At 65.8% G+C, this 57,671-nt stretch carries 48 protein-coding genes (1 of these 48 running past the window's edge); 20 read left to right on the plus strand and 28 right to left on the minus strand.

The window, feature by feature from the left end; translation table 11 throughout:
* Positions 1–323: 323 nt before the first annotated feature.
* The 5 genes from WBN46_RS00005 to WBN46_RS00025 form a co-directional block, all read right to left on the minus strand.
* Complete coding sequence (locus WBN46_RS00005; protein WP_337729773.1) at positions 324–1,022, minus strand: DUF6445 family protein; 699 nt, start codon at positions 1,020–1,022, stop codon at positions 324–326.
* A 24-nt stretch (positions 1,023–1,046) separates the two neighbouring features.
* Positions 1,047–2,576 (minus strand): tryptophan halogenase family protein, encoded by a 1,530-nt coding sequence (locus WBN46_RS00010; RefSeq protein ID WP_337729774.1) that lies wholly within the window; start codon positions 2,574–2,576, stop codon positions 1,047–1,049.
* Between the two features lie 21 nt (positions 2,577–2,597).
* The gene (locus tag WBN46_RS00015) at positions 2,598–3,599 is read right to left on the minus strand and encodes a cupin-like domain-containing protein (protein ID WP_337729775.1); all 1,002 of its coding nucleotides are present in this window, start codon (positions 3,597–3,599) and stop codon (positions 2,598–2,600) included.
* A 26-nt stretch (positions 3,600–3,625) separates the two neighbouring features.
* Complete coding sequence (locus tag WBN46_RS00020; protein ID WP_337729776.1) at positions 3,626–4,384, minus strand: SapC family protein; 759 nt, start codon at positions 4,382–4,384, stop codon at positions 3,626–3,628.
* A gap of 154 nt (positions 4,385–4,538) precedes the next feature.
* Positions 4,539–7,682 carry a TonB-dependent receptor gene (locus WBN46_RS00025; protein ID WP_337729777.1) on the minus strand — a complete coding sequence of 1,048 codons (3,144 nt, stop codon included), beginning with the start codon at positions 7,680–7,682 and terminating at the stop codon, positions 4,539–4,541.
* Positions 7,683–8,319: 637 nt separating this feature from the next.
* On the opposite strand from WBN46_RS00025, the gene WBN46_RS00030 reads away from it, so the two are divergent.
* Positions 8,320–9,393 (plus strand): LacI family DNA-binding transcriptional regulator, encoded by a 1,074-nt coding sequence (locus WBN46_RS00030; protein WP_337729778.1) that lies wholly within the window; start codon positions 8,320–8,322, stop codon positions 9,391–9,393.
* An 85-nt stretch (positions 9,394–9,478) separates the two neighbouring features.
* Here the strand turns inward: WBN46_RS00030 and fdhD are convergent, their stop codons facing one another.
* A complete protein-coding gene (fdhD, locus tag WBN46_RS00035) occupies positions 9,479–10,303 on the minus strand; it encodes a formate dehydrogenase accessory sulfurtransferase FdhD (RefSeq protein WP_337729779.1) in 825 nt (274 codons plus the stop codon).
* A complete protein-coding gene (locus WBN46_RS00040; protein WP_337729780.1) occupies positions 10,278–12,590 on the minus strand; it encodes an FdhF/YdeP family oxidoreductase in 2,313 nt (770 codons plus the stop codon). The genes fdhD and WBN46_RS00040 overlap by 26 nt, the downstream gene beginning before the upstream one ends.
* Before the next feature lie 181 nt (positions 12,591–12,771).
* On the opposite strand from WBN46_RS00040, the gene WBN46_RS00045 reads away from it, so the two are divergent.
* Together WBN46_RS00045 and hemN are read left to right on the plus strand one after the other, a co-directional pair.
* Positions 12,772–14,019, plus strand: a complete 1,248-nt coding sequence (locus WBN46_RS00045) for an MFS transporter (RefSeq protein ID WP_337730845.1) — start codon at positions 12,772–12,774, stop codon at positions 14,017–14,019.
* Between the two features lie 45 nt (positions 14,020–14,064).
* Complete coding sequence (gene hemN / locus WBN46_RS00050; RefSeq protein ID WP_337729781.1) at positions 14,065–15,471, plus strand: oxygen-independent coproporphyrinogen III oxidase; 1,407 nt, start codon at positions 14,065–14,067, stop codon at positions 15,469–15,471.
* A gap of 10 nt (positions 15,472–15,481) precedes the next feature.
* Here the strand turns inward: hemN and WBN46_RS00055 are convergent, their stop codons facing one another.
* Positions 15,482–15,931 (minus strand): hypothetical protein, encoded by a 450-nt coding sequence (locus WBN46_RS00055; RefSeq protein ID WP_337729782.1) that lies wholly within the window; start codon positions 15,929–15,931, stop codon positions 15,482–15,484.
* Positions 15,932–16,088: 157 nt separating this feature from the next.
* Here WBN46_RS00055 and WBN46_RS00060 point away from each other — a divergent pair, with 157 nt between their 5' ends.
* Positions 16,089–16,463 carry a DUF4345 domain-containing protein gene (locus tag WBN46_RS00060; protein WP_337729783.1) on the plus strand — a complete coding sequence of 125 codons (375 nt, stop codon included), beginning with the start codon at positions 16,089–16,091 and terminating at the stop codon, positions 16,461–16,463.
* A gap of 9 nt (positions 16,464–16,472) precedes the next feature.
* Here the strand turns inward: WBN46_RS00060 and WBN46_RS00065 are convergent, their stop codons facing one another.
* The 9 genes from WBN46_RS00065 to WBN46_RS00105 form a co-directional block, all read right to left on the minus strand.
* Positions 16,473–17,978 carry an acetate kinase gene (locus tag WBN46_RS00065; protein WP_337729784.1) on the minus strand — a complete coding sequence of 502 codons (1,506 nt, stop codon included), beginning with the start codon at positions 17,976–17,978 and terminating at the stop codon, positions 16,473–16,475.
* 53 nt (positions 17,979–18,031) lie between these two features.
* The gene (locus tag WBN46_RS00070; RefSeq protein WP_337729785.1) at positions 18,032–18,535 is read right to left on the minus strand and encodes a hypothetical protein; all 504 of its coding nucleotides are present in this window, start codon (positions 18,533–18,535) and stop codon (positions 18,032–18,034) included.
* 1 nt (position 18,536) lies between these two features.
* A complete protein-coding gene (locus tag WBN46_RS00075; protein WP_337729786.1) occupies positions 18,537–19,241 on the minus strand; it encodes a C39 family peptidase in 705 nt (234 codons plus the stop codon).
* A complete protein-coding gene (locus tag WBN46_RS00080; protein WP_337729787.1) occupies positions 19,238–19,660 on the minus strand; it encodes a hypothetical protein in 423 nt (140 codons plus the stop codon). The genes WBN46_RS00075 and WBN46_RS00080 overlap by 4 nt, the downstream gene beginning before the upstream one ends.
* Positions 19,661–19,777: 117 nt before the next feature.
* Positions 19,778–21,304 carry a hypothetical protein gene (locus WBN46_RS00085; protein WP_337729788.1) on the minus strand — a complete coding sequence of 509 codons (1,527 nt, stop codon included), beginning with the start codon at positions 21,302–21,304 and terminating at the stop codon, positions 19,778–19,780.
* A gap of 203 nt (positions 21,305–21,507) precedes the next feature.
* The gene (gene crcB, locus WBN46_RS00090) at positions 21,508–21,921 is read right to left on the minus strand and encodes a fluoride efflux transporter CrcB (RefSeq protein ID WP_192201162.1); all 414 of its coding nucleotides are present in this window, start codon (positions 21,919–21,921) and stop codon (positions 21,508–21,510) included.
* Between the two features lie 25 nt (positions 21,922–21,946).
* Complete coding sequence (locus tag WBN46_RS00095; RefSeq protein ID WP_337729789.1) at positions 21,947–23,314, minus strand: replication-associated recombination protein A; 1,368 nt, start codon at positions 23,312–23,314, stop codon at positions 21,947–21,949.
* 47 nt (positions 23,315–23,361) lie between these two features.
* On the minus strand, positions 23,362–23,985 hold the full coding sequence (gene lolA, locus WBN46_RS00100) for an outer membrane lipoprotein chaperone LolA (RefSeq protein WP_337729790.1): 624 nt from the start codon (positions 23,983–23,985) through the stop codon (positions 23,362–23,364).
* Positions 23,986–24,138: 153 nt separating this feature from the next.
* Positions 24,139–26,502, minus strand: coding sequence for a DNA translocase FtsK 4TM domain-containing protein (locus tag WBN46_RS00105; RefSeq protein ID WP_337729791.1), 2,364 nt, complete (start codon positions 26,500–26,502; stop codon positions 24,139–24,141).
* Positions 26,503–26,792: 290 nt separating this feature from the next.
* On the opposite strand from WBN46_RS00105, the gene trxB reads away from it, so the two are divergent.
* The 6 genes from trxB (at position 26,793) to WBN46_RS00135 (ending at position 31,451) form a co-directional block, all read left to right on the plus strand.
* A complete protein-coding gene (gene trxB / locus WBN46_RS00110) occupies positions 26,793–27,746 on the plus strand; it encodes a thioredoxin-disulfide reductase (RefSeq protein WP_337729792.1) in 954 nt (317 codons plus the stop codon).
* A 27-nt stretch (positions 27,747–27,773) separates the two neighbouring features.
* Complete coding sequence (locus tag WBN46_RS00115) at positions 27,774–28,661, plus strand: metallophosphoesterase (protein WP_337729793.1); 888 nt, start codon at positions 27,774–27,776, stop codon at positions 28,659–28,661.
* Positions 28,662–28,670: 9 nt separating this feature from the next.
* Entirely contained in the window at positions 28,671–29,798 is a 1,128-nt protein-coding gene (locus WBN46_RS00120) for a GNAT family N-acetyltransferase (protein WP_337729794.1), read from the plus strand.
* A gap of 41 nt (positions 29,799–29,839) precedes the next feature.
* A complete protein-coding gene (aat, locus tag WBN46_RS00125) occupies positions 29,840–30,586 on the plus strand; it encodes a leucyl/phenylalanyl-tRNA--protein transferase (RefSeq protein WP_337729795.1) in 747 nt (248 codons plus the stop codon).
* A gap of 86 nt (positions 30,587–30,672) precedes the next feature.
* Entirely contained in the window at positions 30,673–30,891 is a 219-nt protein-coding gene (gene infA, locus WBN46_RS00130) for a translation initiation factor IF-1 (RefSeq protein WP_055943174.1), read from the plus strand.
* Between the two features lie 197 nt (positions 30,892–31,088).
* Complete coding sequence (locus WBN46_RS00135) at positions 31,089–31,451, plus strand: hypothetical protein (protein ID WP_337729796.1); 363 nt, start codon at positions 31,089–31,091, stop codon at positions 31,449–31,451.
* 68 nt (positions 31,452–31,519) lie between these two features.
* On the opposite strand, the gene clpA is transcribed toward WBN46_RS00135, so the two are convergent.
* Both clpA and clpS read right to left on the minus strand, forming a co-directional pair.
* Positions 31,520–33,799 (minus strand): ATP-dependent Clp protease ATP-binding subunit ClpA, encoded by a 2,280-nt coding sequence (clpA, locus tag WBN46_RS00140; RefSeq protein WP_337729797.1) that lies wholly within the window; start codon positions 33,797–33,799, stop codon positions 31,520–31,522.
* Positions 33,800–33,948: 149 nt separating this feature from the next.
* Positions 33,949–34,269: an ATP-dependent Clp protease adapter ClpS gene (clpS, locus tag WBN46_RS00145; protein ID WP_192201152.1), complete on the minus strand. Its 321-nt coding sequence runs from the start codon at positions 34,267–34,269 to the stop codon at positions 33,949–33,951.
* A 53-nt stretch (positions 34,270–34,322) separates the two neighbouring features.
* Between clpS and WBN46_RS00150 the strand changes: the two genes are divergently transcribed.
* Genes WBN46_RS00150 through hflD form a run of 4 tightly spaced genes read left to right on the plus strand, consistent with a single transcriptional unit; the run spans position 34,323 to position 37,035 of the window.
* The gene (locus WBN46_RS00150; protein ID WP_337729798.1) at positions 34,323–34,850 is read left to right on the plus strand and encodes a hypothetical protein; all 528 of its coding nucleotides are present in this window, start codon (positions 34,323–34,325) and stop codon (positions 34,848–34,850) included.
* Entirely contained in the window at positions 34,851–35,312 is a 462-nt protein-coding gene (locus tag WBN46_RS00155; RefSeq protein WP_337729799.1) for an NUDIX hydrolase, read from the plus strand.
* Positions 35,309–36,427, plus strand: a complete 1,119-nt coding sequence (gene mnmA / locus WBN46_RS00160; RefSeq protein ID WP_337729800.1) for a tRNA 2-thiouridine(34) synthase MnmA — start codon at positions 35,309–35,311, stop codon at positions 36,425–36,427. The genes WBN46_RS00155 and mnmA overlap by 4 nt, the downstream gene beginning before the upstream one ends.
* Positions 36,424–37,035, plus strand: coding sequence for a high frequency lysogenization protein HflD (hflD, locus tag WBN46_RS00165; protein WP_337729801.1), 612 nt, complete (start codon positions 36,424–36,426; stop codon positions 37,033–37,035). Before mnmA ends, hflD begins: the two co-directional genes overlap by 4 nt.
* A gap of 65 nt (positions 37,036–37,100) precedes the next feature.
* Here hflD and acnB read toward each other — a convergent pair whose 3' ends face one another.
* The 3 genes from acnB to WBN46_RS00180 are packed head-to-tail and all read right to left on the minus strand — an operon-like array spanning position 37,101 to position 40,346.
* Positions 37,101–39,692, minus strand: a complete 2,592-nt coding sequence (gene acnB / locus WBN46_RS00170; protein WP_337729802.1) for a bifunctional aconitate hydratase 2/2-methylisocitrate dehydratase — start codon at positions 39,690–39,692, stop codon at positions 37,101–37,103.
* A 49-nt stretch (positions 39,693–39,741) separates the two neighbouring features.
* Positions 39,742–40,143: a type II toxin-antitoxin system VapC family toxin gene (locus tag WBN46_RS00175; RefSeq protein ID WP_337729803.1), complete on the minus strand. Its 402-nt coding sequence runs from the start codon at positions 40,141–40,143 to the stop codon at positions 39,742–39,744.
* Positions 40,140–40,346, minus strand: a complete 207-nt coding sequence (locus tag WBN46_RS00180; RefSeq protein ID WP_337729804.1) for an AbrB/MazE/SpoVT family DNA-binding domain-containing protein — start codon at positions 40,344–40,346, stop codon at positions 40,140–40,142. The genes WBN46_RS00175 and WBN46_RS00180 overlap by 4 nt, the downstream gene beginning before the upstream one ends.
* Before the next feature lie 226 nt (positions 40,347–40,572).
* Here WBN46_RS00180 and acnA point away from each other — a divergent pair, with 226 nt between their 5' ends.
* Together acnA and WBN46_RS00190 are read left to right on the plus strand one after the other, a co-directional pair.
* Positions 40,573–43,341, plus strand: coding sequence for an aconitate hydratase AcnA (gene acnA, locus WBN46_RS00185; protein ID WP_337729805.1), 2,769 nt, complete (start codon positions 40,573–40,575; stop codon positions 43,339–43,341).
* Positions 43,342–43,597: 256 nt separating this feature from the next.
* Complete coding sequence (locus tag WBN46_RS00190) at positions 43,598–44,056, plus strand: hypothetical protein (protein WP_337729806.1); 459 nt, start codon at positions 43,598–43,600, stop codon at positions 44,054–44,056.
* Here WBN46_RS00190 and WBN46_RS00195 read toward each other — a convergent pair whose 3' ends face one another.
* A complete protein-coding gene (locus tag WBN46_RS00195) occupies positions 44,057–44,488 on the minus strand; it encodes a nuclear transport factor 2 family protein (protein ID WP_337729807.1) in 432 nt (143 codons plus the stop codon). It abuts the gene before it with no gap.
* 125 nt (positions 44,489–44,613) lie between these two features.
* Here WBN46_RS00195 and WBN46_RS00200 point away from each other — a divergent pair, with 125 nt between their 5' ends.
* Positions 44,614–46,293, plus strand: a complete 1,680-nt coding sequence (locus tag WBN46_RS00200; protein ID WP_337729808.1) for a long-chain fatty acid--CoA ligase — start codon at positions 44,614–44,616, stop codon at positions 46,291–46,293.
* A gap of 266 nt (positions 46,294–46,559) precedes the next feature.
* Positions 46,560–47,426 (plus strand): crotonase/enoyl-CoA hydratase family protein, encoded by an 867-nt coding sequence (locus WBN46_RS00205; protein WP_142125420.1) that lies wholly within the window; start codon positions 46,560–46,562, stop codon positions 47,424–47,426.
* A 181-nt stretch (positions 47,427–47,607) separates the two neighbouring features.
* Here the strand turns inward: WBN46_RS00205 and WBN46_RS00210 are convergent, their stop codons facing one another.
* From WBN46_RS00210 to prfB, 4 genes are all read right to left on the minus strand, one after another.
* Positions 47,608–49,788: an ATP-binding protein gene (locus WBN46_RS00210; RefSeq protein ID WP_337729809.1), complete on the minus strand. Its 2,181-nt coding sequence runs from the start codon at positions 49,786–49,788 to the stop codon at positions 47,608–47,610.
* A 3-nt stretch (positions 49,789–49,791) separates the two neighbouring features.
* Positions 49,792–50,877, minus strand: a complete 1,086-nt coding sequence (locus WBN46_RS00215; protein ID WP_225590977.1) for a two-component system response regulator — start codon at positions 50,875–50,877, stop codon at positions 49,792–49,794.
* Between the two features lie 409 nt (positions 50,878–51,286).
* Positions 51,287–52,798 (minus strand): lysine--tRNA ligase, encoded by a 1,512-nt coding sequence (gene lysS, locus WBN46_RS00220; protein ID WP_337729810.1) that lies wholly within the window; start codon positions 52,796–52,798, stop codon positions 51,287–51,289.
* Between the two features lie 103 nt (positions 52,799–52,901).
* Positions 52,902–54,027, minus strand: a protein-coding gene (gene prfB / locus WBN46_RS00225; RefSeq protein WP_337729811.1) for a peptide chain release factor 2 whose coding sequence is annotated in 2 segments (ribosomal slippage) — positions 52,902–53,951 and positions 53,953–54,027 — 1,125 coding nt in all. Because the reading frame shifts where the segments join, the coding sequence is not laid out codon by codon here.
* A gap of 116 nt (positions 54,028–54,143) precedes the next feature.
* Between prfB and WBN46_RS00230 the strand changes: the two genes are divergently transcribed.
* Positions 54,144–56,072, plus strand: a complete 1,929-nt coding sequence (locus WBN46_RS00230) for a diguanylate cyclase (RefSeq protein ID WP_337729812.1) — start codon at positions 54,144–54,146, stop codon at positions 56,070–56,072.
* Here the strand turns inward: WBN46_RS00230 and WBN46_RS00235 are convergent.
* Entirely contained in the window at positions 56,069–56,953 is an 885-nt protein-coding gene (locus tag WBN46_RS00235; RefSeq protein ID WP_337729813.1) for a LytTR family DNA-binding domain-containing protein, read from the minus strand. The genes WBN46_RS00230 and WBN46_RS00235 overlap by 4 nt on opposite strands.
* A gap of 154 nt (positions 56,954–57,107) precedes the next feature.
* Between WBN46_RS00235 and WBN46_RS00240 the strand changes: the two genes are divergently transcribed.
* Positions 57,108–57,671, plus strand: partial view of an acyltransferase gene (locus WBN46_RS00240; RefSeq protein WP_337729814.1) — the start only. 648 nt of this gene lie beyond the right edge of the window; 564 of the gene's 1,212 nt are visible here — the first part of the coding sequence; it begins with the start codon at positions 57,108–57,110; its stop codon lies off the right edge, out of view.

The raw sequence follows: 57,671 nt of genomic DNA on the forward strand, positions 1-57,671 counted from the left end.
GCGCTGGCACTGGCCACCACCGCACGTGTGGCAGCGTCGTACACCACCACCTTCAGGCTCTGCGTGCCTGCGTCGATTCCGGCGGTCAAAGCCATCGATTCCTGCCTCCGGTGCTCAAAAAGTTAGCGCTACCATTTTGTCCGGTAAAAAAAGGGAACCTCTGAATTGCTCCCTCTGCCAACACAGAGGCGGTGCCTCCCGTGCTGGCAACGACACTGTAACCAGCACCCACAGAAAAAGCGTGCTGCGCCGCAAAATGCATTGCAAAACAATCGGTTGAGCTGTGTCCGGCGGCTCCGCGCAGAATGGCCGTAGCGACCTGCTCAGCGCGCAACGTCGATGAATGCATTGATGGACAACCTTCCGAGGACCGGGTCGGCGGGAAGCGGTCGATGGTTGTCGATCCGTCCCGAATGCAATGAGTTCCGCCGGTACACGATGAGCCGATTGAATACCCCCTCGACCTCCGCTATGCGCTCGAACGAGGTCGTGTCGCCGTTGATGTATCCCGCAGTCGAATCGGCGTCGTGATGGCCCTGCTGCGCCAGGCAATCGAAGTACGCCGCATGACGGCTTTCATCCACGTACTCGAATCCGGTCTGACGATGCCGGTAGAAATCCGTGCCACCCCATGTGCCGTGGAACAGGTAATGCACCGTGGCCAGACCCCGATGGCTGACCGAATCGATGTGCGGCACGCGCTGCAGGAAATGCAGGCTGGCCGGCGGTTGCGTGACCAGCGAGAAATGGCACATGGGAAAGACGAAGCGGCCAGGCGCCAGATCGAAGCACTCATGCAACAACGGATTGAGCGTCGCCTCCAGGAAGCGTTCATAAGAAGGCGGTGCAGGCGCGCGAATGCCGGGAAACATCGAAGACTGCTTCACGTACTGGCGTGTGGCCGCCTTCCGCACCATCCGCTCCGGATCCGACAGCACGTTGTCGATGATCAGCAGCGGCGCGCCTTCCTTGCCGATCGTGTGCCGGGTGATCCGGATATCCGCATGAGGGGCGATGAGCATGGGCTTGTCCGCGCGTCCCGGCGGTTACGCGGACACGGGCCGGCTGCCCCACACTTCCGCTCCGGCCTTGCAGTAGCGGTCAATGAACGCCTGCTGCGATGGCATCTGCGCGACCGCATGGTCGATGGGCTGGCGAATGGACGCCAACAGTTTCCGGAGGTCGTCATCCGCCAGCGCTCGCGCCAGGGGATGGGGCTGCCCGGGCGTGATGCCCTGGCCCAGCAATACGTGGGTCCAGGAGTCGACCCGGAAGAGTTCGTCCGGATCCTGCCAGGCATGCGCGCGTTCGCGCCACGCGCGCAGGCGGATGTCCAGCGATTCGGGCAATGCCATCTCGCGGCACGCCTTCCACATCGGCTCGTCGCGCTGCGTCGCGTGGTAGTGGAGGATGATGAAGTCCCGCACGTGTTCCATCTCCGCGCGGCTCACGTCGTTGTAGAGCTCCACGAGCGACGGGGCGATGCCGTCGAAGGGAAACAACTGGACCAGGCGCACCACGGCACTGATGGCCAAGTGGATGCTGGTCGACTCCAGGGGCTCGATGAAGCCGCTGGCCAGGCCCAGTGAGACCACGTTCTTGTTCCACGCCTTCAGCCGGCGCCCGGTGCGGAACGGCACCAGCCAGGGGTCACGAAGCGCAGGCGCACCCACGTCGCGCAGGAGCTTGGCGCGCGCCTCATCGTCGGACATGTGCCGGCTGGAGAACACCAGGCCGCACCCGACGCGGTGCTGCAGCGGGATATGCCAACGCCAGCCGGCCTCGTGGGCGATCGCCCGTGTGTACGGCACCGGCGGACCCACGGACTCGGTCTGGACCGCCACCGCCCGGTCGCTGGGCAGCCATTCGTTCCAGTCTTCATAGCCCGTGCGCAGCGTCTGCTCGATCAGCAAGCCGCGGAAGCCGGTGCAATCGATGAACAGGTCGCCCTCGATGACCTGTCCGTCTTCCAGTACCAGGGACTGCACGGCACCATCATCCCCATGCTGCCTGACCTCGCGGATCTTTCCTTCCACGCGCTTGAGTCCATGGCCTTCGGCGATGCGGCGAAGGAACTTCGCGTAGAGGCCGGCGTCGAAGTGGTACGCGTAGTTGACCTGCGGTTGCGTCTGCAGCGAGAACTGGTCTCCCCGCGAAGCGACCGTCTCCAGGCAGAAATCCCCCAGCTCCGATGGCATTCCCCGACGCAGGCTGTCGAGCCAGAAATGATGGAACGCGGCCGCCCACGTGCCCTGCCCCGTGATACCGAAAGGATGGATGTAGCGCTCCCCTTGACGGCGCCAGTTCTCGAACGAGATCGAGAGCTTGAACGTGCCGGCAACGGCGCGCAGGAATTCCTGTTCGTCGATCTGAAGGAAACGGTGGAACGTGCGGATGGGCGGGACGGTGGACTCCCCCACTCCCACGGTACCGATCTGTTCGGACTCGACCAGGGTGATGTCCAGCCGATCACGGAACTGGTGCGAGAGCGCGCACGCCGCGAGCCAGCCCGCAGTACCGCCGCCTGCGATCACCACTTTGCGGATGTGTCCCGTCGGGGCTACTCGATCGTCCAATGCGGTGTCTCCTTGCGTGAGCTAGCGGTTGAGCCGTCCAATCAGCATGGTGCGCATGCGCCGCGCCTGTGTTTCATCCATCGGTCCCAACATGTCGCGCGCCTGTTCGGGCAGGTGCTCGCCCGCCCTCTCGCCGGGACCGAAGACGTAGTACTCGAACACCTTCGCCCATGCCAGCTTCTCGCGTTCCGGAAGATCCCGCAGCGTCCACAGGGCATGGTGCAAAGCCGGCAACGGCGAGGACAGGAACGCTGGCGAACTGCGCCACCAGTAGTTGACCAGCACATTGAACGGTTCGAGGCTGCGCACGTGGTGCCACCACATGCTGGGAATGAAGATGGCGTCGCCGGGTTCGAGCAGTGCGGTCTGCGCGGTCACCAATGCCTTGCGGAATCGCGGATGGCGCCCGTAGTCGGGATCATCGAAGTCGACCACGCTCACGACCTGCCCTCCGGGCGTGGGATCAAGCGGACCGGGATAGAGATTCTCGATCTGTTCCGGTGGAAACAGCGTAAAGAGCCGCCTGCCTACCGCGCAGCACGCCAGGTTGTTGGGTGCGTCGAAGTGGCAGGACGCGACGACGCGATTGCCGATCCAGATGCTGGGTGGCGCATCGATGTCCTGCGCGGCCAATGGCAGGCCATTGGCGTGGGCGAAGCCAGGCAGTGCTCCATCGACCAACAGCGAGGCCACGTAGTAGGTGGGCGGACGTGGGTCGTCCAGATGGTCCGATATTTCTCCGAGCACCTGGGCGAGGGATCCACGCCTGACGTCAAAATTCAGCCGGGTGAAGTCCTCGTTGTAGAAAGGCCGGCCGGCAATCCCGGGCCCACCGAAGGAATACTGGATCGGCCTGCCGGCATCAAAGCCGAGCAGGTAGGACATCGCTTCCTGCGCAGATCGCAATCCTGCCTGCACTAGCTCCCAGTCGCGCGCGACGCCCCTGAGCAGAACGGGCTGGCCATCCGAGATGAGTTCTTCCAGCGGTAGCGCATCCGCACGCACGCCTTCCAGGACACGCATCGCTGCACCGCCCGTCGACACGACGGCTAGTTCCCGCCATGCGGCATCGCGGCATCCTGCGTGCGCAGGCGACGCTGCTTCTCGGCCATGAGGCGACGCATGTTGTGGAGCGATGCCAGGATCAGGTATGCGCCTTCCAGGTAGCCGGCGCGGTTCAATTCGAACAATGCGTTGCCGTCCAGTGCGGCCAGCTTCTCCCGATCGATGCCATGCAAGCCATTGACGCCCACACGGTGTCGGTCATCCAGCTGCACATCCAGATTGACGGGCTGTATCAGGTCCATCGCATCCAGGGCCGCGAACATGCCGGTGCCGAATTCACTGCCATCCCTGATGCCACGCAGGACGCCTGCAACATGCTCAAGATAGGGGCTATTGCCGCCCTGCGGAAGGAATACCGGTTCGCCTGCTGCGAAGTTCACGCGTGGATGGTCGAGATCCACATGCATCACCGCTTCCTTCCTCAGCTCTCCGTCGATGCGCTGCTCCTGGAAGCCGATGAGGAAAGGCCCTTTCGCTGCGGCACCCGGGAGATAGGCGGCATTCCATCGGCCGTCCTGCAGGAACAGGTTCTCGCGTTGTTCGAAACCTAGGAGAACGACGGATTGCCATTCGCCCGTGCCCGGATCCTTCCTCAGGAAGATCGGATACTCGCGCTGCAACTCGGCGAACTCGCTGGGAAAGGCAGGCACCATGCCCACGTCGTCGCCGAACTGGGGACCGAAGCCGGTCGCGACACGCAGATCCCTGTGCGAAACGTTGTTGAGGAGTTCGTAGCGGGCCATCTTTTCTCTCGGGGAAGCCTGGAGGCATCCGATGATACTAACGCTGGCAGATCGTGTTCGAGCCCTGTCCGCCGGCACGCCTTGCTAAAAGGGACCGCTGCTCGCGCAGCGGTCCCCGCTCGGCGATATCCGGAGAGGGCGTCTATCGCCAAACTCAGAACTTGTAGCGCACACCCACCATGTAGCGCGGACTCTGATCGGCCAGCTTGACGATCATCTGATCGGTGCGTGCACGCCAACGGACGTCCTCACCGGTCAGATTGATCGCCTCCAGGCCGAACGACCAGTGGTCATTGAGCGTGTAGTTCACGCTCAGGTCCCACTGTTCGTACTCCTCCACGTAATAAGGATTGCGGCTCGCGCCCTGGTTGGCGAGGATCAGGTACTCGTCGCGCCAGTTCCAGGCCAGACGGACCGACCATCCATGTTTTTCATACATGAACATGGCGTTGGCCGTGTCGCTCAGGCCTGTCAGCGCGAACTGGTCGATGGCCGGGTCGCCGCCGTCGTCGTATCCCACATCGCCCCGCACGACGGTGTAGTTGGCCAGGATGCCGAAACCGCTGTCGCCGAAGAAGTACTGGCCGCCCAGTTCCCAGCCATGCAGCTTGGACTGGTTCTGGTTGATCGGCCGGTTGACGTTGAACTGGTACAGCGGATCGTCGGCTTCACCGTAGAGGTTGTAGGCCGCCTCGGTCGCCAACGTCTGCGCACCGGTGCCATTGAACGCCGCCAGGCCCGCCGGATCGTTGCGCAGCAGCGCCAGGGCCGTGAACAGCGACGTGTCGTTGGCGGAGCACGCCGCCGCATTGGCGGCCCCGACCTGGGTCACACACGCCGCACTGGTGAGGAAGGCCAGTGCCGTCTGCGCATCCGGGCCCGAGGTGGGATCCCTCAAACCGTACAGGGATTCCTGACCAACGGTATTGCCGATGAAGTTGTCGACCGACTTGTTCCAGTAGGTCAACGACACATAACTCGCATCGGCGAAGTACCACTCCAGCGCCAGGTCCAGGTTGTCGGATTCCAGCGGTTTCAGGCTCGGGTTCTGGGCACTGCCACTCGCGCGCACGGAAGGATCAAGCAGGACCGAACCGAAAGGCTGCTGCGCACCGGGACCTGCATAGAGGTTGCCATATGGCGCCCGTGCGATGCTCCTGCCGAACGAAGCGCGACCCTTCAGCTCTTCAGTGAAGTCGATGCTGAAGTCGAGGTTGGGCAGGATATAGCTGTAGCTCGCCGTTTCGCTGAAGGGCTGCTGCTCGTCGGACAGTACGATGCGGAAGTCGTTGTTGGCCGACCATTCGATGGCTTCGGGTATGGCGATCACCGACGTCGACACGACATCGGTCGTTTCGTACCGCACGCCGAGGCGGGTGTTGGTGCGCATGCCACCGAGTTCGCCCTCCAGCTCCACCTGGAAGTACGCCGAATGGGTCTTCTCTTCCACCCGGTTGTCGGCCGCACGCTGCGGGCTGACGCCCAACCCCACGCCATACTGGCCTGCCGCCCATTGGGCGAGCTCACCGGCGTTGCCGCGCCATGCCGGCCAGCTGGAGGCGCTGAAATCGTCGAACAGGCCGACGATGTTGACCGGCCGCAGAAGATCCACCAATCCAGCGGCTGTGTCCGAATCCACATTGGCCACGCCCCAGTCGCCCAGGGTGGAATACGCCTCTGCCGCCTGGATGCGATGCGTCGTGGACTTGTTGGTATCCACGCCGAACTGGAAGCGGCCCTGGTCGAAGCTCCATTCGCCGTCAATGCGGGCCTGTTTGATCTCGCTGACCTGCGTCTGCGCATTGATGCGCAGGACCTGCGAGCCGATCTCGCCTTCCACGAATCCCGGATTGACCACGCCGTTGGTCCCGGCGATCGCGTCATCGGTGGTCGGGTACCAGGTCTGCGTGCCGATGGGCAGGCCGTTGTTGAACGCCAGTTCCTGTACCCACGAACCACCGCAGTGCGGCCCAGTGGTGCAGTTGTTGGTGCCGGCGATACTCATGAAGATCGAACCGCCACCGGTCAGCGGATCGTTTGGCCGGCTCTCGTTCTTCGAATTGTGCGCATCGAAGCTCAAGCGGAACCTGTCGCTGACATCCCAGACGGCGTTGAGCCCGAGGGAGCCCAGCTTGTACTTCTGCATGCTGCGCTGCTGCTCGAGGCCGAAATCCTTGGTCCCGGCGATCTCGCGGATATAGATAGGCGTGGCGACCGCACCGCTGGTGTCGAACTCGATGTCGGTGTAGTTGCTGTTCTGCAACCACATCGCCTGTTCGCCACGGTTCTCGGTGATCTCGTTGGTCGAGTACGTGTAGTCCAGGGTCAGGGTCAGGCTGTCGGTAGGTGCGAACTGCACTACCGCCTGGCCATTCACGCGCTCGCGCTCGAACTCCGAGAACGCATAGCGCAAGTCGTTCGGACGCGCGTAAAGATCGCCGATGGCCGGCGCATTGACGACTGTCGGGTTGCCGGGCATCGTCCCGGTCCACGGCTGCACATTCCAGTAGTTCTCGGTCGCCTGCACCGAGCCGCCCTTGCGCTTCTGATGGCTGGCACTCAGGCTCACGCCGAACGTCTTGTCGGGGTTGGTATAGCTGAATATGCCCGACAGTTCCGGCGTCAAGTCATTCTCGAACGGCTGGCTCTGATCGGACACGACCTTTGCACCGGCGCTGGCGACGACGCCGTCGTGGTTGAACGGCCTTGCGGTCAGGATATTGATGGTGGCGCCGATGCCACCACTGGGAACCTGAGCCTGGCTGGTCTTGTAGACCTCGATGCCGTTGATCGCTTCGGCAGCTAGCTGGGCGAAGTTGAACGCGCGCGTGCCGCCATCGATACCGCCGATGGCGACCTGTCCGGAAGCACCAAACGCATCCGCGCCCGGCATCTGCCGGCCGTTGAGCGTCACCATGTTGAACTGGGGACCAAAGCCGCGCGCCGTGACCTGCGCACCTTCACCATCGCGGCGCTCGATCGAGATGCCGGTGATGCGTTGCAGGGATTCGGCGAGGTTGGTATCCGGGAACTTGCCGATGTCTTCGGCACTGATCGCATCGACGACGCCTGCGGAGTCGCGCTTGATGTCCATTGCCTGGCTCAGGCTGCTGCGCAAGCCCGTGACCACGACCGTATCCAGCGTGGTGGCGTCCGGCGTCGCCTGCTGTTGTGTCTGCTGCGCGGCCGGAGCCTGCGCCTGTTGCGATTCCTGCCCGAAAGCGGGATTGATGACCAGTACGCCACCCACGAAGGTGAACATGGCCGTCGACTTGAACCTCGCCAACTTACGACTCATCAGCATGTCCTCAGGTCTGGAATTGAAGGGCCAGCAACGCCGCGGCAGGCATGGATTCGCGCTCCCGCAATGGTCTGGGCCTTGTCCGGTGCACGGCATCGGTACCTGCACTCTTTCATGTGGTCTCCCCTCTCACGTTCGATCATTGGATGTGTCGCCCTCCCCAAGGGCACCTTCGGGCGCAGGCCCGCATTTCCAGACCGGGCATGGTGATAGCGCCCGTCATTGCACAGCGGTTGAAAACACTCTTCCGGCTGGTTCCCGTGTCGCAAGGCGACAAAGCGTTCAGTCAACTTCCAAGGACGGATCGATGAGTGCATCGATCAATGTGGTAGCGCTACCATCGAGTTCGGCGCAGACTAATCACGCACCCCTGTGTTTGTCACCATGCAGCGCAGCAATCCCGTAAGTGGCTTCGTCAAGACCACGTTCCGTGGGTAACCGAGCAGGGAAATGGAAGCGTTTCCATGGGGGTTCGTCGAGAATGTCCATGTAACCGCGATTCCATGCGCGAGCGAGTTGGGCGACGTATCGATGTTCGTTCGATGCATCTCCATGTGCGACGCTCACCGCAACCGCATCACCCGTTGTTCGCAGCACCTAGATTGCACCCGGCATACGGAGCAGACAGAGCAGCATGGAAAAATCGATCAAATCCGTCCGGCGAAAGGGAGGCGCCATCACCATCGACGAGGTCGCCGCCCACGCAGGCGTTTCGCCGATGACGGTGTCGCGCGTGGTCAACGGGCACGGCGGTGTCCGTGACGCCACGCGTGAGCGCGTCATGAGCACTGTGCGCGAACTGGGATACAGGCCAAACCTGGCGGCGAGTTCGCTCGCTGCGGCCCAGCACACGTGCATCGCGCTCATCTACACCAACCCCAGTTCAAGCTACCTGCGCGAACTGCTGGTCGGTGCCTTGCGTGGTTCCGCGCGCGCAGCGGCCCAGCTGGTCATCGCGACCTGGGACACGCTTGACGTGGACGGCCAACGCGCGGCGGCGCGCGAACTGGCCAGGAGCGTGGCGGGCGTGATCCTGCCGCCGCCGCTGTGCGAGTCCAAGGCGATCGTCATGGAGTTCGCGCGGGCCGGGGTTCCCGTCGTTTCGATCGCGTCGGGACGCTTCAGCGAGACGATTTCCTGCGTCCGCATAGACGACCATCGCGCCAGCCATGACATGACGGCCCATCTGATCGCCCATGGGCACGCGCGGATCGGCTACATCAAGGGCGACCCGAACCAGACGGCCAGCGCCCATCGCCTGCAGGGTTACCGTGATGCCCTGGCGGAGGCGGGCGTGGCATTCGACGAGCACCTGGTCCAACCCGGCTACTTCACCTACCGTTCCGGGCTCGAGGCCGCCGAAAGCCTGCTGGCGTTGCCAAGCCCACCCACTGCGATCTTCGCCAGCAACGACGACATGGCCTCGGCCGTGGTTTCGGTGGCGCACCGCCGCGGCCTGGACGTGCCGCGCGACCTGTCCGTCGTGGGCTTCGACGATACATCCGCAGCCATCATGGTCTGGCCGGAGCTGACGACCATCCACCAGCCGGTTGCCTCGATGGCCGATGCCGCGATCGACATCCTGCTGCGGGAAATCCGACGCCCCAGCGCCTCTGCGCGGGTCATCGTCAACCATGTGGTTCCACACAAACTGGTGAAGCGCGCGTCGGTGGCAACCAGGCGGAAAGGCAAAGCCAAGGCCCCCTAGCGGGCGACACCTGCCGCTGGGCGGCGCATGCACCCGGTGTGGCGACGTACGTTGCCGCAACGGCGCTTATTACCCCAGCAGGGGCTCAGCGCAACCCCAGTCGCCAAGCGTGGCTGTAAACCACATGCCTGTCGTCACGCAGGAAACCGATCAGCGACAGCCCGCAGCCTGTCGCCAGATCCACCGCCAATGCCGTGGGTGCCGACATCGCCGCCAAGAGCGGAATCGCTGCGACCGCGGCCTTCGCCACCATCTCGTAACTCGCGCGGCTGGTCACCAGCGCGAAGCCCGATCCTGCGTCGATGTCCTCGCGCAGCATCGCACCGATCAGCTTGTCCAGCGCGTTGTGGCGCCCGACATCCTCGCGCACCACCACCAGCGTACCGTCCGCCCTCGCCCATGCCGCTGCGTGGATCGCGCCGGTCGCCGCATTCAACGGCTGCCGCGCCCCGATGCCGGCCAACGCGACGTCCAGCGCGGATGACGCGATGCAACTCCCCTGCCCGACCGCCTTCGGTTGTTTGACGACCTCTTCCAGATGCCGGTGTCCGCAGATGCCGCATCCACTGCGCCCCGGCAACCAGCGCTGCTGATCCGCGGCCCGGGTGGGCAAGGGATGTCGCGTGCGCAGGTCGAGCTGGATGCCTTCAAGCAATGGCTGGACGTTCACCTGAACAAGTTCGTCAGCCGCCACACCGAGTTCGGTCAATGCGAAGCCGTACGCGAAATCCTCCAGGTCGCAGGGCGAGACCATCATCACCGCCATCGGTTCGCCATTGCAGCGGATCGCGAACGGAACTTCCTCCGCCAGCAGATCCCGGCGCGTCGTCGAGGCACCCCCGGTGACGTCGATGACCTCGCGCCCCGCTGCTCCCTCGATGCGGTCAGCCGGCATGGCCATCGGGATCATGGAGTTTCCTCACCACCACCGGGATCGACTTGTAGGCCGGCGTCCCCGATTGCGGATCGTGGCTGTCCAGCGGCACCAGGCGATTGCCTTCGGGGTAGTACATCGCCGCCGAGCCGCGCGGCAGGTCGTACTCCACCGCGATGAAGCCCGCGACCTGACGCGCACCCGCATCGTTGCCGCCAACGCGGGACTCCACCAGGATCCGGTCGCCCTGGTTCAGGTCACGCACCTGCATGTCGAGCTTGTTCATGAACACCACATCGCGGCGCCCGCTCACGCCCCGGTAACGGTCGTTGAATCCGTAGATGGTGGTGTTGTACTGATCGTGCGACCGGATCGTGGTGAGGGTCAGCAGATGCTGCTGATCGATGCCGGGATCCTCGTTCAAGCCTTCGGCCACCAGGAACTGCGCCTTCCTGCCCGCACCGCCCCAGTCCCGTTGGGATGCGCCGACGTACAGCCGGAATCCGCCGGGCTCGCGCACGCGCCGGTTGAAATCCCTGAACATCGGGAACACGGCTTCGATGTCGTCACGGATGCGGTCGTAATCGCCCACCAGCCCATCCCAGTCCACTTTCGTCTGCGGCAGCGTGGCCTTGGCGATGCCGGCGACGATGGCCGGCTCCGACAGCAGATGTTCCGATGCCGGTGGCAGGCCACCCTGCGATGCATGCACCATGGACATGGAATCCTCCACCGTCACCGACTGCACGCCGCTTGCCTGCACATCGCGTTCTGTGCGCCCCAGGCACGGCAGCAGGAACGCCTGCCGCGCGGGGATCAGGTGCGAGCGATTCAACTTGGTGGCGATGTGCACCACCAGGTCCAGCTTGCGCATGGCGGGAAGGGTGGTCTCCGGGTCCGGCATCGCCACCGCCAGGTTCCCGCCCATGCATACCAGTGCGCGCGAGCGTCCATCGCGGATCGCGCGCACGGCTTCCACCGCATCATGGCCATGCGTGAGCGGGAATTCGAAGCCGTAGGTTCGCTTGATCGCATCGACCAGTGCCTGCGTAGGCTTCTCGGTGATGCCGACCGTGCGGTCGCCCTGCACGTTGGAGTGGCCGCGTATCGGCGCGATGCCGGCGCCAGGCTTGCCGATGTTCCCGCGTAGCAGCATCAGGTTGGCCATCTGCTGCACGTTCTGCGTGCCACGGCGATGCTGGGTCATGCCCATGCCGTAGCACAGGATCACGCGCTCCGCCTTGGCATAGAGTCGCGCGGCGGCGGCGATGTCATCGCGCGACAGCCCGGAACATTCGACGATCTCGTCCCACGTCGTGCGCGCCAGGTCCTCGCGCAAGGCATCCAGCCCTTCGGTGTGTTCGGCGATGAAGGCATGGTCCAGTACGCCGCGACCACCTGCGGCAAGATCCTCGGCATTGGCATCCAGCAGGCACTTCATCATGCCTTTCAGCAATGCCAGGTCGCCACCGATCCTGACCTGGTAATACGTCTGTGCGATCGGCGTGGCGGTGTTGGTCAACATCTCCGCCGGATGCTGTGGCGAAGTGAACCGCTCCAGCCCGCGTTCGCGCAGCGGATTCACCGCCACGATGGGCACTCCTCGCTTCGATATCTCGCGCAGTGTGGACAGCATGCGCGGATGGTTGGTACCGGGATTGTGGCCGAAGCTGAACAGTGCGTCGCAATGCGCGAAATCATCCAGCGTCACCGTGCCCTTGCCCACGCCGATGGACTCGGGCAAGCCCACGCTGGTCGCCTCGTGACACATGTTCGAGCAGTCGGGAAAGTTGTTGGTGCCGTACTCGCGCACCATCAGCTGGTAGAGGAACGCCGCTTCATTCGATGTGCGCCCGGATGTATAGAACTCGGCCATGTCCGGATGCGGGAGTGCGCGCAGCGCATCACCGATGCGCGCGAACCCATCCTCCCAACTGATCGGCACGTAGCGGTCCGATGCGGCGTCGTACACCATCGGATGCGTCAGCCGGCCTTCGTCCTCGAGCGCATGGTCGCTCCACTCCCAGAGTCCTGAGAGCGTGTGCTCCGCGAAGAAGGCAGGCGTCGCGCGCTTGCCGGTGGCCTCCCACGACACCGCCTTCGCCCCGTTCTCGCAGAACTCGAATGACGAAGTGTGGCGCGGATCCGGCCATGCACAGCCAGGGCAATCGAAGCCCGCAGGCTGGTTGACGCGTCGCAGCGCAGCGGTTTCCCGGCCGACCGCCATCTGGCTTTTCAGTGCGCGCGCAACGGCGGCGAGGGCGCCCCACCCTCCCGCTGCGCCTTCGTAGTCATCGATGCCCGGAATCTTGCGTTCACTCATCGGGGAGCCCTGCCTGCTGCATATCGACCACGGTACGTGCGCAGGATAACCGAAGGCGTCGCGCGGTACGTCAGCCGCACGGGACGACAGAAGCGTGGCGCGTGAACCTTTCGCTCAGCATCGCGTTGCTAGCATGCGGAGCGTCTCCCCGTGGTGTCGCCCGCTCTCCGTGCTTCGTGTCCTGCTTCCCATCACCGCATTGCTCGCCAGCGTTGCCCTGCTGCTCGGCGGCAACGGTTTGCTGGGTACGCTGCTGGCCGTACGCAGCCAGACCGAAGGCTGGGGCGAACGGACCACCGGCCTGGTGATGTCGGGTTACTTCGTGGGTTTCTTCCTGGGCACGTTCACTGCGCCTCCCTTGATCCGCCGCGTCGGGCACATCCGCGCGTTCGCTTTCCACGCAGCGCTTGCCGCTGCCGCCGTGCTGGTTTACCCGCTCTGGATGGAGCCGATGGGATGGCGGGCGCTGCGCGTCGTCACCGGCATGGCGCTGGTCGGCTTGTGCACGGTCATCGAGAGCTGGCTGAACGCGCAGGCGGCGCCCGAACATCGCAGCCGGGTGTTCGCGGTGTACATGGTGGTGACACTGCTTGCGCTTGCCAGCGGTCAATTGCTGTTGGACCTGCAGCCGCCGCGAAGCCCCGTGCTCTTCAGCCTGATCGCCATCCTGTTCGCGCTGGCCATCCTGCCGGTCAGCACCACGCAACTGCAGCCGCCCACCCTGAGCATGGCACCGCGCACCCACATCCTGCAGCTATGCCGCGCAGCCCCCAGCGCCGCTGCAGGGGCATTGCTCGCAGGCCTGGCGCTGGGCGCGTTCTGGGGCCTGGGCGCGGTCTATGCGGCCTCGCTGGGGCTGGATCGTGCGGGCATCGGCACGTTCATGGCCGTGACCATCCTGGGCGGTGCCGCGCTGCAACTGCCCATCGGCCGCTTGTCGGACCGGGGCGACCGTCGCAGCACGCTGGCCGTCGTGGCCGCGTTGGGATCGGTCACGGCGATGCTCGCATTGCGTGTGGAAGCCGCTACGCCTGCCGGCATGCACGCGCTGTTCTTCCTGTTCGGCGGGCTGGCATTTGCGCTGTATCCGCTGGCGGTCGCGCATCTGCTCGATCGCCTGCCGGCGGAGCAATTGCTGGCCGGATGCAGTGCGCTGCTCCTGTTGAACGGCATCGGCGCTGCGGCGGGCCCCGCGCTGGCAGGCGTGCTGATGCAGCGGTCCGGCGCAACGGCGTTGCCGGCCTTCTTCGCCTGCACGCTGGGACTGCTGGCCCTGATTGCCGGCGGACGTCGCCTGCTCAAGGCCCGCCATCTGCTGCATCCGGCGCGCTTCCATCCCATGCTCCGCACCACGCCCACCGCGCTGGAGATGCTGCCCGAGATCCCGGACACCCCAGCGACCCAGGCACGCGATTCGCAGCGGAATTGATCCCGATCAATGCGGCATCCGCGCGGTGCCCCTAGCCTGTGCGTCATGGGCACCCTCTCCCCGTCTCCGTTGTTCGATGCGGACCTGCTGCGGCGTTACGACACGCCCGGGCCGCGCTACACGTCCTATCCGACCGCGCCGCAATTCAGCGCCAGCTTCGGTGCGCAGCAATTGCGCGACCAGGCCGCCGCCAGCAATCGGCAGGCGCAGACCAGGCCGCTGTCGCTGTATGTGCACATTCCTTTCTGCACCAGTCCCTGCTTCTATTGCGGCTGCAACCGGGTGATCACCCGCGACAAGGCACGTGCGGAACTGTATCTGGACTATCTTTATCGCGAGATTGCGCGGATGGCGCCGCTGTTCGACAGCGGGCGCCCGGTGGTACAGCTGCATTTCGGCGGCGGCACTCCCAACTTCCTGACCCCCGCCCAGATCGCCGACTGCGTGGCCGAGCTGCGCAGCCAGTTCAGCTTCGCCGCACCGGAGAGGATGGACTTCTCCATCGAACTCGACCCGCGCTTCGTCACGCCAGCCGATATCGGCGAGCTGGCCAGCATCGGCTTCAACCGCGCGAGCCTGGGCGTCCAGGATTTCGATCCCGAGGTACAGAAGGCCGTGAACCGGGTGCAGGGCGTGGAGGAAACGCTCGCCATCGTGGCCGCGTGCCGTGAGCACGGCATGCGATCGGTCAACATCGACCTGATCTACGGGTTGCCCAAGCAGACCCGCGCAGGCTTCCTGCGTACGCTGGAAATCGTCGTGCAGGCACGGCCTGACCGCATTGCGGTCTACAGCTACGCCCACCTGCCGCAGTTGTTCAAGCCGCAACAACGGATCGCACTGGAGGATCTGCCCAGCCCCGAGGAGAAGCTGCAGCTGCTGCAGTGCGCGATAGAACAGCTGGTGGAAGCGGGGTACGTCTACATCGGCATGGACCACTTCGCCCTGCCCGGCGACGAGCTGGCGCGTGCGCAGGAACGTGGCGACCTGCACCGCAATTTCATGGGCTATACGACGCATGCCGAAAGCGACCTGCTGGGCTTCGGCGTGAGCGCGATCAGCCATGTCGGCGACAGCTTCAGCCAGAATCCGCGCGACATCGCGAGTTGGGAGCGCGCCATCGACGACGGGCGCCTGCCCGTCTGGCGCGGCATGCCGCTGGACCGCGACGATGTGCTGCGCGCAGACGTCATCCAGGAACTGATGTGCCACGGACGGCTGGACTATGGCCGCATCGGCCGCCGCCACGGCATCGCGTTCACCGATTACTTCGCCGATGCCCTCCCCAGGCTGCAGGCACTGGCCGACGACGGCCTGCTGACGTTCACGCGGGTCGGCTTCCAGGCCACGCCACGTGGCCGCCTGCTGCTGCGCGTGATCGCGATGTGCTTCGATCGCTATCTGCATGCGGCAGCGTCGGCAGAAGCACCGCGGTTCTCGCGCACGGTCTGAGTGCCCGACATCAGCGGCATGCTGCGTTGACACGGTCGTCCAGGCGGCGACTGGTATCGAAGTCCCGCCTCAGCCCGAGGCGCACATGCGCCTGGTCGCGCGCCTTCCTGGCCCGCTCGCAGGCGGCTGCGTCGCGATGCATCGAGATGACAGCGCCCTGCGATGAGGTTTGCCGGCGTCGCGCGCCCGTGCGGGAGCGCGGACGTGGACTGTCTGCCCTGGCCGTCGCACGTGGCGCCGATGAGGACGGTGCGGATGTCGCCGGTATCGGCGGATCGGCGGGATAGGCGCGCACCCATTCCGTGCGTTGCGTCGAGGTACAGGGCATCGCCTGGTAGTGCGCCTGACCATCCACACCCCGGCACTTGTGGACTGGATCGCTGCCCCAGGTGGCGCTGCCGATGGCGACGAGGATGGCAGCCAGCAGGATGCGCAGCGCGCACGACGAAGACGCGGACATGGCAGGCTCCTGCGGGATGGAGGCTGCAGGATCCGGCGATGGCAGGGGTATCGGGATCGGGGCGCGCCGCGCCGCGCTGTCGGGATTTCCCGCGCGTTCACCACGCCATCACCCCGTGCCGTGCGAGAAGAGGCGCCTGTTCCCTGCGAGACATCCGATGACAGCCGCCTACCTCTACCTCAACGCGGTGCTCTACCTGCTGCTCGCCGGCTGGTGCACGTTCGCGCCCGCGCGCACGGCGGCGGCCGTCGGCTATGCGTCGCTTACCCGGTCCGGGCAGACCGAGTACCTGACGATCTACGGCGGCCTGCAACTCGGGCTTGCGTTCCTGTTCGCTTGGTTCGCCTTGACCCAGCAGCTGCGCACCGGTCTGGTGCTGGCGATGGCGCTGTACCTGCCGATCGTGCTCTACCGCAGCGCAGCGTTGTTGCGCTGGTGGCCGGTGGAATCGACCACCATGATGCTGGCGGTGACCGAGTGGCTGATGCTGGCGGCGGCCCTGTGGCTTTGGTGGCAGGGCCGGGCCAGCTGAGTTGCCGGATCAGAAGTTGATCGGCAAGCGCGCGGTGAAGGTGAGGTCCGGCGTGTCGCGGGTCACGCCCACGCCCAGCGCGACATTGAGCGACATGCGGTCGCTGAAGCGGTAGGTGCCGCCCAGCAGCAGCGTACCCAGCGTGGTACGCACGGCGCCCGCCACCTCCTTTCCATCCTGCTCGGTCTTGTCGACGATGCTCTGGTCGTAACCGATGCTGATGGCCGCCTTCTCGTTGAGCGCCAGGCCCATGCCGAGGTTGAAGCCGAGGATGTCGCCGGCCTTGATGTCGCCCAGGAACTCGGTCTGCCCGCCCAGTACGCGGCGCGAGACATTGCTGCGCTTGAAGTTGTGCAGGTAGCTGAGACTGCCGAAGAACACCACCGGATCGGAGGGGAACAGCCAGGTGACGCCGGGCTGCAGGGCGTTGAAGCCGCTGCCCGTGGGCAGGTCCAGTGGCAGGCCGGTACCGGTGGTGTTGGCCACGCAGCGCGTCACGCAGTCGGTGACGACCTCGAACAGATCGCGCCCCGTGCGGCTCTTGTAGCGCAGCCATGCGATGTAGAACGGCTTGTCGGCGGCGCCCCGGTTCAGCTGGTAGCGGCCGGTGACTTCCACGTCGCCCATCCCGCTTCCGCGTGCGTTGAACACGCGGTCCTGGGCGGAACCGGTGAAGATCTCGCGGCTGACCGTATCGCTGTGGATGTAGACGTAGGGCAGCTTCGCCTCGAGTTCCATGCGCCGGCTGAGGCCATAACGCCCGGTCAGCGTGGCGACGGCGGTCGTGGTCTTCACCTGGCGCACATCGATCAAGCCGATCAGGATGGCGGGAATGATGGTGTAGCCCACCAGCGCGACACGATCATTGGCCGAGTAGCCGTACTGCAGCGACGGCTCCACCACCATCTTGCCCTTGGGTGTCAGCACGCCCGGCTGATCGAAGATCTGCGCGACCTCGGGCGGCCGCGACTCGCTCTCCGGCGCCTGTCCGACACGTTGCGGCGCCTGCGTGTCTGCCTGCTGTGTCTGCTGGCCCGCGGGCGGGGGGGAACCGGATTGCGCGACCTGCGTGCCCGCATGCGCGCCGTCGGGAGCCGGTGCCACCGGGGTCGCCTGCGGCGCTGGACCGGTCACGATGTAGGTCTGCGCAGGTGGAGGGGAATCGCGGAAGGTCGGTGCCTGGTTCAGCGCGGGCACGATCACGGGGGCGGGCGCACCACGCGCGCGCGCATTGGCGAGGATTTCTTCGTTGAGCGCATTCTGCAGGGTGAATATCTGCTGCTCCTGGGCCTGCATGGCGTCACGCATCGCCTGCAACCGATGCGTCTGCTCGTTGAGCTGGCGCTGCAGTGCGTCCAGCCGTGCATCGGCGGTGATTTCGTAGGGCTGCGCCGGCACCGGCGGAGGGGGCGACGCCGGCATCACCGGTTCCTGTGCCCGCGCCTGCCCTGCGTGCACCCCCAGGCTGACTGCCAATGCCAGCGGTGCGACTTCCATCAGAGACGTCCCTTTCATGCTGTGCCCCTTGTCTTGTGCGTGAGCGCGGTGATCCCGGTCCTGCGTCGATGTCACGGGCTGCCGGGTGCGCGGATCAGCGCGTCCGTGAGCGCGCCGTTCGCGTTGAGGGTCTGGTAGGCCCCGAGCGTGTCGACACCCACGTCGATGCGGGTGACGGTGCGGATATCCTGGTCATCCAGCGCGTTCTGGATCACCAGGCCACCGGTGGCCTGCGCGGGATCGAAGCGATTGCCCTCGCCGATCTGGACCACCAGCCCGCGATTGAAATCGGCCAACGCCTGAGCCTGGTCCGGCGTGATGCGTGCCACGTCCGGAACCTGCACGGCGATACGCGCCGTCAGTTCGCCGTTGACGAAGACGACGCGCTCGATGCCGAACGACAGGGTCATGCCCGACGGCATCTGGAAGCCCCCGCGCATCTGCGCCAGCCGGGCGGGATCCACCGGTTGCCATTCGGCGCCCAGGTCACCGCCCTGCCCCCGTGCACCCACCGGTGCCAGCAGCACCGCCAGCATGACCGTGGCGCGGCATACACCCTGCCTGATCCTGTCCATGTCAGATGTCTCCCGCACCGCGCCTGGGCACGGTGACGTTGCGCAGGCCATCACGCTGGATTCCCATGTCGAGCGGCGCCGGAGGTGCGGTCTGCCAGTCGCGGGCCTGGTTGAAGCGGGCGCGTTCCCGCTGGTTGTGCACGACGAACATCACCCGGTTGTCCCACAGCGCCTCGAAGCGAGAGCGCGGCATTGCACGCGTGCCACGCGCCGGGTCGCCCAGCAGCACGCGACCGTCGCGCAGGCCCTTCACCACGACAAAGTGACGGTACCCGCGGTCGTTGAGCAGCACGATGGCCGGCACGTTCTCCTGCTGCAGTTTGTCCAGCGGCAACTCGAAGCCGTCGGCCTCGTACCCCTTCGAGCGAAGGTAGCGGCGCATGTCGAGCAGCGAGAAGCCTTCCTTGCGGATGCGCGCCTGGTCGCCGTTGTTGTACATCTGCACGAAGACGTCGACCTCGCTGACAGCGTGGCCATACTGATGCGTCAGCAGGGTCGCCGTGGCGGCGGAGCCGCAACTGAAATCGTACTGCTGCGGCAGCGTCGTCTTGAACCGCGCTTCCTTCAGGCTGGTCACGCGGACGCTGTAGGCGCTGCCCGGCACGCGGATGTCGCTGGTGGCCGCCGATGCGCCACCGAGCACCGCCAGCGCGCACGCGAGCGCGACGCATCGCGGCCATCCACGCTGCCGCACACGGTGTTTCATTGCGGTCCGCCGCTGAAATCGATGGTCACGATCATCGCGTTCTGGATCAGCACGTTGCTGCCGGTGTTCTGGATGACCGTGTTGATGCCGCTGGCGTTGCCGAACGCGCCGTCAGCGATGCTGTTGGTTCCACTGGTGATGTGGTGCGCCGTGTTGCCATCCACGGAGCCGTCCACATCGATGAGGTTCTCGGTCTGGCTGCTGTCACCGCCTCGCAAGCCGGACAGCCGGTCCACCGCGATCGCGCGTCCCAATTCGCTGACGGCCACGAGCGGAACGTCCGGAACTTTGGTTTCGAACGTGATGGCGGGTGTCCATCCTGCGCGGGCGACGGCGTTGTCTTCCGCCGAGGCGCCAAACGCGAGGACGAGCAATCCCCAGGCTGCGATGCGCAACCCGGCCTGTTGGTGCGTATGCATGGTCAGTCTCCCTTGCCATGCGTCCACCGCGCAGCCATGGGGCGTCCCGCCGTGAAGCGGGACGCCTGCGTCCGCACGGAGTGCCTGGCCCAGCTGGGCCAGGACACCGCGGAACGCTTATGGGCCTACGGTCAGATTGGCTTGAACGGTGATGCCTTGCTGGATCAGCGAGGCCATGCCGCTGTTCTGTGCCGCCACCATGATGCCGGCCGCCGACTGCCCGACGCTCGTCATGTTGTTGGACATGTCGAACGCACCCGCATCGACCGCAACGGAACCGCCCGCGCCGCCGGCACCACCGGTCGCACCGTTGCCGACGCCACCATTGCCGTCACCGCCATTGCCATCGCCACCGTTGCCGACGCCGCCGGCACCACCGGTCGCACCGACCGCGCCGCTGGCGCCGTTGCCGGCCGTCGCATCGCCATTGCTGGCGGTGGAGGACGCGCTGCCGTTGCTGGCGTCGCCATTGCTGGCATCGCCACCATCACCGCCGTCTCCTGCGGTCGCCGTCACCGTGCCGCCTGCGCCGCCCATACCGGAGCCTGCACCGCCCGTGGCGGTCGCGTCGCCGCCCGTCCCGGAGCCTGCGCCGCCCGTGCCGGAGCCGTCACCGCCCGTACCGGTCGCGTCACCCGACGTGCCTGCACCGGCGGTGGCGCTGCTTGCTCCGCCCGTTGCAGTCGCGTCACCTGACGTGCCTGCGCCACCGGTTGCCGTGCCGTCGCCGCTGGTACCGTCGCCTGCGCCACGTTCGCGCACGTTGCCGCTGCCTGCTCCGGCGTCGCCACCGGAAGCACCCGCGATCGAACCGGTGTCGCCGCTCGCGCTTCCGGCATCGCCACCTGAAGCACCCGTGGCTCCGCCACCATCACCGCCCCAGCCACCGGCGTCACCGCCACGACCGCGGCCATTGCCGGCCGTCGCGTCGCCGTCGCCGCCCCAGCCATTGCCGTCGCCGCCATTGGCGCCGCGTGTATCGTCGGCGTTGCCGCCACGACCACCGTTGCCGGCCGTCGCGTCGCCGATGGTTGCGCTGCCGTTGGACGAATCGCCCGCCGTCGCGCTGCCGTTGTTGGCATCGCCACCGCTGCCGCCATTGCCGCCATTGCCGCCGTCGCCGCCGTCACCTCCGTTGCCGGTGCCACCCGCGGCGCTACCGCCGTAGCCCTTGCCACCATAGCCCGCGCCGCCCTTGCCACCGTCGCCGCCGTTCGCGTCGCCCCAGTTCTTGGCCACGTTGCCGATGTCGTGCACGGTCACGCCCGAAACGGCGCCGATCAGCTTCGTTTCGGCCACGGCCTTGCTGTGGTTGAAAGAGTTGGAGAACGTGGACGTCGCGGTGCTGCCATTGTTGGCGGCCGTCGAGCCGAAGCCCTCCGCAGTCGCCCTGCCGCGATTGTTGCGGTTGTCGCCGTCGTGGGTGCTGTTGTCGCTGTGGTCGGAATTGTCGGAGTTGTCCGAATTGTCGGAGTGGTCGCTGTTGTCTGTGTTGGTGCTGTTGTTGCTCAGATCCGCCGAGAGGTTGACCAGGATGTCGTCACCCGGGCCATTTTCGGTATTGGTCTGTTGCGCGAATGCCTGTCCCGTCGTGCCGAGCGCCAGCAATACCGCCGATGCGATCAGTGTCTTGCGAATGCACATGTTGATTCTCCTTGTGGCCGCTCCGGGACCCAGGGGAAGCCCCTAAAAAGCGACGCGGGTCACACTTGCATGGCAATCGTTAGTCCTGTTCGCGCGACGCGTTAAATTTCCGTTCGCGAACAGACCGCTCGTCCGCTGGCGAAGCGGGAGCGTCATATCCAGCGCGTGATGGCCGGCCCCGGTAGTTGCCAGCGTTGTCGCCGTTACCAGGTCGGTGCGCGGACCGCATCGGCGAGGCGTGCACCCAGCCACACCAGCAGCAGCCCGGTCAGCAGCGTGATTGCGAGATAGCCAAGCGCGGCGCCCTGGCGCTCCGTTCGCGCGAACAACAGGCACTCCACCATCAGCGCCGAATACGTGGTCAGTGCTCCCAGCACCCCGACGAGCAGGAAGGCGCGCCAGTAGAGTGCGGAAGGGCCGCGCCCTTCCAGCCAGATCGCAAGGAAGCCGGCGGCGAACGAGCCAATCATGTTCACCGCGAACGTGCCCCAGGGAAATCCGCTTCCCAGCTGTCGCAGCAGCGCGCCGCCCAGCCAGAAGCGCGCCGCCGCGCCCAGCGCACCGCCCGCCATCACCAGCATCAGTTGTTGCCACCAGAGTGCAGCGTGTGCCGGCATCGGTCGTCTTCCGTCAGCGGGGAGGTCAGTCGTCGCGTCCGGCCTGCAGTCGCGCCTGGCGGCGCGCCTCGCGCAGGCGGTCGAGTTTTTCCTTCAGCTTGATCTCGAGGCCGCGTTCGACCGGCGCATAGTAGACCTGCTCGCCCATCGCATCGGGAAATGCCGTCTGGTCCAGCGCGATGCCGCCCGCTGCATCGTGGTCGTACTGGTAGCCGGTGCCGTAGCCCAGCTCCTTCATCAGCTTGGTCGGGGCGTTGCGCAGGTGCAGCGGTACGTCCTGCGTGCCGTATTCGCGCACGTCGCGCTTGGCGGCGTTGAATGCCATGTAGCCGGCGTTGGATTTGGCCGTGCTGGCGAGATAGATCACCAGTTGCGCGAGCGCGAGGTCGCCCTCGGGACTGCCGAGCCGCTCGTAGGTATCCCACGCGTCGATCGCCATCTGCAGGGCGCGCGGATCAGCCAGGCCGATGTCCTCCACCGCCATCCGCGTCATGCGTCGTGCCAGATAGGCGGGGTCGCACCCCCCATCCAGCATGCGCGCCAGCCAGTACACGGCGCCGTCGGGATTAGAGCTGCGCACCGACTTGTGCAGGGCCGAGATCTGGTCGTAGAACTGCTCGCCCCCCTTGTCGAAGCGGCGCGTGCGGTCTGCCAGCACTTGTGCGAGTGTCTGCGGGGTGATGCGCCCCCCTTCGTCGGCAGCCAGTTCCGCAGCGATTTCGAGCAGCGTCAATCCTCGCCGTACATCCCCGTCGGCAGCCGTCGCGATCTCCAGCAGCGCTTCGTCGTCCACCTCCACGCCAAGCTCGCCCAGTCCGCGCTCGGCATCCGCAAGCGCAAGGCGAAGGGCATGCCGGATGTCATCGGGCGACACCGCTTCCATCACATGCACGCGGCAGCGCGAGAGCAGCGCGGAGTTCAGTTCGAACGACGGATTCTCCGTTGTGGCGCCAACGAAGATGATCGTCCCGCGCTCGATATGCGGCAGGAACGCATCCTGCTGTGCCTTGTTGAAGCGGTGCACTTCGTCCACGAACAGCACCGTGCGACGACCGCCGGCAAAGCGTTGCACGGCTTCGGCCAGCACCTGGCGTACCTCGGGCAGGCCGGACAGCACGGCGGAGATCGCCTTGAACTCGGCATCGGCATAGCGCGCCAGCAGCAGCGACAAGGTGGTCTTGCCGCAGCCCGGGGGGCCCCACAGGATCATCGAGTGCACATGGCCGGATTCCACGGCACGACGCAGCGCGCTCCCCGGCGCGAGCAGCCGGCGTTGGCCGACCATTTCATCCAGGCTGCGCGGCCGGATGCGCTCTGCCAACGGCCTCAGCGCATCGGTGTCGGTACTCAGCAGGTCGGCCTGCGGTTCAAGGGGGGTACGTGTCTTGGCCACGCTTCATTGTAACGTCGCGCGACCGCAGGCCATGCGTGGCGTCCCGCTCAGGGGCCGCCCACGACATCCACGCCCTTGGCCGGTGCGTACTTGAACGTGCCTGCGGCGAACGCGGGATTGCGCTTCCAGCCCGAGAAGCTGATTTCCGTGCGCTGGCCCACCGCATCCTTCACTTCCATCCTCACCAGCGTGCCGTTGGTGAACGCCAGGCGCGCGGTCTGGAAGCTGGCATCGCCTTCCTGCTTGGGCGTGAGCGTCAGCCACTGCTCGCCGCCCTGCCCCGTGGCTTCGGCGACCTTGAACTGCTGGTCCAGCTTGCCGGGGTCGATCAGCGCCGCCAGCGGGCTGTTCTCTTCTTCGATGCCCTGCTCGCGCACGGTGGCCTGCTGCAGGTCCGGGTCGTAGACCCAGACTTTCTTGCCGTCAGCAACGATCAGCTGTTCGTAGGGCTTGTTGTACTCCCAGCGGAACAGTCGCGGGGCGGACAGCGCGACGCGGCCATTCGAGGTTTCCTTGAGCTTGCCACCCCCGTCGTACACCTTCTGGGTGAACTGCCCGTCCAACCCTTTCAGCCCGGTGGTGAAGGTCTGGAGCTCATCGCGGGCACCGGCGAAGGCGCTGGTGGCGAGCAAGGCGGTGGCGAGGATGGCGTAGCGTGCAGTGCGGAGCATGGTGCGTTCCGGGGTGAGGGACGTTGGGGCGGAGTGTGGCCGGGTGAAACTGAATGGGGGGTGGGCGCCCGGCTGTGGTGGGAGCGACGTAAGTCGCGATCGATCTCCGGCAGCGCGTCGTCGCGACTTACGTCGCTCCCCCAAAATCAAGCGTCAGCGCGGTGGCGGCGGCGCGAGGACCTGCCGGTCGCCGTTGTGCTCGGGTGGCGTCACCACGCCGGCCGCTTCCATGGCTTCGATCAGGCGTGCGGCACGGTTGTAGCCGATCTTCAGGCGGCGCTGCACGCCGGAGATCGACGCACGCCGGCTCTCGGTGACGATCTTCACCGCTTCGTCGTACAGCGGATCGGATTCGTCGCCACCACCGCCGCCCGACTCCGGAAGGCCGGTCGGCCCCACGACGATGCCGTCGCCCATGGTCTGGATCTCCTCCAGCACGCCTTCGATGTAGTCGGCGCTGCCACTGGCCTTGAGGTGTTCCACCACGCGGTGCACTTCCTCGTCGCTGACGAAGGCACCATGGATGCGCTCGGGCATCGCGGTGCCCGGCGGCAGATACAGCATGTCGCCGTGGCCAAGCAGCGTTTCCGCACCGGACTGGTCGAGGATGGTGCGCGAGTCGATCTTCGAACTGACCTGGAACGCGATGCGGGTGGGAATATTGGCCTTGATCAGGCCGGTGATGACGTCCACCGACGGGCGTTGGGTAGCCAGGATCAGGTGGATGCCGGCCGCGCGCGCCTTCTGCGCCAGGCGGGCGATCAGTTCTTCCACCTTCTTGCCGACGATCATCATCATGTCGGCGAATTCGTCGATGAAGATGACGATGAAGGGCATCGGCTCCAGCGGGCGCGGCGCTTCGGCCAGGTCCGGGTTCGGCTTGAACAGCGGGTCCATCAACGGCTGGCCCGCGTCCATCGCGTCCTTGACCTTCTTGTTGAAGCCGGCCAGGTTGCGCACGCCCACCGCGCTCATCAGCTTGTAGCGGCGCTCCATTTCCGCCACGCACCAGCGCAGACCGTTGGCGGCCTCCTTCATGTCGGTCACGACCGGCGCCAGCAGATGCGGGATGCCCTGGTAGACGCTGAGTTCCAGCATCTTGGGGTCGATCATCAGCATGCGCAGGTCTTTCGGCGAGGCCTTGTACAGCAGGCTCAGCACCATGGCGTTGACCGCGACGGACTTGCCCGAGCCGGTGGTGCCGGCGACCAGCAGGTGCGGCATGCGCGCCAGGTCGGCCACGGTCGGGCGACCGGCGATGTCCTTGCCCAGCGCCAGCGTCAGCGGACTGCCCGACTTGTCGTATTCCTTCGAGCGCAGCAACTCGCTGAGGAAGATCATCTCGCGGCTGGTGTTCGGGATCTCCAGGCCGATCACCGACTTGCCGGGGATCACGTCCACCACGCGCACCGACTTCACCGACAGGCCGCGGGCGATGTCCTTGTCCAGCGAGCTGATCTGGCTGACCTTCACGCCGGGCGCGGGCTCCATCTCGAAGCGCGTGATCACGGGGCCTGGATAGGCGCCGACCACCTGGGCATCGATGCGGAAGTCCTTCAGCTTGAACTCGATCTGCCGCGACAGGGTTTCCAGTGTTTCTTCGGAATAGCCCTTGGTTTGCGGTTTCGGATCGTCCAGCAGCGACAGCGGCGGCAGGCCGGATTCGTCGCCGCCGGTGCCGTGGAACAGCGGGATCTGCTGCTCGCGCTTGGCGCGTTCGCTCTTTTCCACGATGGCGGGCGCAGGCGGTTCGATCTTCACCGGCTCGCGCTTGGCGCGGGCAATGGCGTCGGTCTTGCGGACGGTCTCGCGCTCTTCGCGCATCGCCCGCGTCTGCTGCCATTCGTTGGCCTGCTGGCTGCCGCGGCGGAACAGGTCGGGCAGCATCAGCACATATTTGCCGATGCGCTCCATCACGGCGAACCACGACAGTCCGGTCGCCAGCGTCACCGAGGTCAGGAACAGCACCAGCAGGAACAGGTTGCCACCCAGTCCGCCAAACAGCTTGAGCAGCGACTTGCCCACCAGCGTGCCGAGGATGCCGCCGGCTCCGGCGGAGAAATGTTCGGCCGGCACGCCACGCAGATGCAGCAGCCCCGTCGCCGAAATCAGGAAGCCGACCATGCCGATCAGGCGCAGCGCCGGCCCCAGGTCGGCCTCACCGTCGCCATCGGTATCCATGCCGAACAACGCGATCCACGCGACCGCGCCAAGGATCAACGGCAACAGGAAAGCCACGTAGCCGAACAGCCACAACAGCATGTCGGCGAGGTACGCACCCGCCAGTCCCCCCATGTTGTGGACCGGCGCGGTCAGGCTGCCGGACTGCGACCAGCTGGGGTCCTGCGGCGAGAAGGTGAAGAGACTGGCCAGCAGGTACAGCAACAGGGGAGCAATGGCGATCAGCGCCAGATCACGCCAGAGACGCTGCCTGCGGGGATTCGGAGGCGACGCCTGCTTGCGCGCGGCCGTGTTGCCGCCTTTGGATTTGCCGTTGTCCGGGAGCTGCTTCGCCACCTTTGGACCAGACCTTAGGAAATTTCTGTTAGTGATTGATAGTAAACGAATCATGCCCGACGCAACAGCAGGGGCATCCCGCCAGGGCGGACGATTGCGCTACCCCAGACAGCAAAAAACGCCGCGTGGCTGCGCAGCGTCTTCAATCGATCCGTCGGGCTTGCGCGTGCACCACCGCTTTCCACCCGCGCGCCTTGATTCGCCGGATACGCATCGCCACTCTATGGGCTTGCAGACGATGATCCAATTGCGTCGTTGCCGGCCCGATCACCCTCTTTTCGCGAGTATACATGAGCACTTCGAAGCACTGCCGCCTGTTGATCCTGGGCTCCGGCCCCGCCGGTTGGACCGCTGCCGTCTACGCAGCCCGCGCCAATCTCAAGCCCGTCGTGGTCACCGGCCTGCAGCAGGGTGGCCAGCTGATGACCACCACGGAAGTGGACAACTGGCCCGGCGATGCCCATGGTCTGATGGGGCCCGACCTCATGGCGCGCATGCAGGCGCATGCGGAGCGCTTCGAGACGGAGGTGATCTTCGACCACATCCATACGGCCGATCTGTCCAAGCGTCCGTTCAAGCTGATCGGCGACAGCGGCGAGTACACCGCCGACGCACTGATCATCGCCACCGGCGCCACCGCCAAGTACCTGGGCCTGCCGTCCGAAGAAGCCTTCAAGGGCCGCGGCGTGTCGGCCTGCGCGACCTGCGACGGCTTCTTCTACCGGGACCAGGACGTGGCCGTGATCGGCGGCGGCAACACCGCGGTGGAGGAAGCGCTGTACCTGTCCAACATCGCCCGCAAGGTCTATCTGGTGCACCGTCGCGACACCTTGCGTGCCGAGAAGATCATGCAGGACAAGCTGTTCGCCAAGATCCAGGCCGGCAAGATCGAGCCGGTGTGGCACCACACGGTGGACGAGGTGCTGGGCAACGAGGCCGGCGTCACCGGTATCCGGGTGAAGTCGATGCAGGACGGCAGCACGCGCGACATCGACGTGCACGGCTTCTTCGTTGCCATCGGCCACACGCCGAACACCGGCCTGTTCGAAGGACAACTGGACATGAGCAACGGCTACCTGAAGATCCGCTCCGGCATCGAGGGCAACGCCACCGCGACGACGATCCCGGGCGTGTTTGCCGCCGGCGACGTGACCGACCAGCACTACCGCCAGGCCATCACCTCGGCAGGCTTCGGTTGCATGGCGGCGCTGGATGCGGAGCGCTTCCTGGACAAGGACGGCTGATCCGGGCCCCAGGGGAGAGCGCCAGGGATGGACAAGCTGCTGATCAAGCAGTGCCTGTTCTACGGCAGCTGGCTGGTCTGGCCTTTCCTGGCCTGGCTTGTGTGGCGCTTGCGCGAGAGGCGCGGGCGCTGGCTGGTTGCCCTGCTTCTGTCCGGCTGCCTGCTGTTCGCCTGGTCACGCTTCGTCGAACCACAGCGGATCCACGTACAGGAGACGGTACTCGCGGGCACCGGCGGGCAGGCACGCCTGGTGCTGATCAGCGACATCCATCTGGGCGTCTACAAGGACAGTAGATACCTGCGGCGGTTGGTGGACCGGATCAACACCCTGCAGGCGGACGCGGTGGTGATTGCCGGCGATTTCACCTACGAGCCTGCCGGCAAGTCGCTGCAACAGATGTTCGCACCCCTCGCGGAGCTCCACCTGCCCACGTACGCCGTGCTCGGCAATCATGACCAGCAGGCGCCGGGGCCCGACATCGATGCAGAACTCCGTTCCGCCCTGGCGAGGCACAACGTCAGCGTGATCGAAGGCGAAACCGTCACCGTGCGCGGATTCCGTCTCGCCGGACTGGGCGACCGCTGGGCGAACAAGGACGATCCCGGCTTCCTTTCCGCCCTGCCCTCGCCCTCCCCCACCCTGGTGCTGACCCACAATCCCGACAGCGCGATCGACCTCGATCCGGCCCGGGCGGCTCTGGTGCTTGCAGGCCATACGCATGGTGGGCAGATCCGCATTCCGTGGCTGTACAAACGCGTGATTCCCAGCCAGTACGGCTTCGATCGCGGCGAGCAGTTCCTGCGCACGCCCCATGGCCGCGTGCGCGTGTACACCACCGCGGGCACCGGCGAGATCGGCCTGCCGATGCGCTTGTTCAATCCTCCGACCATCGACGTGCTGGATCTGCGTCCGTAGCGTCTGCCGATGATTGCGGTCCGTTTCCTTCCTTCCCTTGCCGACCTGCCGGCGCCCGCGTGGGACGCCTTGCACGATGGCCGCAACCCTTTTGTTTCCCATGCGTTCCTGCACGGGTTGGAAGCCCACGGCTGCCTGCGCGAGGAATGGGGCTGGACGCCGCATCACGCCACCTTGTGGGACGGAGAGCTGCTGGTCGCCGCAGCGCCGGGGTACCTCAAGGAAAACTCGCACGGCGAGTTCGTGTTCGACCACGCCTGGGCGCACGCGTACGCGCAGCACGGACTGGACTATTACCCCAAGTGGCTGGGCGGTGTGCCCTACTCGCCTGTCACGGGACCACGGCTGCTGGCATCGGATCATGGCCATCGCGCGTTGCTGCTGACGTCGATCCAGGACCAGGCGCTGCGGCTGAACCTGTCTTCCGCCCACATCAACTTCCCGACGCCCGTCGAGCACGCAGGCTTTCCGGACGGCTGGCTGCCCCGCATCGATGTGCAGTACCACTGGCGCAACCCCGGGCACTGGTGCGACTTTGATGGCTTCCTGGCGGACTTCGACCACAAGCACCGCAAGAACATCCGCCAGGAGCGCGCAAAGGTGCAGCGCGCCGGGGTGACCTTCCGTACCGTGCACGGCGACGAAGCCAGCGTGGCCGACCTGCAGGCGATGTTCGGGTTCTACCTGCGTACCTTCCGCGACTACGGCAACTCGCCGGCACTGACGCTGCAGTTCCTGCAACATCTCGCGACCTCGCTGCCGCGCAACCTGGTGATGTTCCTGGCCGATCATCAGGGCCGCACGATCGCAGGGGCGCTGTGCCTGCGCGGAGGGGACACCCTGTATGGCCGTTACTGGGGCGCGGAGAGCGTGCTGCCGGGACTGCATTTCGAGACCTGCTACTACCAGGGCATCGACTATTGCCTGCGCGAGGGATTGAAGATCTTCGAGCCCGGCGCCCAGGGCGAACACAAGATCGCGCGCGGGTTCCTGCCCACCTTCGTGTACTCACGCCACTGGATCGCCCGTCCGGACTTCTCCGCCGCCCTGGCCGATTGGTGCGGGGAAGAAGCCTTGGCCGTGCGCCGCTATGCCCTCAGCCTGCAGGCGCATACGCCGTTCAAGCAGTGCGACTGAACCCCGCGCATCGTGCCGGGAATGCGCCCTACAATCGCGGCATGCGCCAACGGCCGTTCGTCCTGTCTTCCGATCCCCACGCGCCTTTCCCTCCCGTCGGCAACGCCATGCGCGAACCCGACGGATTGCTGGCGATCGGTGGCGACCTGTCACTGCCGCGCCTGCTCAACGCCTATCGAAACGGCATCTTCCCGTGGTTTTCGCCGGGCCAGCCCCCGTTGTGGTGGTCGCCGGATCCCCGAATGGTGTTCCGCACTGACGGCGTGCGCCTGTCCTCGCGCTTCCGCCGCGACCTGAAGCACAGCACGTGGCAGGTCCGCGCGGACACCCGTTTCGAGCAGGTCATCACCGCCTGCGCGCAAGCACCCCGACCAGGACAGGAGGGTACGTGGATCACGTCCGGCATGCGCCAGGCCTACATCGATCTGCACCGGGCGGGGCACGCGCATTCGGTCGAGGTCTTCGCCGATGGCACGCTGGTGGGCGGCATCTATGGCGTGGCAATCGGGTGCATGTTCTTCGGCGAGAGCATGTTCAGTGCCCGTCCGGGCGGCTCCAAGGTCGCGCTCGCGGCGCTGGCCATGCGCTTGCGGGCGTGGGGCTGGCCGCTTATCGATGCGCAGGTGGAAAACGCACACCTGCGTTCGTTGGGCGCAATCCTGATGCCCCGGGAGGCGTTTCTTGCCGAGGTTGCCCAATGGGTGGCACACCCCTTCCCCGCCGAGGGCTGGACGGAGCGATTCGGTGCAATGGCGGCCCCGGAACTGGCGCAACCATTGGTGCCGTAACGGAATTTTTGCACCGGGAGCCCCGCAGGCGTACAATGCCCGGCTTCATGGCATCCGCCATCCCTCGCGGCACAGCACAGGCATACATGTCGAAAGACGATTCCATTGAATTCGAAGGCACCGTTGCCGAGACGCTGCCCAACACCATGTTCCGGGTCAAGCTGGAAAACGGGCACGAGATCATCGCCCACATCTCCGGCCGCATGCGCAAGAACTACATCCGCATCCTGACCGGCGACAAGGTGAAGGTCGAAATGACCCCGTACGACCTCACCAAGGGTCGAATCACTTACCGCATGAAGTAATGCGCGCAACCCTTTGATTTGAAAGCGGCCAATGGCCGCTTTCTGCGTTTATGCGCCCGAGCGTGCGCGCTGGTGCGGGTGCCGTGACTTCCGGCACCGGGTCGCTGGTAAGGACCACGAACGGCAGATTTGCAGCTCGGGACCGATGCGTAGCGTGGCCGTGGCCAATTCCGGCTGCCAACCCGTCGAGCGGTGCCATGAATCCACGTCTTCTTCCCTTCCTGCTGCTCGTAGCGAGCCTGGTCCCCTTGGCGGCACAGGCGGGTGAGCCGGTGACCGCGTGCGTGAGCCTGGGCAACGACCAGGAAATCATCAGAGCCGGCGGCGGTGAGCAGTTCTATCTGCGTGACGGCCAGAGCCACTACCGTGTCGCATTCCGAAACAGCTGCGCCCCCATCACCATGACGCCCACCGTGGAAATATCCACGAAGGGCCAGGTGGGCCAGCTGTGCCCCCAGGACACCAAGGTGGTGACGAAGCGCGGGAGCTGCCGCGTCAGCATCGTGGAACAGATCACGGCCGATGAGTTCGCTGTCCGCAAACGACGCGCACGACAGTAAGGCGTCCGTACGGAAAAGGCGGCCCGGAGGCCGCCTTTTCTGACATGCCCGCGTGAGCGTCCGGCCGCTTACACCGTCGCCGGCAACAGCCTTTCAGGTTCAGCCTGCGCATCGACGACCAGTTCACCCTCCCGCACGTCGATGCTGACCCGGCCACCGTCCACCAGCTTGCCGAACAGCAGCTCGTCGGCCAGCGGACGCTTCACCTTGTCCTGGATCAGGCGGGCCATCGGGCGCGCGCCCATCAGCGGATCGAAGCCATGCTGGGCCAGCCAGTCACGCGCCGCCGGGGTGGCGGACAGGCTGACGTGCTTCTCCTGCAGCAGCATTTCCAGTTCGATGACGAACTTGTCCACCACGCGCAGGATGTGCTCGAAGCCCAACCCCTGGAACTGCACGATGGCATCCAGGCGGTTGCGGAACTCCGGCGTGAAACTGCGGCGGATCACTTCCATCGCGTCGGTGGAATGGTCTTGGCGGGTGAAGCCGATGGTCCGGCGCGATGCCTGCGCCGCACCGGCGTTGGTGGTCATCACCAGGATGACGTTCTTGAAGTTGGCCTCGCGCCCATTGGTATCCGTCAGCACCCCGCGGTCCATGACCTGCAGCAGGATGTTGAAGATGTCGGGGTGCGCCTTCTCCACTTCGTCCAGCAGCAGCACGCAATGCGGCGTCTTGACGATCTTCTCGGTCAGCAGGCCGCCCTGGTCGAAGCCGACATAGCCCGGGGGCGCACCGATCAGGCGGCTGACCGAATGCGGTTCCATGTACTCGGACATGTCGAAGCGCACCAGCTCGATACCTAGCTGCAGCGCCAGTTGCTTGGTCACCTCGGTCTTGCCGACGCCGGTCGGACCGGCGAACAGGAAGTTGCCGATCGGCTTCTCCGGATTGGCCAGGCCGCTGCGCGCCAGCTTGATGGACGATGCCAGCGTCTCGATGGCCGCATCCTGCCCGAAGATCACCATCTTCAGGTTGCGCTCCAGGTGCTGCAGCACGTCCTTGTCGGATGAGGACACCTGCTTGGCCGGAATCCGCGCCATCTTGGCGACGATGGTCTCGATTTCCTCGACGTCGATCAGTTCCTTGCGCGTCTCCAGCGGCAGCAGGCGCTGGCGGGCACCCGCCTCGTCGATGACGTCGATGGCCTTGTCCGGCAACAGGCGGTCGCCGATGTGTTTCACCGACAGGTCCACCGCCGCCTGCAACGCATCATCCGCGTAGGTCACGCCATGGTGCGCCTCGTACTTGGGCTTCAGTCCCTGCAGGATCTCGTAGGTCTCGCCCACCGTGGGCTCGACGATATCGATCTTCTGGAAGCGCCGCGCCAGCGCGCGGTCCTTCTCGAAAATGCCACGGTACTCCTGGAACGTGGTCGAGCCGATGCAGCGCAGCTCACCCGACGCCAGCGCCGGCTTGATCAGGTTGGACGCATCCATCGTGCCGCCACTGGCCGAACCCGCGCCGATGATGGTGTGGATCTCGTCGACGAACAGGATGGCGCCGGGGATCTTCTTGATCGCCGCCAGCACGCCCTTCAGGCGCTTCTCGAAGTCGCCCCGGTACTTGGTGCCCGCGACCAGCGCGCCCAGGTCCAGCGAGTAGATGACGGCATCCAGCAGCACATCGGGCACTTCGCCCTCGACGATGCGCTTGGCCAGGCCCTCGGCCAGCGCCGTCTTGCCCACGCCGGCTTCGCCGACGTAGAGCGGATTGTTCTTGCGGCGACGGCACAGCACCTGGATGGTCCGCTCGATCTCGTCGCCACGGCCCACCAGGGGGTCGATGCGGCCCTGGCGCGCCATGTCGTTCAGGTTGCTGGCGAATTCGGTCAGGGCGTCGCCCTTGCCTTCGCCCTCACCGCCCTCCGCCTTGCCCTCGCCCTCCGGCTGTCCGCCGGCCTCGTTCTCCTCGCCCTGCTTGGCGATGCCGTGGGACAGGTAGTTGACGATGTCGAGGCGGGTGACGTCCTGCTGGTTGAGGAAGTACACCGCGTGCGAGTCCTTCTCGCCGAAGATCGCGACCAGCACGTTGGCGCCGGTGACCTCCTTCTTGCCCGAGGACTGCACGTGGTAGACGGCGCGCTGCAGCACACGCTGGAAGCCCAGCGTCGGCTGGGTGTCGCGGCCGTCGTCTTCCGCCAGCCGCGAGACCGATGCTTCGATGGCCTGTTCCAGGTCCGCCCGCAAACGGTTGGCATCCGCGCCGGTCGCCTTCAGGACGGCCTGTGCCGAGGGGTTTTCGAGCAGCGCGAGCAGCAGGTGCTCGACGGTCATGAATTCGTGCCGAGCTTCGCGGGCGCGCTTGTAGCACTGTCCGATGGTCTGCTCGAGGTCTTTGCTGAACATGGTTGCCTCCGGGGCCTATGCCGACAATATGCGGCTTGGCGGGCGGTTTTCCATCACCCTACCGGATTTCAGTGTTCAGGGATCGTTGCCTTGTGCCTCGCGGCGGTGCCCCCACACCGTATCCGACCCGGCCTACCCCGCCGGTCCCCTCAGGATTTCTCCATCGTGCACAGCAGGGGATGCTGGTTCATACGTGAAAACTCGTTGACCTGGGCCACCTTGGATTCGGCCACCTCGCGGGTGTACACGCCGCATACGCCACGACCGCGGGTATGCACGTGCAGCATCACCTGCGTCGCCTTTTCCAGGTCCATGACGAAGAACTGCTGGAGGACGGTCACCACGAAGTCCATCGGCGTGTAGTCGTCGTTGAGCAGCAGTACCTGGTACAGGGGTGGCGGCGCGACCTCGGGCCGGCTGGTCTCCACCATCAGGCCATGGTCGCGTTCGTTTTCGTTCTTTCGGGACATGGGCCAATTATAGGCGGTGGAGCCGGCCGTCGCCGCCCGCATGGACGCCATGCGTGACCCCGGCCACAATGCGCCATCCCAATACCACCGAGCCGACCATGAAACCTGCGCTGTCCCGACTGTCCTCCGCCGCCCTGCTGTGCGCCACTGCGATCGCGACGCCCGTGCTGGCGGCCGACGCCTCGGTTGACGCCCGGCTGACGGCGCGCGGGATCCAGTTCGAAGTGGACGCCGATGGCGATTACAAGGTCACCTACTCCTACAAGCAGGAGAACCGCACCCAGCTGGTCTTCGTGTCCGGACGCACCGAACACGTCAACGGCATCAGCATCCGCGAGGTGTTCTCCCCGGCCGGCCGCGTCGCCGCCGACGGCATCGATGGCGCCAAGGCACTCGCGCTGATGGCGGACAGCCGCGCCAAGAAGCTGGGCAGCTGGGAGCTGTCGGGCGACGTGCTGTATTTCGTCATCAAGCTGCCCGACAGCGTGGACGGCGCGGCGCTGGAAGCGGCGATGGACATTGCGGCGGAGACCGCGGACAACGAGGAAATCGAGCTCTCCGGCGAGAAGGACGAGCTGTAAGTGAGCTACCGGGAGGGACGCTTCTGGCAGCCTGACGTCACCGTGGCCACGGTGGTGGTCCACGATGGCAGGCTGTTGATGGTGGAAGAGCGTGCACAGGGTCGTCTGGTCTTCAATCAGCCGGCGGGCCACCTGGAACCGGACGAGAGCCTGCTGGAGGCTGCCCGCCGCGAGACCCTCGAGGAAACCGGATGGGAGGTCGAACTGACCGCCTTCGTCGGTGCCTACCAATGGAAAGCGGAGACGGGGCGGCACTACCTGCGCTTCGCCTTCGCCGCCGAGCCGGTGCGCCATCTGCCGGACCGCCCGCTCGACGACGGCATCGTGCAGGCAGTGTGGCTGACGCCCGCCGAACTGCAGGCACAGTCCGACCGCCACCGCAGCCCGCTGGTGTGGCAGGTCGTGCAGGACTTCCTGTCGGGACGTCGCTCTCCCCTGTCCACGCTGCAACAGATCGCATGAGCCAGCCACGCGTCATCGTGGGCGTCTCGGGCGGCGTGGATTCGTCCGTCGCCGCCCTGCAACTGGTGCGGCAGGGTGAATCCGTCGCAGGCCTATTCATGCAGAACTGGGCCGATGATGGCTCCGGCGATTGTCGCGCCGAGGACGACCGGCGCGATGCGGTCGCCGTCTGCGGCCGCCTCGGCATTCCGTTCCACTTCCGCGATTTTTCGAGCGAATACTGGCAGGGCGTGTTCGAGCACTTCCTGGCCGAGTACGCCGCAGGCCGCACGCCCAACCCCGATGTGCTGTGCAATCGCGAGGTGAAATTCAAGCACTTCCTCGATGCCGCACGCGACCTGGGCGCCGAGAAGATCGCCACCGGCCACTATGCGCGCGTGGACCAGCGGGATGGACGCTGGCGCCTGCTGCGCGGTGTCGACCGCGGCAAGGACCAGAGCTATTTCCTGCACCAGCTCGGCCAGGTGCAACTGTCGGCCACGCTGTTCCCGATCGGCGAACTGCAGAAGAGCGACTTGCGCCGCATCGCGCGCGAGGCGGGGTTGCAGACGCACGACAAGAAGGATTCCACCGGCATCTGCTTCATCGGCGAACGCGACTTCCGCGAGTTCCTCGGCCGCTACCTGCCCGCCAGGCGCGGCGAGATGCGCGATCCGCAAGGCCAGGTGATCGGCGAACACTCCGGCGTCTTCTATTTCACCCTCGGTCAGCGTGAAGGCCTGCAGATCGGCGGTGTTCGCGGGCGCCCGCAGGCGCCGTGGTATGTCGTGGGCAAGGATGTGGCCCACAACGTGCTGTACGTCGACCAGGACACCCAGAGCCCCTATCTGATGTCCAGGCGCCTGTGGACCGAGTCGGCGCACTGGGTTGCCGGCAGTCCGCCTGCTGGCCGCTTCGCCTGCACCGCACAGACCCGTTACCGGCAACCGGACGAGCCGTGCCAGGTGGACGTGCGCGATGACGGCACGGTCGCGGTTGAATTCACGGCGCCACAGCGTGCCGTCACGCCCGGTCAATCGCTCGTGCTGTATGACGGCGACGAATGCCTGGGGGGCGCGGTCATCGCGCGCACCGACGCACCTCTTGAAATGAAACTCGCGGAGCAAGCAGCTTGAGCAATCGATATTCCGACCGCGTGTTGGCCTTGGCCGGGTTGGCGCAGGCGCTCCACCAGGTCCGCCGCATCGCCGAAACCGGCCAGTCCGAAGGGTCGGCCGTGCAGGCCGCACTGGACAGCGTGTTCCGCATCGATGCCGCGTCGCCGGCGGACGTCTACGGCAGCGTGGCCGGGGTCACGCCCGGCCTGCGCGTCCTCCGCAGCTATCTGGCGAAGGACGCCCACGACGAGGCCCTGCCCCGCCTGGCGATGGCGGTGCTGCAACTGGAGCGTCGCTTTGTGCGCGAGAACGACACGGTGCATGCGGTCACGCGCGGCATTGGCGAGATCGCGCCACGTGCGGAACAACAGGGCAGCACCCATCCGGATGTGCTGTCCGCGTTGGGCGGGCTGTACGCCGACACCATCAGCCACCTGCGCCCGCGCGTGATGGTCCAGGGCAATCCGCATTACCTCGGTCAGCCCGGGGTGGTGGCCGAGATCCGCGCGATCCTGCTGGCCGCCGTGCGCTCGGCCGTGCTCTGGCGGCAGCTGGGCGGCACGATGTGGGATTTCGTTCTCGGCCGCCGGCAGATGCTGGAGGCGGTGGAGGACTGGCTAGCCTGACCCGGTGGAACGCGCAAGAAAAAGGCCCGGCATAGCCGGGCCTTTTCTTTTCCCCGTCGGGCCGATCAGGCCGCGACGGTCTTGGCCACGTCCTGGTATTCCTCGATCTGATCGAAGTTCATGTAGCGGTAGATCTCGGCGCCCTTCTCGTTGATCACCCCGATGTCGGCCATGTACTCGGCCTTGGTCGGGATCTTGCCCAGACGCGAGCAGATCGCCGCCAGTTCCGCCGAGCCCAGGAACACGTTGGAGTTGCGGCCCAGGCGGTTCGGGAAGTTGCGGGTCGAGGTGGAGAACACCGTCGCGCCCTCGCGCACCTGCGCCTGGTTGCCCATGCACAGCGAGCAGCCCGGCATCTCCATGCGCGCGCCGGCGGTGCCGAAGGTGCCGTAGTGCCCTTCCTTGGTCAGCTCGGAGGCGTCCATCTTGGTTGGCGGCGCGACCCACAGGCGGGTCGGGATGTCGCGCTTGCCTTCCAGCAGCTTGGCGGCCGCGCGGAAGTGGCCGATGTTGGTCATGCACGAACCGATGAACACTTCGTCGATCTTGGTCCCGGCGACATCGGACAGCGTCTTCACATCGTCCGGATCGTTCGGGCAGGCCAGCAGCGGCTCGTGCACATCGGCCAGGTCGATCTCGATGACGGCGGCGTACTCGGCGTCGGCATCCGGCTCCAGCAGCTGCGGGTCGGCCAGCCACGCTTCCATCTTCTTGATGCGGCGAGCCAGCGAACGGGCGTCGGCGTAGCCTTCGGCGATCATCCACTTCAGCAGCGTGATGTTGCTGGTGAGGTACTCGATGATCGGTTCCTTGTTCAGCCGCACCGTGCAGCCGGCGGCGGAACGCTCGGCCGAGGCGTCGGACAGTTCGAACGCCTGCTCCACCTTCAGGTCCGGCAGGCCCTCGATCTCCAGGATGCGGCCGGAGAAGATGTTCTTCTTGCCTTGCTTGGCGACCGTCAGCAAGCCCGACTTGATGGCGTAGTACGGGATGGCGTTGACCAGGTCGCGCAGGGTGACGCCGGGCTGCATCTCGCCCTTGAAGCGCACCAGCACCGATTCCGGCATGTCCAGCGGCATCACGCCGGTGGCTGCGGCGAACGCGACCAGGCCCGAACCGGCCGGGAACGAGATGCCCACCGGGAAACGTGTGTGCGAGTCGCCGCCGGTGCCGACGGTGTCGGGCAGCAGCATGCGATTGAGCCAGCTGTGGATCACGCCGTCGCCGGGGCGCAGCGAAATGCCGCCGCGGGTAGAGATGAATTCCGGCAGCGTGTGGTGCGTCTTCACGTCGACCGGCTTCGGATAGGCCGCCGTGTGGCAGAACGACTGCATCACCAAGTCCGCCGAGAAGCCCAGGCAGGCCAGATCCTTCAGCTCGTCACGGGTCATCGGACCGGTGGTGTCCTGCGACCCCACCGAGGTCATCTTCGGCTCGCAGTACGTGCCAGGGCGCACGCCCTGGTTTTCCGGCAAACCGCAGGCGCGGCCGACCATCTTCTGGGCGAGCGAGAAACCCTTGCCGGTATCGGCTGGCTGCTGCGGCAGGCGGAACAGGTCCGTCGCGGGCAGCTTCAGCGCTTCGCGCGCCTTCGCGGTGAGGCCGCGGCCGATGATCAACGGGATGCGGCCGCCGGCACGCACTTCATCGAACAGCACCTCGGACTTCACCTGGAACTCGGCGATCACTTCACCGTTCTTCAACGCCTTGCCGTCGTACGGGCGCAGCTCGACCACGTCGCCGTGGTTCATCTGCGACACATCGAGCTCGATCGGCAGCGCGCCGGCGTCTTCCATCGTGTTGTAGAAGATGGGGGCGATCTTGGAGCCCAGGCAGACACCGCCGAAGCGCTTGTTCGGGATGAACGGGATGTCCTCGCCGGTGAACCACAGCACGCTGTTGGTCGCCGACTTGCGCGAGGAACCGGTACCGACCACGTCGCCGACGTACGCGACCAGGTGGCCCTTGTCCTTAAGCGAGAGGATTTCCTGGATCGGGCCGCGCTTGCCGTCTTCTTCCGGCACGAACGGCGCATCGGGACGCTTGTTCTTCAGCATCGCCAGCGCATGCAGCGGGATATCCGGGCGCGTGGTGGCGTCCGGTGCCGGCGACAGGTCGTCGGTGTTGGTTTCGCCCGGCACCTTGAACACGGTGATCGTCAGGGACTGCGGCACTTCCGGCTTGCTGGTGAACCACTCGGCATCGGCCCAGCTCTGCAGCACGGCCTGCGCGTGCGCATTGCCGGCCTCGGCTTTTTCCTGCACATCGTGGAAGGCGTCGAAGATCAGCAGCGTGTGCTTCAGGCCTTCGGCCGCGACCGCGCCCAGCGCGGCGTTGTCGAGCAGGTCGATCAGCGGATGGATGTTGTAGCCACCCAGCATGGTGCCGAGCAGTTCGGTGGCGCGCTTCGCGGAGATCAGCGGCGTCTTCTCGGCGCCGAAGGCCACGGCGGCCAGGTAGGACGCCTTGACCTTGGCAGCATCATCGACGCCGGCAGGCACGCGGTGGGTGATCAGCTCGACCAGGAAGTCTTCTTCACCGGCCGGCGGGTTCTTCAGGAGTTCGATGACCTCGGCCGTCTGCTGGGCCGTCAGCGGCAGCGGCGGGATGCCCAGCGCGGCGCGCTCGGCTACGTGGTGGCGATAGGCTTCCAACATGGTGACTCCGGTCGTTCGATGGGGCGGTGGAGAGGAAAACGGTTGAGGCTTACTCGTTGGCGGGCACGATGAGTTTCAGGCCCTTGAAATAATCGCGGTGGAACGCAGTGTCGAAGGTGATCAGCCCGTCGCACTGCAGCAGCGCATGCGCGCCGACCAGGAAGTCGGCGATCGGCCGTGACCCGCCTTCTCGCTGGCGATGACGTCGCTGCATCTCGCCCGCCCGCAACGCGGACTTGGCCTCGACCGGGTGGAAATGCACGCCCATCTCCTCCAGCGCCGCCAGCGCATCGGCGCCGTTGCGCAGCGAAGCACAGAGCTGCGCCAGTGCGGCATCGCAGACGACCACGCGACCGCCGCCCAGACTCTGGCGCAGGCCGGCCTCCACGGCGTCCGCGCGCGGGCCGTCGGTCAGCAGTTCGATCAGGACGGGCGCGTCGACGGCGATCATTCGGCGGGCGTATCCGGTGTCGGCACCGCATCGAGGGCGAACTTGCCGCGCACGCGCGAGATCGCGTCGTCGACACTCTTCCGCAACACGATGCGGCTACCTTCCAGCTCGACCTTGAGCACGCTTCCCTTGGTCAGGCCCAGTGCATCCCGCACGGCCTTCGGGAGCGTGATCTGTCCGCGCTCGGCAACGGTGGCTTCCATCGTCACGCCCTCTTGAGTATGGACGAATTATACATACTTTCTCCGGCATACCCCATCACAGGAGTTCGCCTCGTCCCGTCTCACTGCCCGTCCCGCCCTTCGGCTTTGGTCGGGTCACGACCGTCTCAGTCTTGACGGATAATCCGGGCAAGCATCGACAAGACGCGAAGGAACGGCGGCCTATGCTGCTCCTGCGCCCCTTCCCATAGCTACAGGAGCCTCCGCGATGAGCGATTCCTTCGCCACCCGCCGTTCCCTGGACGTCAACGGCACGTCCTACACCTATTTCAGCCTCCCGGCCCTTGCCGAGCGACTGGACCCGGCCAAGGGTTTCGCCCGCCTGCCCTACTCCCTGAAGATCCTGCTGGAGAACCTGCTGCGCTGCGAAGATGGCGTATCGGTGCTCCCCGAGCACATCCATGCCGTCGCGAACTGGGAGGCGGCGAAGGAACCCGACACCGAGATCGCCTTCATGCCGGCCCGCGTGGTGCTGCAGGACTTCACCGGCGTCCCCTGCGTGGTCGACTTGGCGGCCATGCGCGATGCGGTGGTGAAACTGGGCGGCAATGCCGACCAGATCAATCCGCTGATCCCCTCCGAACTGGTCATCGACCATTCCGTGCAGGTGGACGTGTTCGGCAGCGCGGATGCGCTGGATCTCAACGGCAAGATCGAGTTCGAACGCAACAAGGAGCGCTACGGCTTCCTGCGCTGGGGCCAGAAGGCGTTCGACAACTTCAAGGTGGTACCGCCCAACACCGGCATCGTCCACCAGGTGAACCTGGAGAACCTGGCCCGCGTGGTCATGACGGGGCAGAAGGACGGCCAGGCCATCGCTTATCCGGACACCGTCTTCGGTACCGACAGCCATACGACGATGATCAACGGCATCGGCGTGCTGGGTTGGGGCGTGGGCGGTATCGAAGCCGAGGCCGCCATGCTGGGCCAGCCCTCCTCGATGCTCATTCCCCAGGTGGTCGGCTTCAAGCTCACGGGCAAGTTGCCGGAAGGTGCGACCGCGACGGACCTGGTGCTGACGGTCACCCAGATGCTGCGCAAGCTGGGCGTGGTGGGCAAGTTCGTCGAGTTCTATGGCGACGGCCTGCAGCACCTGCCGCTGGCCGACCGCGCCACCATCGGCAACATGGCGCCGGAATACGGTGCGACCTGCGGCATTTTCCCGATCGACACCGAGTCGTTGACCTACCTGCGCCTGTCCGGACGCAGCGAGGAGCAGATCGCGCTGGTCGAGGCCTACGCCAAGGCGCAGGGGTTGTGGCACGACGCCAACAGTCCCCACGCCGAATACAGTGCCACGCTGCACCTGGACATGGGCGACGTAAGGCCCTCGCTGGCCGGCCCCAAGCGTCCGCAGGACCGCGTGCTGCTGCAGGACATGAAGCAGAACTTCCGCGACAACCTGACGCCTTTCATCGACGCACGTCGCAAGCGTATCGACGTGGTGCAGGAAGACCGCCTGAAGAACGAGGGTGGCGGCGGCACCGCTGTCGGCGCCCACGAAGCCGCGCATGAATCCTCGCCGGACAGCGGCGGCGCCTGGAATCTCCAGGATGGCTCGGTGGTCATCGCCGCCATCACGTCCTGCACCAATACGTCCAATCCTGCCGTGATGCTCGGCGCGGGCTTGCTGGCGCGCAACGCGGTGGCCAAGGGTTTGAAGGCGCAGCCCTGGGTCAAGACATCGCTCGGCCCGGGTTCGCGCGTGGTCACCGACTATCTGGAAAAGGCTGGCGTGCTGTCGGACCTGGAGAAGCTCGGCTTCTACGTGGTCGGCTATGGTTGCACCACGTGCATCGGCAATTCCGGCCCGCTGCCCGACGACGTATCGGCCGCCATCTCCAAGGACGACCTGGTAGTGGCCTCGGTACTGTCGGGCAACCGCAACTTCGAGGGCCGCGTGCATCCCGAAGTGAAAATGAACTACCTCGCAAGCCCGCCGCTGGTAGTGGCCTATGCGATCGCCGGTACCACCGACATCGACCTGACCACGCAACCGCTGGGTCGGGGCAGCGATGGCCAGCCGGTGTACCTCAAGGACATCTGGCCCACCAACAAGGAAATCGGCGACTTCATCGCGCGCACCGTGGGGCCGGAAATGTTCGCGAAGAACTATGCCGACGTGTTCAAGGGCGACAGCCGCTGGAACACCATCGCATCACCCGATGGCGCACTCTACGCATGGGACGGCGGCTCGACCTACATCAAGAACCCGCCCTACTTCGATGGCATGTCAATGGAGGTGGGTAGCATCGATGACGTGCATGGCGCGCGCGTGCTGGGGCTATTCGGCGACTCCATCACCACCGACCACATCTCGCCCGCCGGCAACATCAAGAAGGACTCGCCCGCGGGCCGCTTCCTGCAGCAGCGGGGCGTACAGCCCGTGGACTTCAACAGCTACGGCAGCCGCCGCGGCAACGACGACGTCATGGTGCGTGGCACCTTCGCCAACATCCGCATCAAGAACCTGATGTTCGGCGGCGAGGAAGGCGGCAACACGCTGTACTTCGGCAGCACGCCGCCCGAGAAGATGTCCATCTACGATGCCGCAATGAAGTACAAGGCCGATGGCGTGCCGCTGGTAGTGATCGCAGGCAAGGAATACGGCACGGGTTCCTCGCGCGACTGGGCCGCGAAAGGCACCAATCTGCTGGGCGTGAAAGCGGTGATCGCGGAGAGCTTCGAGCGCATCCACCGTTCCAACCTCGTCGGCATGGGCGTGCTGCCTTTGCAGTTCATCGACGGACAGAACGCGCAGTCGTTGGGCCTGGACGGGTCGGAGACGTTCGATGTCACCGGCCTGCAGGACGGCGCCGCCAAGGTCGCCACGGTCGGTGCACGCAAGGCCGATGGCACGGAAGTGAAGTTCCAGGCCAAGGTATTGCTGCTGACGCCCAAGGAAGTCGAGTACTTCCGCCATGGCGGCCTGCTGCATTACGTCCTTCGCCAGTTGGCGGCGCGCAAGGCAGCCTGACCCGCCAGTCGCGGGGTTCCGGCGCAAGAGAATGGGGCCGCCTTCGGGCGGCCCTTTTCCTGCGCGCGGCCTGCCCCGGAGGATTTTGAGGCCCGTGCCCCGCCCCTGCTTCAACTCAGCGGGGGGCCTTGCATGCAAATGCACTCTTGGAGCGGGCCTCCATGCTGCCGGTTGCGCACGCCGGTTCCGTTGCACTGCAGAGGGCCTTCGTTCGAAGGCTGCAGAGTGCCCTGCCATGGACATCATGATCCTTCGCTTGAGCGTGCTGCTGGCGTCTGCCTGCATCGCCGGCGCCTCGGCCCCGGTAGCGCTGGCGGCGTCGCCCGATGCAGGACAGGCCCGGCGCATCGCCGAACAGTACGTCGCCGGCAAGCAGTCGGCAGGTGGAAATCCGCAGGAAGGCTACGAGGCGGGGGACGTCGTCATCACCGACCTCGACAATGACGGACAGAACGAGATCGTCGTGCTGTGGACCCTGTACGGCCCCACCTATTGGCACCATGGTGTGGCCGTCCTGGCGCAGGAAGGAGCACGCTACGTGCCGGCAGGCGAAACGCACGAACCTTTGGGCAGCGTCGAGGCAATGACCGTCCGCGATCGCGTGGTGGAACTCAAGACGAAATGGCCCGGCCCGAACGATCCGCGTTGCTGCCCGACCGTCGAGAGGACGCTGCGCTACCGATGGACGGCCGGAAAACTCACGCCGGTGAAATGATCACCGGGCGTCCTCCCATCGCGCGTGATACACACGCCAGTCGCCGTCCTCTCTGTGCCAGGCTGTCGTCACCTGGTAGCTGCGCGCCTGCTCGGGCAGGAATCGGCCGTTGCCCCCTGTCAGCAGTACGCGGAACGCAACCGAAGCACTGTCGCCCTCCACCCGAACGTCCAGCGGTCCCGTGGTGGCGCCGATGCGTGCATTTGCCAGCGTCTGCATCTTGAGCAGGTTGTGCAACGCAGCATTGTCCATGCCGCCATCGCCACTGAAGTCGCGGCTCACGCCATCCATGAAATCGCCGACGCGGCCCTCTTCCACGGCCGCCCGCATGTCGTCGAACCGTTGCCGCACCTGCGCTTCGGGTGTATCGGTCGTGCACGCGACCAGACCCAGCATCAGCGCCAGCAGACATCCGGCTCCCTTCCACCTCATTGTCGACATCGAAACCTTCGCCTTTTCCATCCGGAACGGTATGCTCCCGACACGCGTCCGTGACCGGGCGCTCGCCCACAGTTCGCCGCAAGGCAGCCCGAAGACCCTGGGGAGGGAGCAGAACGATGAGTCAGGAACGTCCGTGGTTCAAGAGTTACCCGCAAGGCGTGCCGCAGGAAGTGGACCTGGAGCAGTACCGCTCGATCGTGTCCGTCTTCGATGAGGCGATCAGCAAGTACCGCGACCGTCCCGCGTTCCGCAATTTCGGCAAGACCCTGACCTACGGTGAGATCGACAAGCTCAGCCGGCAATTCGCGGCCTACCTGCTCGGCGAACTGAAGCTCAAGAAGGGCGACCGTGTCGCCATCATGATGCCGAACTGCCTGCAGTACCCCATCGCCATCTTCGGCGTGCTGCGCGCGGGACTGACGGTCGTCAACGTCAATCCGATGTACACCCCGCGCGAACTGAAGCACCAGCTGGTGGACTCGGGCGCCAGCGTGCTGCTGGTCGTGGACAACTTCGGCAAGACCGCCCAGGAAGCCCTGGCGGGCACGCAGGTCAAGCAGGTCATCACCACCGCGCTGGGCGACCTGGTCGGTTTCCCCAAGGGTGCGATCGTCAACTTCGTACTGAAGTACGTGAAGAAGATGGTGCCGGACTACGACATCCCGGGCACCGTACGCTTCAAGGACACGTTGACGCTGGGACAATTGCACACGCTGCCCGAAGTCGACATCGATTCCGGCGACATCGCTTTCCTGCAGTACACCGGTGGCACCACCGGCGTAGCCAAGGGCGCGATGCTCACGCACCGCAATCTCGTGGCCAACATGCAGCAGGCGGGCGTGTGGGTGGGCACGGGGCTGGACTACGGCAACGAGGTGATCATCACCGCGCTGCCGCTGTACCACATCTTCGCGCTGACGGCGAACTGCCTGGTCTTCATGAAGCTGGGCGGACTGAACCACCTGATCACCAACCCGCGCGACATGCCGGGCTTCGTCAAGGAACTCAAGGCCACCCGCTTCACCGCGATCACCGGCGTCAACACGCTGTTCAATGGCCTGCTCAACACGCCCGGCTTCGATGAAGTCGATTTCTCCAACCTCAAGATGACGCTCGGTGGCGGCATGGCCGTGCAGCGTGCGGTGGCGGAGAAATGGAAGAAGGTCACGGGCGTGACACTGGTCGAAGCCTACGGACTGACCGAGACGTCGCCCGCGGCCTGCATCAACCCGATGAACCTGCACGACTACAACGGCGCCATCGGCCTGCCGGTGCCGTCCACCGATGCCTGCCTGAAGGACGACGATGGCAACATCATGCCCGTCGGCGAGGTCGGTGAACTGTGCATCAAGGGCCCGCAGGTAATGAAGGGCTACTGGCAGCGCCCCGAGGAAACCGCGAACGTCATGGACGCCGATGGCTGGCTGCATACCGGCGACATGGCGAAGATGGACGAGAACGGTTTCTTCTATATCGTCGACCGCAAGAAGGACATGATCCTGGTCTCTGGCTTCAACGTGTATCCGAATGAGGTTGAGGACGTCATCGCCGGCCTGGAAGGGGTGCTTGAAGTCGCTGCGATCGGCGTGCCGGACGACAAGTCGGGTGAAGCCGTGAAGGTCTTCATCGTGAAGAAGGATCCCAACCTCACTGCCGAACAAGTGAAGGCGTATTGCCGCGACAACCTGACCGGTTACAAGCAACCGCGCCACATCGAGTTCCGCACGGAGCTGCCCAAGACCAATGTCGGCAAGATCCTGCGCAAGGAACTGCGGGAGCCCTCCAAGGTGTCCTGAGCCCTGTTCATGTGTCTGAAGAAGGCCGGCCATGCGCCGGCCTTTTTTCTTTTCCGTCAGGACTTTAGGGGTGAATTCTAGACGCCCATCACAGATTGTGATGCTGGTAGGCCATTGGCGCGCTCTCCATCGCACAAGCGCGCTCGTGCACTGGATTTTAATTATTCGTTCAGGTGTAGGATCGGCGCGTGATGCCACCTGCGTCACATTAATCCGTCACCCGCTTCCCCTGCCGCGCGGGCAAGAAACCCTCCAAGGAGCTCCTCATGAACAACGTCGAAAAACTGCAGCGCACCCGTGCCTTCCCGACCATCCGCGTCGAATCCGAACCCAGCGGTGATGCCCACTGGCTGTACATGCACTCCGATGCCGCACCCGGCGTGCGTCCGTGCTTCCGCAGCCAGATGCTCGACGATGTGCTGAGCTTCACCAACTCGATCACCCTGCGCGAGTCGCAGCGCCAGCCGGGCAAGCTGCGTCACCTCGTCATCGCGTCGGACGCGAATGCGTTCAACCTTGGCGGCGATCTGGAACTGTTCTCGCAACTGATCCGCGAGAACAACCGCGACCGACTGCTCAGCTACGCGCGCCGCTGCATCGATGGCGTCCACCACCTCAACACCGGCCTCGGCGGCGACGTCCGCACCATCGCGCTGATCCAGGGTGATGCCTTGGGCGGCGGCCTGGAGATCGCGTTGTCCTGCCACACGATCGTGGCCGAAGAAGGCGTGGACATGGGACTGCCGGAAGTACTGTTCGGCCTGTTCCCGGGCATGGGCGCCTACTCCTTCCTGTGCAAGCGCGTGTCGCCGCAGGTCGCCGAGAAGATCATCCTGGAAGGCAACATCTACACCAGCGACGAGCTGTACAGGATGGGCGTGGTCGACGTACTGGTGCCGAAGGGCCAGGGCGCCGCCGCCGTGCAGACGATCATCGACAAGCAGCGTCGTTCACCGCACGCGCATCTGGCGCTGAATGCTTGCCGCAACCTGGCCCAACCCGTGGGTTACGACGAACTGATGGGCATCACCGAAGTGTGGGTGGATACCGCACTGACCCTGGGCGACAAGTCGCTGAAGATGATGGAGCGCATCGTCCGCGCGCAGGAGAAGCGGTCGATCCGCGCCGCCTGAGAGCAGCGCCCGTAGTCTGCTGCAAACACGCAGGGAAAATCAGGGGGTTGAAGCGCGCCTTCGCGCCTTCAAGGGCGAGTCCGGGTCACCGTACTCGCCAGGGACCATCCATCCCGTGGACACCCGACGCGCTGCGTTTCGCCACTGCATGCCCTCGCATGAACAGCGGCGGATCCGCGCGTCACGACGAAGTGCCCTCGCCGCCTTTCTCGACGGCGCCACGCACCCGTTGCCGCGCATCGAGCGCCGCGCGACCGTGGCTCAGGTGCGAGTTGAGCGCCGCCAGGCGGTGCCGCCATTCACGCGTGATCTGCCAATCGGCCAGGCTCATCATCTCGCCTGCGGCTGCGGCAAGCTTCACCAGGCCCAGGTTGCTGGCCACGCCTTTCAACGCGTGCGCGTGCTCGCGCAGGTGTTCGCCGTCGCCCCGCTCCATCGCATGGGCCATGGCGCCGATGCATCCGTCCGCATCGTTGAGGCATTGCTCGATGAACTCGCGTTCGAAGGCATCCCCCATGCCGAGCGCGGTGAGTTCGTCCAGTACGCTCACATCGAGGACACCGTCCGACATTTCCGGACGCACGGGCGCGGCCACCGTCGCGGTCGCGGAGATGCGGCCCGACGTGGCGATGTCCGCCAGCGCATCCAGCAACCGCGTGGCGACCACCGGCTTGGCCAGGAAGGCGCGCGCTCCCGCCTGTTCGCAGCGCTGGATCGACTCGGGCGTCACGTCGGCACTGAGGATGAGTACCGGCGTGCGGCTGCCGCTGCCGGCTTCCATCACGCGCAATTGTTTCAGCAGATCCAGGCCGCTCAGGCCGGGCATGTGCAGGTCGCAGATCACCGCGTCGTAAGACGCCGATTCCAGCGCGTCCAGCACTTCTTCACCACCGTTGACGCAGGTGATGCGGTGCCCCGCCTTCTGCAACAGGCGCTGCACGACCATGCGGTTGGCCTCGTGGTCGTCGGCCACCAGGATCTGCATGCTGCGCACGCGTGCGCGATGGCGCAGGAACGGATCGGAGAACGCGATGATGTTCTCCGCGCTCGAGGCTTCGGGTTCTTCCTGCAGCCACTCGGCGTGCCCGTGCACCGCCGGCACCATGACCCGTTCGGGCACGGCTTCGAAGGGCAACTCGACCCAGAAGCAGCTGCCCCGTTGCTCATTGCTTTCGAAGCCGATGGTGCCGCCCATCGCCTCGGTCAACCCCTTCGCGATGGTCGTGCCCAGGCCCGTGCCGCCGTAGCGCCGCGACAGGCTGCCGTCGGCCTGTTCAAACGCTTCGAACAACCGTTCGCGCAAGGCGACGGGAACACCGATGCCGGTATCGGTGACGGTGAAGCGCAGGCGCATGTGCTGCCCATCCACCATCGCCACCCGCACCTCGCCCTCATCGGTGAACTTGACCGCGTTGCCGGCAAGGTTGAGCAGCACCTGGCGCAGGTGGCCGGCATCACCGCGCAGCTTAAGCGGGATGGCATCGTCCACGTGTCCTTCGTAACGCACCTGCTTGCCACGCGCCTGCGGCATCAGGATCAGCCCGATGCTCTCCACCAGTTCGCGGGGCGCGAACTCGACCACGTTCAGCTTGACCTTGCCCGCCTCGATGGCGGAAATGTCCAGCACGTCCTCGACCAGACCCAGCAGGGTACGCGTGGAAGCCTGGATGGTGGACAGGCATTCGCGCTGTTCGGCATCCAGCCGGGTGGTCGCCAGCAGTTCCGACATGCCTGCCAGACCATTCAGCGGCGTGCGGAATTCATGACTCATGTTGGCCAGGAACCGGCTCTTCGCCTCGTTCGCACGACGCGCCTCGTCGGTCGCGCGGGTCAGGTCGCGCAGCAGGCCGGACAGGTACATCGGCACGGCGATCAGGCCCAGCACCAGGCCGACGCCCAGGGTCGTGTTGGCGCGCCAGTAGTCGTTCATCGCGACCACCGCCGCGAAAGCGGTGCTGGCCATCGCAACCGCAACCACCAGGTAGCGATTGCCGTAGCGCAGGCCATTGCCCACCGTGATCCACATCAGCACGACGTACGCCCACGAGAGCGGTTCGCCCATGCCGTTCATCGCCGCTGCCAGCAATCCGTAGTCGGCGATCATGCCCAGTCCGCGACGGACGTGGGACTTGCCCGGCTGCACCAGCAGCCAGGCGAAGATGCCGAGACTGTTGACCAGGCCCGACGTGATGATGGTCAAGACGATGGTGTATTCGTCCGCCGGCAGCGCGGTGCGCGAGGACGGCAGCAACGCATAGGTCAGGATGATGGAGATCAGCGCGATCCGGATCAGCGCCTGTCCGTGCTCGCTGTCGCCACGATGCGCCAGGCGGGACTTGATCCATGCAAGGACATTGGACATGGCTTACTCCATCCCTGGACGGCTCTGCACCGTCGAGTAGCGTTCGCAGATGTCGTCAAGCCGCGCCCGCCCGCGGATCAGCGCGTCGACACATGCGGGATCGAACAGGCGACCGCGCTGTGCATACAGATAAGCCAGCGCCGCGTCCTTCTCCCAGGCCTTCTTGTACGGCCGCGGTGAAATCAACGCATCGAAGACATCCGCAACCGCCACTATCCTCGCTTCCAACGGAATCTGCTCACCCACGAGGCCATCGGGGTAGCCGCTGCCGTCGTAACGCTCATGGTGGCGCAAGGCGATCAAGGCACCGGTCTGGATGAAGCGGTTCTGGCTGCCCGACAGCAACTGGTGGCCGATCTTCGGGTGGCGACGCATGACATCGGTTTCTTCGGCCGTCAGCGGACCGGCCTTCATCAGCACCGAATCGGGAATGGCGATCTTGCCCATGTCGTGCAGCGGGGCGGCCATCTCGATGGTGCGTACTTCGTCTTCAGGCAGGCCGAGTTGTTCGGCGATCAGGCCGGCCACGTGGGCCATGCGCTCCAAATACGCACTGGTGCCGCTGTCGCGATACTCGATGGCACGCGCCAGCCGCGACAGTGTCTCGCGCTCACGCTCCTCGACCTCGTGCATGCTGGACAGCAGGCGCTGCTCCAGCGAGAGCGCACGCTGCTTGACGTTCTCGGACTGCTGGCGGAGCTGCAGCAGATTGCGGCAGCGTGCACGGAGTTCTCGCGGACGCACCGGCTTGACCAGGAAGTCGATCACGCCGGCTTCCAGCGCGGCCTGGCGGATGGGTTCATCGCCCACCACGGTGATCAGGATGATCGCGATGTCGCGATGCATCGGCAGCCGGCGGAAGCGGCGCGCGAACTCCAGCCCGTCCATGCCCGGCATGCGGTAGTCGAGCAGCAGCAGGTCGGTGCGGTTCTTCTCGCACCACTCCAGCGCTGCCAGCGGATCGCCGAAATCATGGACGGTCAGCTCGGACGCGATGTCCTCGATGACATGGCGCAGCATCGTGCGCGCAGACGTCTGATCGTCGACGATGACGATATTCAAAGCGTTACCCACCCCTTGTGGCCACATCACGTGGCTGTCGGGCAAGGATACTCCGGCGGTGGCAGCGCTCGCATCTAACATGTCGGCAGTCCTGTTCGGCGGCGCGGACCCGGGCAGGGTCCGTGATCCACGAAGGGAACCGATGCGAATCCCGGGGCCCCCTCCCCTGATCTCTATCGGCGCGGGCGGCGGAAAATTGACCGTCCTGCGTGTGAATCTTCGCAGGAAGCGTGCCAGCCGTGGCCAGGGGGTGTCAGGGCAGAACATGGTGACCTCCGTCACGGAATGAGGCCTTTCCGTCCATCCTTGGCGCGCGGTGGATCAGGGTGGCGCGCCGGAAAACAGCTCCGCCGGCGGCCGGTGGCCCGTCGCTTCATGCAGACGGGAGCCCATTCTGCCCCTGAGCGTCACTCTCTTGACGCTTGGGGCGCCCCCGTCAGCCCTGGCTTTCCGGGCGCATGTAGGGGAACAGCAGTACGTCGCGGATGGAGTCCGAACCGGTCAGCAGCATCACCAGACGATCGATGCCGATGCCCAGCCCGCCTGTCGGCGGCAGGCCGACCTCCAGTGCCCGAATGTAATCAGCGTCGAAGTGCATGGCTTCATCGTCTCCCCCCTCCTTCGCCTGGACCTGGGCCATGAAGCGCGCCGCCTGGTCCTCCGGGTCATTGAGCTCGGAGAACCCGTTGGCGAGCTCCTTGCCGTTGATGAACAGCTCGAAGCGGTCGGTGTAACCGGGGTCGTTGTCGTTGGCGCGGGCCAGCGGCGACACCTCGACCGGGTGGTCGGTGATGAAGGTCGGCTGGACGAGGGTGTGTTCCACGGTCTTCTCGAAGATCTCCAGCAACAGCTTGCCCCAGCCATAGGATGGCTTGACGTGGATCTTCAGGCGCTCGCAGTGGCGGGCCAGCGCGTCGCGGTCGGTACAGTCGGCGGCGCTGATCTCGGGGTTGTGGTGGCGCACGGCCTCGTCCATGCGCCACCGGCGGAACGCCGGCTCCAGGTCGATGTCCTGGCCGTCCCACGCCACCTGGCCGGTGCCCAGCACCTCGTGCGCCACGTCGCGGATGACGCCCTCGGTCAGGTCCATGATCTCGGTATACGTGGCGTAGGCCTCGTACAGCTCGAGCATGGTGAATTCCGGGTTGTGCCGCGTGCTGACACCCTCGTTGCGGAAGTTGCGGTTGATCTCGTACACGCGTTCCAGTCCGCCGACCACCAGCCGCTTCAGGTACAGCTCGGGCGCGACGCGCAGGTACAGGTCCAGATCCAGCGCGTTGTGGTGCGTGGTGAAGGGCTTGGCTGCGGCGCCGCCGGGGATGTAATGCATCATCGGCGTTTCAACTTCCAGGAAGCGGCGCGCGTCCAGCCATTCGCGGATCGCGCGGATGATGCGCGAGCGCTTGATGAAGACATCGCGCGCCTCGGGCGTGACGATCAGGTCCACATAGCGCTGGCGGTAGCGCTGTTCCACGTCGGACAGGCCGTGCCACTTGTCCGGCAACGGACGCAGCGCCTTGGTCAGCAGGCGGAAGGCATCGGCCTTCACGGACAGCTCGCCGGTACGGGTCCGTGTCAGCCCTCCTTCCACGCCCACGATGTCGCCGATGTCCCAACCCTTGAACGCATCGTAGGTCTCGCCCAGCGCATTGGACTGCAGGAACAGCTGGATGCGCCCGGATTCGTCCTGGATCTGGACGAAGCTGGCCTTGCCCATCACCCGCTTGGCCATCATGCGTCCGGCGAGCTTCACACGCCGGCCGCCGCCTTCGAGCGCCTCTCCGGTCCAGAGCTCCGGGTCCTGGTATTGCACCTGCAGGTCGCCCGCGTAGTCGGTGCGACGGAAGTCATTGGGGAACGCGATGCCCTGCCCGCGCAACGCCGCCAGTTTGGCGCGGCGCTCGGCGATGAGGCTGTTCTCGTCCTGCGGAAGGGTGGGGTCTGTCATGGGTCGTGTCGTGTTCTGGAGCGTGGGAGCGACGTGAGTCGCGAACGAGTGCCGGAGAAGAGCCCGCGACTTGCGTCGCTCCCACGGGTGACTCGTGGGCGGATCAGGCGTCGATGCGTTTCGAACCCGCTTCCAGGCCCGATTTCAGACTGGCCTCGACGAACTCGTCCAGGTCGCCGTCCAGCACCTTCTGCGTGTCCGAACGCTCCACGCCGGTGCGCAGGTCCTTGATGCGACTCTGGTCCAGCACGTAGTTGCGGATCTGGCTGCCCCAGCCGATGTCGGACTTGGTGGCTTCCACCGCATCGCGTTCGGCGTTGCGCTTCTGGATTTCCAGCTCGTACAGCTTGGCGGCCAGCATCTTCATCGCGTTGTCGCGGTTCTGGTGCTGGCTGCGGCCGGTCTGGCAGGCCACCACTATCCCGGTGGGCACGTGGGTGATGCGTACCGCCGATTCGGTCTTGTTGACGTGCTGGCCACCGGCACCGGATGAGCGGTAAACGTCGGTCCTCAGGTCGGCCGGGTTGATGTCGATGTCGATGTTGTCGTCGACTTCCGGCGACACGAACACCGAGGTGAAGCTGGTATGGCGGCGGTTGTCGGAGTCGAACGGCGACTTGCGCACCAGGCGGTGCACGCCGGTCTCGGTCTTCAGCCAGCCGTAGGCGAAATCGCCCTCCACGCGCAGCGTGGCGGACTTGATGCCGGCCACGTCACCGCCGCTGGCTTCCATCAGCTCGGTCTTCCAGCCGCGCGACTCGCACCAGCGCAGGTACATGCGCAGCAGGATTTCCGCCCAGTCCTGCGCCTCGGTGCCGCCGGCGCCGGCCTGGATGTCGACGAAGGCGTTGGAGGCGTCCATCTTGCCCGAGAACATGCGCTGGAATTCCAGCTTGTCCACGTGCGAGGCGTAGCGCTCCACGTCGGCCACCACGGCCTGCGCGGTGTCCTCGTCGTTTTCCATTTCGGCCAGCTCCAGCAGTTCGGAGCCGCCGGCCAGGCCTTCCTCGATCTCGCGGATGCCGTTGACCGTCTTGTCGAGCAGGGAACGCTCGCGCCCCAACTGCTGTGCGTATTCGGGGTTGTTCCAGATGTCCGGGCTTTCCAGCTCGCGGTTCACTTCTTCCAGGCGTTCGCGCTTGGAATCGTAGTCAAAGATACCCCCGGAGCGAGGCCAGCCTGTCTTGCAGGTCGGCGATGCGCTGGCGGATGGGATTCAGCTCGATCATGGGGTGCGTGGCAGGGATGCGGAATCGGTCGGGAAGGATACCAGAGCGGTGCGTCGCGCCGGCTGCGGAACGGTTCTTGCATGACATTCGGTGCCCTGCCCAGAGTCGCCGCCGGCATGACCACCCACATCGCACCGTCCGCATCGCTGCTGTCCGGCCTGCTCGGCCTGGCGCTGGTGTTCGCCTTCTCCGTGGCCTGTGCCGGCGACGCGCCGACGGCGCCCGTGGCCGACCGTGCGAACCAGGTCGGCCAGTGCCTGAAACTGAGGCGCGACGAACCCGCCAGGGCGGTGGTGCTGGCGAGCGCGCTGCTGCAAGCGAAAGACCTGAACGTCGAGGATGAACTCAAGACGCTGAGTTGCCTGGGCATCGCCGCCGGCCTGAGCGGTGAGCCGGAGCGGGCGATCAGCGCCGCCGAGCGGATGGAACGGCGCGTCGATGAAACGCCAGCGCTCGCACCCGCGCTGCGGATGCGCGCGTATTCGCAGATCGGGTCGATCTACCAGGGCGCCGGCCACATCCGCGCCGCGGAGGCCGCGTACCTCCGTGCCTACGACGTCTCTTCGCGGCTCGACGAACGCGATGCCGGGCTGGTGCAGGCGGCCACGCTCAACAATATCGGGCTGATCCATGCCGACTATCTGGCCTCGCCCGAGGTGGCCGACAGGTACTACCTCAAAGCCCTGGCCGCAGCGGCCAGCGTGGGCCTGGAAGACCCCCTGATCGTGCACAACCATGCGCTCAACCTGGTCGCGCTGGAGCGCGATGCAGACGCCATGGAAACGATCGACGCCGGTGAAGCCATGGCCCAGCGCCAGCAGGCCCATACCGTGGTGCATCGCCTGCGCAGCGAGCGTGCAGGCCTGTGGATCCGACAGGGACAATTGGAACGGGCCCGGCCGGTGCTGGCGGCAGCCATCCGCGAACAGGCGAAGAACAGGGACCTGCCCGGGCAGGCGGGCTCGCTTGCGAAACTGTCGGTCCTGCAGCGCAAGGCCGGTGAACACGTGCAGGCGCTGGAGACCGCCCGCGCAGCCTGGGCCCTGGTGGGCGACCAGCCACAGCCACAGAAGCAGCGCGAAGTGCTGCTCGCGTGGATGGCGGCGCACGCCGCGCTGGGGCAGGCGGAGCAGGCGCTGGCGGTGGGTGCCCGCCTGCACGGACTGGAGATGGAAGCGCTGAGGCATCAGCGGCTGGAGTTGCTGGCCGATCTGCAGGCGCGGAGCGAAAGCGCACAGGCCCAGCGCGAACTGGAGCAGATGCGTCACCAGGCACAGATCCGCGTGCTGAATGACGAGAAATCCGCGCTGCTGCGTCGTGCGGGCGTGACGCTGATGACCCTGCTGGTGCTGGCAGGTGTCGGCTTCGGCCTGTTGCAGCGTCGCAAGAACCGGCAGCTGCGCAAGGTCAGTGCCACCGACCCCCTGACCGGCCTGCGCAATCGCCGCGCCGCCACGGAGTCGCTGAAGGCCATGTCGTTGCAGCGGCCCGCCGCCGGTACGCGCCATGTGCTGTTCCTCATCGACATCGACCACTTCAAGCAGGTCAACGATGGTCATGGCCACCACGCCGGCGACCAGGTGCTGGTGGCGCTCTCGCGCCAGCTGCGCGAACTGGGGCGTGCGGACGACGTCATCGCCCGCTGGGGTGGCGAGGAGTTCCTGATGGCGTGCGCGGACCTGACCGAAGCCCAGGCCTGCGCGGTGGCGGCGCGCGTGCAGGAAACACTGTGCGATGCGCACGAGTTGGCGCCAGGCCAGCGCTGGCCACTGACCGTCTCGCTGGGCTTCGCCCCTTTCCCGTTCTTCGACAACACCACAGGCGGTTGGGACTACGCGCTGCGCATGGCCGACCGCGCCCTGTATGCGGCCAAGGACCGCCGCAACGCCTGGGCCGGATTGTGGGGACGCACGCTCCCACCCGGCGTCGCCCTGCAAGCGCTGCTGGAGGAGCCTGAAGGCGCGGTCCGCAGCGGTGCCATCGAACTGGTGGCCAGCTACGCCGTGGAACGTCTGCCGCGCGTGCCGGCTATCCGCGCTGCCTAGGCGGCTTCGGCCCCGGTCCGCTGACGCAGGTCCTGCCGGTAGCGGCGGCTGCACGGCAGCGCGCTGCCATCCTTCATGTGCACGCGCGCATCACCTGTGTCCAGCGGCTCGATCGAGGCCACCTGGTCCAGGCTGACGATGTAGCTGCGGTGGATGCGGGTGAAACGGCGTGGATCCAGGCGGGTCTCGATGCCGGCGATCGTGCTCCGCAACGGGTAGTCGTGGCCGCGTACCCGCAGGTTGACGTAGTTGCCTGCGGCCTGCAGCCACTCGATATCGTTGGCCGCCACCAGGAACTCGCGGCCCAGCTTGCGCACCAGGAAGCGCTCCGGGCGGTCCACCGGCTCCAGCGGCGGACCTTCGTCCGGCTCGGCCAGCAGGCTGGCTTCACCCTGCCAGCGGCGCAGCAGGAAGCGGTAGCCCTCCACCAGCACGACGATCGTGGCGAAGCTGCGGATATCCTTCAGGTACTCGTAGACCAGTTCGCGAGGCCAGGGGCCGAACTCGTAGGTCATGCCCTGGCTGCGGTAGGCCATCACGCGCAGCGCGACCATGCCGACGACGTGGATGATGCAGACCACGATGCTCGCCAGCAGGTACTCGGGTATCCGCCGGCGCCAGTTTTCCCAATGCAGCGGGAAGCGTCGGGTGTACCAGGCGATCGCCGGGATCAGGACCAGTAGCCACACCAGCGCACTGCTCGCTTCCCAGACGGCCGGCTCCCAGGCCTCCACGCCGGAGCCCTGCCGCCGCATGTCGATCAGCGTGGTCATGCTGTTGCCGATGCAGTTGGCGCCGATCATCGCCACCCAGAATCCGATCTCCACCCATCGCCGCCAGGGCAGATAGCGTTCGTAGGTGGGTGGGGACCGTTCCGTCATGCGCGCATTCTAGCCCGCGCCTCTCGCAACACCGCCGCAACTCGTCCCTTGCTTCCCTCGATTGGCCCCTGCCCCTCCACCACGCGTCCCTTCGCGATGGCGTGCGCATGCACGGCGCCCGACGCTGGCCGCCTTGCCGATGAAGGAGAGCACCATGCAACGTCGCCACGATCTGGACTGGGTCCGCGTCTGCGCCTTCGGGCTGCTGGTGCTCTACCACGTGGGCATGTACTACGTGACCTGGGACTGGCACGTGAAAAGCCCCGGCGCCAGCCACGCGCTGGAACCGTTCATGATGCTCAGCTCCCCCTGGCGACTGTCGCTGCTGTTCCTGGTGTCCGGCTGCGCCACGGCGTTCCTGCTCGGCAAGGCGCGGCAGGCCGCCGATGCTGCCGGTGGCCGGATGCGCTTTCTTGGGACCCGTTCATGGCGGCTGCTGGTGCCGCTTGTCTTCGGCATGCTGGTGATCGTGCCGCCGCAGTCCTACTACGAGGTGGTCGAACAGTTGCCTGGCGGCTACCACGAGGGCTACCTGGCGTTCTACGCGCGTTACCTGGCCGGTCATGACGGCTTCTGCGATGCCGACGGCTGCCTGGAGGTCCCGACATGGAACCATCTGTGGTTCGTCGCCTACCTGTGGGTCTACACCGTTGCACTGTGGCTGCTCTGGAAGCTCGTGCCCCGCGCCATCAATGTAGCGGAGCGCCACCTGGGCCGC

It is taken from the genome of Pseudoxanthomonas sp. CCNWLW251 (assembly GCF_037402255.1).
In the GTDB taxonomy this organism is placed as follows: domain Bacteria; phylum Pseudomonadota; class Gammaproteobacteria; order Xanthomonadales; family Xanthomonadaceae; genus Pseudoxanthomonas_A.

Excerpts from the sequence above, each read along its gene's own strand:
- WBN46_RS00040 (WP_337729780.1), bottom strand. The coding sequence starts at position 12,590 with ATGAGTGAACGCAAGATTCCGGGCATCGATGACTACGAAGGCGCAGCG.
- WBN46_RS00025 (WP_337729777.1), bottom strand. The coding sequence starts at position 7,682 with ATGAGTCGTAAGTTGGCGAGGTTCAAGTCGACGGCCATGTTCACCTTC.
- WBN46_RS00080 (WP_337729787.1), bottom strand. The coding sequence starts at position 19,660 with ATGCATACGCACCAACAGGCCGGGTTGCGCATCGCAGCCTGGGGATTG.
- infA (WP_055943174.1), top strand. The coding sequence starts at position 30,673 with ATGTCGAAAGACGATTCCATTGAATTCGAAGGCACCGTTGCCGAGACG.
- fdhD (WP_337729779.1), bottom strand. The coding sequence starts at position 10,303 with ATGATCCCGATGGCCATGCCGGCTGACCGCATCGAGGGAGCAGCGGGG.
- acnB (WP_337729802.1), bottom strand. The coding sequence starts at position 39,692 with ATGTTGGAAGCCTATCGCCACCACGTAGCCGAGCGCGCCGCGCTGGGC.
- WBN46_RS00230 (WP_337729812.1), top strand. The coding sequence starts at position 54,144 with ATGACCACCCACATCGCACCGTCCGCATCGCTGCTGTCCGGCCTGCTC.
- lolA (WP_337729790.1), bottom strand. The coding sequence starts at position 23,985 with ATGCTCCGCACTGCACGCTACGCCATCCTCGCCACCGCCTTGCTCGCC.
- WBN46_RS00065 (WP_337729784.1), bottom strand. The coding sequence starts at position 17,978 with ATGAAAGGGACGTCTCTGATGGAAGTCGCACCGCTGGCATTGGCAGTC.
- WBN46_RS00115 (WP_337729793.1), top strand. The coding sequence starts at position 27,774 with ATGGACAAGCTGCTGATCAAGCAGTGCCTGTTCTACGGCAGCTGGCTG.
- crcB (WP_192201162.1), bottom strand. The coding sequence starts at position 21,921 with ATGCCGGCACACGCTGCACTCTGGTGGCAACAACTGATGCTGGTGATG.
- clpA (WP_337729797.1), bottom strand. The coding sequence starts at position 33,799 with ATGTTCAGCAAAGACCTCGAGCAGACCATCGGACAGTGCTACAAGCGC.
- WBN46_RS00060 (WP_337729783.1), top strand. The coding sequence starts at position 16,089 with ATGACAGCCGCCTACCTCTACCTCAACGCGGTGCTCTACCTGCTGCTC.
- WBN46_RS00085 (WP_337729788.1), bottom strand. The coding sequence starts at position 21,304 with ATGTGCATTCGCAAGACACTGATCGCATCGGCGGTATTGCTGGCGCTC.
- WBN46_RS00075 (WP_337729786.1), bottom strand. The coding sequence starts at position 19,241 with ATGAAACACCGTGTGCGGCAGCGTGGATGGCCGCGATGCGTCGCGCTC.
- acnA (WP_337729805.1), top strand. The coding sequence starts at position 40,573 with ATGAGCGATTCCTTCGCCACCCGCCGTTCCCTGGACGTCAACGGCACG.
- WBN46_RS00030 (WP_337729778.1), top strand. The coding sequence starts at position 8,320 with ATGGAAAAATCGATCAAATCCGTCCGGCGAAAGGGAGGCGCCATCACC.
- WBN46_RS00195 (WP_337729807.1), bottom strand. The coding sequence starts at position 44,488 with ATGAGGTGGAAGGGAGCCGGATGTCTGCTGGCGCTGATGCTGGGTCTG.
- WBN46_RS00055 (WP_337729782.1), bottom strand. The coding sequence starts at position 15,931 with ATGTCCGCGTCTTCGTCGTGCGCGCTGCGCATCCTGCTGGCTGCCATC.
- WBN46_RS00005 (WP_337729773.1), bottom strand. The coding sequence starts at position 1,022 with ATGCTCATCGCCCCTCATGCGGATATCCGGATCACCCGGCACACGATC.
- lysS (WP_337729810.1), bottom strand. The coding sequence starts at position 52,798 with ATGACAGACCCCACCCTTCCGCAGGACGAGAACAGCCTCATCGCCGAG.
- WBN46_RS00180 (WP_337729804.1), bottom strand. The coding sequence starts at position 40,346 with ATGGAAGCCACCGTTGCCGAGCGCGGACAGATCACGCTCCCGAAGGCC.
- WBN46_RS00205 (WP_142125420.1), top strand. The coding sequence starts at position 46,560 with ATGAACAACGTCGAAAAACTGCAGCGCACCCGTGCCTTCCCGACCATC.
- aat (WP_337729795.1), top strand. The coding sequence starts at position 29,840 with ATGCGCCAACGGCCGTTCGTCCTGTCTTCCGATCCCCACGCGCCTTTC.
- WBN46_RS00210 (WP_337729809.1), bottom strand. The coding sequence starts at position 49,788 with ATGTCCAATGTCCTTGCATGGATCAAGTCCCGCCTGGCGCATCGTGGC.
- trxB (WP_337729792.1), top strand. The coding sequence starts at position 26,793 with ATGAGCACTTCGAAGCACTGCCGCCTGTTGATCCTGGGCTCCGGCCCC.
- WBN46_RS00235 (WP_337729813.1), bottom strand. The coding sequence starts at position 56,953 with ATGACGGAACGGTCCCCACCCACCTACGAACGCTATCTGCCCTGGCGG.
- WBN46_RS00215 (WP_225590977.1), bottom strand. The coding sequence starts at position 50,877 with ATGTGGCCACAAGGGGTGGGTAACGCTTTGAATATCGTCATCGTCGAC.
- WBN46_RS00020 (WP_337729776.1), bottom strand. The coding sequence starts at position 4,384 with ATGGCCCGCTACGAACTCCTCAACAACGTTTCGCACAGGGATCTGCGT.
- clpS (WP_192201152.1), bottom strand. The coding sequence starts at position 34,269 with ATGTCCCGAAAGAACGAAAACGAACGCGACCATGGCCTGATGGTGGAG.
- WBN46_RS00070 (WP_337729785.1), bottom strand. The coding sequence starts at position 18,535 with ATGGACAGGATCAGGCAGGGTGTATGCCGCGCCACGGTCATGCTGGCG.
- WBN46_RS00200 (WP_337729808.1), top strand. The coding sequence starts at position 44,614 with ATGAGTCAGGAACGTCCGTGGTTCAAGAGTTACCCGCAAGGCGTGCCG.
- WBN46_RS00120 (WP_337729794.1), top strand. The coding sequence starts at position 28,671 with ATGATTGCGGTCCGTTTCCTTCCTTCCCTTGCCGACCTGCCGGCGCCC.
- WBN46_RS00015 (WP_337729775.1), bottom strand. The coding sequence starts at position 3,599 with ATGCGTGTCCTGGAAGGCGTGCGTGCGGATGCGCTACCGCTGGAAGAA.
- WBN46_RS00135 (WP_337729796.1), top strand. The coding sequence starts at position 31,089 with ATGAATCCACGTCTTCTTCCCTTCCTGCTGCTCGTAGCGAGCCTGGTC.
- hemN (WP_337729781.1), top strand. The coding sequence starts at position 14,065 with ATGGGCACCCTCTCCCCGTCTCCGTTGTTCGATGCGGACCTGCTGCGG.
- mnmA (WP_337729800.1), top strand. The coding sequence starts at position 35,309 with ATGAGCCAGCCACGCGTCATCGTGGGCGTCTCGGGCGGCGTGGATTCG.
- WBN46_RS00175 (WP_337729803.1), bottom strand. The coding sequence starts at position 40,143 with ATGATCGCCGTCGACGCGCCCGTCCTGATCGAACTGCTGACCGACGGC.